This window comes from Bacillus sp. 3103sda1, from assembly GCF_024159135.1.
In the GTDB taxonomy this organism is placed as follows: Bacteria; Bacillota; Bacilli; order Bacillales; family Bacillaceae_G; genus Bacillus_A; species Bacillus_A rhizoplanae.
This window is the reverse complement of record NZ_JAMYWS010000001.1, coordinates 2,357,473-2,415,143: the sequence shown is the minus strand read 5'-3', so window position 1 is coordinate 2,415,143 and position 57,671 is coordinate 2,357,473. Positions and strand designations below refer to the sequence as shown.

The 57,671-nt window shown below is 34.8% G+C and carries 53 protein-coding genes and 4 pseudogenes (2 of these 57 only partly in view); 42 read left to right on the top strand and 15 right to left on the bottom strand.

The window, feature by feature from the left end; translation table 11 throughout:
- The 7 genes and pseudogenes from NKR74_RS11950 to cuyA all read left to right on the top strand — a co-directional run.
- Positions 1 to 911: the 3' portion of an NAD(P)/FAD-dependent oxidoreductase gene (locus NKR74_RS11950; RefSeq protein WP_309247632.1), read on the top strand. Its footprint begins 307 nt before the window's first position; 911 of the gene's 1,218 nt are visible here — the last part of the coding sequence; the start codon falls outside the window, past its left edge; its stop codon occupies positions 909 to 911.
- Between the two features lie 66 nt (positions 912 to 977).
- Positions 978 to 2,408: an MBL fold metallo-hydrolase gene (locus NKR74_RS11945; RefSeq protein WP_253629680.1), complete on the top strand. Its 1,431-nt coding sequence runs from the start codon at positions 978 to 980 to the stop codon at positions 2,406 to 2,408.
- A 235-nt stretch (positions 2,409 to 2,643) separates the two neighbouring features.
- A complete protein-coding gene (locus NKR74_RS11940; protein WP_253629679.1) occupies positions 2,644 to 3,825 on the top strand; it encodes a MalY/PatB family protein in 1,182 nt (393 codons plus the stop codon).
- 63 nt (positions 3,826 to 3,888) lie between these two features.
- Positions 3,889 to 5,334, top strand: coding sequence for a sigma-54 interaction domain-containing protein (locus NKR74_RS11935; protein ID WP_253629678.1), 1,446 nt, complete (start codon positions 3,889 to 3,891; stop codon positions 5,332 to 5,334).
- A 230-nt stretch (positions 5,335 to 5,564) separates the two neighbouring features.
- Positions 5,565 to 7,046 carry an amino acid permease gene (locus NKR74_RS11930; protein ID WP_098308646.1) on the top strand — a complete coding sequence of 494 codons (1,482 nt, stop codon included), beginning with the start codon at positions 5,565 to 5,567 and terminating at the stop codon, positions 7,044 to 7,046.
- A gap of 95 nt (positions 7,047 to 7,141) precedes the next feature.
- Positions 7,142 to 7,518 (top strand): annotated as a pseudogene (locus NKR74_RS11925) (RidA family protein).
- A 96-nt stretch (positions 7,519 to 7,614) separates the two neighbouring features.
- A complete protein-coding gene (gene cuyA / locus NKR74_RS11920) occupies positions 7,615 to 8,628 on the top strand; it encodes a D-cysteate sulfo-lyase (RefSeq protein ID WP_253629677.1) in 1,014 nt (337 codons plus the stop codon).
- 101 nt (positions 8,629 to 8,729) lie between these two features.
- On the opposite strand, the pseudogene NKR74_RS11915 reads toward cuyA, so the two are convergent.
- Both NKR74_RS11915 and NKR74_RS11910 read right to left on the bottom strand, forming a co-directional pair.
- Positions 8,730 to 9,020 (bottom strand): annotated as a pseudogene (locus NKR74_RS11915) (IS4 family transposase); the annotation flags it as partial.
- 185 nt (positions 9,021 to 9,205) lie between these two features.
- Positions 9,206 to 9,967, bottom strand: a complete 762-nt coding sequence (locus NKR74_RS11910) for a glycosyltransferase family 2 protein (RefSeq protein ID WP_253629676.1) — start codon at positions 9,965 to 9,967, stop codon at positions 9,206 to 9,208.
- A 677-nt stretch (positions 9,968 to 10,644) separates the two neighbouring features.
- On the opposite strand from NKR74_RS11910, the gene NKR74_RS11905 reads away from it, so the two are divergent.
- From NKR74_RS11905 to NKR74_RS11865, 9 genes and pseudogenes are all read left to right on the top strand, one after another.
- On the top strand, positions 10,645 to 11,355 hold the full coding sequence (locus NKR74_RS11905; protein WP_098308669.1) for a nucleotidyltransferase domain-containing protein: 711 nt from the start codon (positions 10,645 to 10,647) through the stop codon (positions 11,353 to 11,355).
- Between the two features lie 15 nt (positions 11,356 to 11,370).
- Entirely contained in the window at positions 11,371 to 11,937 is a 567-nt protein-coding gene (locus tag NKR74_RS11900) for a GNAT family N-acetyltransferase (RefSeq protein ID WP_253629675.1), read from the top strand.
- A 151-nt stretch (positions 11,938 to 12,088) separates the two neighbouring features.
- Positions 12,089 to 12,571, top strand: coding sequence for a GNAT family N-acetyltransferase (locus NKR74_RS11895; protein WP_098308637.1), 483 nt, complete (start codon positions 12,089 to 12,091; stop codon positions 12,569 to 12,571).
- A gap of 95 nt (positions 12,572 to 12,666) precedes the next feature.
- Positions 12,667 to 13,167 carry a GNAT family N-acetyltransferase gene (locus NKR74_RS11890; protein WP_253629674.1) on the top strand — a complete coding sequence of 167 codons (501 nt, stop codon included), beginning with the start codon at positions 12,667 to 12,669 and terminating at the stop codon, positions 13,165 to 13,167.
- A gap of 143 nt (positions 13,168 to 13,310) precedes the next feature.
- Positions 13,311 to 13,751, top strand: a complete 441-nt coding sequence (locus tag NKR74_RS11885) for an exosporium protein C (protein ID WP_253631140.1) — start codon at positions 13,311 to 13,313, stop codon at positions 13,749 to 13,751.
- 105 nt (positions 13,752 to 13,856) lie between these two features.
- Positions 13,857 to 13,961: pseudogene (locus tag NKR74_RS11880) on the top strand (multidrug resistance efflux transporter family protein); the annotation flags it as partial.
- A 190-nt stretch (positions 13,962 to 14,151) separates the two neighbouring features.
- The gene (locus tag NKR74_RS11875) at positions 14,152 to 14,964 is read left to right on the top strand and encodes an AAC(3) family N-acetyltransferase (protein WP_301287688.1); all 813 of its coding nucleotides are present in this window, start codon (positions 14,152 to 14,154) and stop codon (positions 14,962 to 14,964) included.
- A 15-nt stretch (positions 14,965 to 14,979) separates the two neighbouring features.
- The gene (locus NKR74_RS11870; RefSeq protein ID WP_253629673.1) at positions 14,980 to 15,687 is read left to right on the top strand and encodes a phosphopantothenoylcysteine decarboxylase domain-containing protein; all 708 of its coding nucleotides are present in this window, start codon (positions 14,980 to 14,982) and stop codon (positions 15,685 to 15,687) included.
- Positions 15,688 to 15,763: 76 nt separating this feature from the next.
- Positions 15,764 to 16,237 (top strand): tetratricopeptide repeat protein, encoded by a 474-nt coding sequence (locus NKR74_RS11865; RefSeq protein ID WP_253629672.1) that lies wholly within the window; start codon positions 15,764 to 15,766, stop codon positions 16,235 to 16,237.
- A gap of 98 nt (positions 16,238 to 16,335) precedes the next feature.
- Here the strand turns inward: NKR74_RS11865 and NKR74_RS11860 are convergent, their stop codons facing one another.
- The gene (locus tag NKR74_RS11860; RefSeq protein WP_253629671.1) at positions 16,336 to 17,316 is read right to left on the bottom strand and encodes a phosphodiester glycosidase family protein; all 981 of its coding nucleotides are present in this window, start codon (positions 17,314 to 17,316) and stop codon (positions 16,336 to 16,338) included.
- Positions 17,317 to 17,500: 184 nt separating this feature from the next.
- On the opposite strand from NKR74_RS11860, the gene NKR74_RS11855 reads away from it, so the two are divergent.
- The gene (locus tag NKR74_RS11855) at positions 17,501 to 17,593 is read left to right on the top strand and encodes a putative holin-like toxin (protein ID WP_098308626.1); all 93 of its coding nucleotides are present in this window, start codon (positions 17,501 to 17,503) and stop codon (positions 17,591 to 17,593) included.
- Positions 17,594 to 17,841: 248 nt separating this feature from the next.
- Here the strand turns inward: NKR74_RS11855 and NKR74_RS11850 are convergent, their stop codons facing one another.
- Positions 17,842 to 18,651 carry an HNH endonuclease gene (locus NKR74_RS11850; protein ID WP_253629670.1) on the bottom strand — a complete coding sequence of 270 codons (810 nt, stop codon included), beginning with the start codon at positions 18,649 to 18,651 and terminating at the stop codon, positions 17,842 to 17,844.
- Positions 18,652 to 18,797: 146 nt separating this feature from the next.
- Between NKR74_RS11850 and NKR74_RS11845 the strand changes: the two genes are divergently transcribed.
- Positions 18,798 to 19,880, top strand: a complete 1,083-nt coding sequence (locus NKR74_RS11845; protein WP_253629669.1) for an AI-2E family transporter — start codon at positions 18,798 to 18,800, stop codon at positions 19,878 to 19,880.
- A gap of 61 nt (positions 19,881 to 19,941) precedes the next feature.
- Here NKR74_RS11845 and NKR74_RS24130 read toward each other — a convergent pair whose 3' ends face one another.
- Both NKR74_RS24130 and NKR74_RS11840 read right to left on the bottom strand, forming a co-directional pair.
- Positions 19,942 to 20,118, bottom strand: coding sequence for a tyrosine-protein phosphatase (locus NKR74_RS24130; protein WP_141525014.1), 177 nt, complete (start codon positions 20,116 to 20,118; stop codon positions 19,942 to 19,944).
- Between the two features lie 216 nt (positions 20,119 to 20,334).
- Positions 20,335 to 20,475 (bottom strand): YrzI family small protein, encoded by a 141-nt coding sequence (locus tag NKR74_RS11840; RefSeq protein ID WP_098308620.1) that lies wholly within the window; start codon positions 20,473 to 20,475, stop codon positions 20,335 to 20,337.
- A gap of 543 nt (positions 20,476 to 21,018) precedes the next feature.
- Between NKR74_RS11840 and NKR74_RS11835 the strand changes: the two genes are divergently transcribed.
- Positions 21,019 to 23,103, top strand: coding sequence for a hypothetical protein (locus NKR74_RS11835; RefSeq protein ID WP_253629668.1), 2,085 nt, complete (start codon positions 21,019 to 21,021; stop codon positions 23,101 to 23,103).
- A gap of 174 nt (positions 23,104 to 23,277) precedes the next feature.
- Here the strand turns inward: NKR74_RS11835 and NKR74_RS11830 are convergent, their stop codons facing one another.
- Complete coding sequence (locus NKR74_RS11830; protein ID WP_176524569.1) at positions 23,278 to 23,745, bottom strand: MarR family transcriptional regulator; 468 nt, start codon at positions 23,743 to 23,745, stop codon at positions 23,278 to 23,280.
- A gap of 182 nt (positions 23,746 to 23,927) precedes the next feature.
- Between NKR74_RS11830 and NKR74_RS11825 the strand changes: the two are divergent.
- The 4 genes and pseudogenes from NKR74_RS11825 (at position 23,928) to NKR74_RS23935 (ending at position 30,138) form a co-directional block, all read left to right on the top strand.
- A pseudogene (locus NKR74_RS11825) lies at positions 23,928 to 24,607 on the top strand (DUF6022 family protein).
- 769 nt (positions 24,608 to 25,376) lie between these two features.
- Positions 25,377 to 27,119, top strand: a complete 1,743-nt coding sequence (locus tag NKR74_RS11820) for an ABC transporter ATP-binding protein (protein WP_253629667.1) — start codon at positions 25,377 to 25,379, stop codon at positions 27,117 to 27,119.
- Positions 27,120 to 27,452: 333 nt separating this feature from the next.
- Positions 27,453 to 29,801, top strand: coding sequence for an RNA polymerase recycling motor HelD (gene helD / locus NKR74_RS11815; RefSeq protein ID WP_253629666.1), 2,349 nt, complete (start codon positions 27,453 to 27,455; stop codon positions 29,799 to 29,801).
- 208 nt (positions 29,802 to 30,009) lie between these two features.
- On the top strand, positions 30,010 to 30,138 hold the full coding sequence (locus tag NKR74_RS23935; RefSeq protein WP_255258115.1) for a hypothetical protein: 129 nt from the start codon (positions 30,010 to 30,012) through the stop codon (positions 30,136 to 30,138).
- Between the two features lie 124 nt (positions 30,139 to 30,262).
- On the opposite strand, the gene NKR74_RS11810 is transcribed toward NKR74_RS23935, so the two are convergent.
- Entirely contained in the window at positions 30,263 to 30,538 is a 276-nt protein-coding gene (locus tag NKR74_RS11810) for a DUF2071 domain-containing protein (RefSeq protein WP_098308608.1), read from the bottom strand.
- Between the two features lie 639 nt (positions 30,539 to 31,177).
- Between NKR74_RS11810 and NKR74_RS11805 the strand changes: the two genes are divergently transcribed.
- The 3 genes from NKR74_RS11805 to NKR74_RS11795 are packed head-to-tail and all read left to right on the top strand — an operon-like array spanning position 31,178 to position 35,078.
- Positions 31,178 to 32,758, top strand: coding sequence for a spore germination protein (locus NKR74_RS11805; RefSeq protein ID WP_098308606.1), 1,581 nt, complete (start codon positions 31,178 to 31,180; stop codon positions 32,756 to 32,758).
- A gap of 27 nt (positions 32,759 to 32,785) precedes the next feature.
- On the top strand, positions 32,786 to 33,889 hold the full coding sequence (locus NKR74_RS11800; protein WP_098308604.1) for a spore germination protein: 1,104 nt from the start codon (positions 32,786 to 32,788) through the stop codon (positions 33,887 to 33,889).
- On the top strand, positions 33,873 to 35,078 hold the full coding sequence (locus tag NKR74_RS11795; RefSeq protein ID WP_098308602.1) for a Ger(x)C family spore germination protein: 1,206 nt from the start codon (positions 33,873 to 33,875) through the stop codon (positions 35,076 to 35,078). The genes NKR74_RS11800 and NKR74_RS11795 overlap by 17 nt, the downstream gene beginning before the upstream one ends.
- 204 nt (positions 35,079 to 35,282) lie before the next feature.
- Here NKR74_RS11795 and NKR74_RS11790 read toward each other — a convergent pair whose 3' ends face one another.
- Positions 35,283 to 35,693, bottom strand: a complete 411-nt coding sequence (locus tag NKR74_RS11790) for a 3-hydroxyacyl-ACP dehydratase FabZ family protein (protein ID WP_098308600.1) — start codon at positions 35,691 to 35,693, stop codon at positions 35,283 to 35,285.
- A 145-nt stretch (positions 35,694 to 35,838) separates the two neighbouring features.
- On the bottom strand, positions 35,839 to 37,038 hold the full coding sequence (locus NKR74_RS11785; RefSeq protein WP_098308598.1) for an LL-diaminopimelate aminotransferase: 1,200 nt from the start codon (positions 37,036 to 37,038) through the stop codon (positions 35,839 to 35,841).
- 378 nt (positions 37,039 to 37,416) lie between these two features.
- On the opposite strand from NKR74_RS11785, the gene pduL reads away from it, so the two are divergent.
- Complete coding sequence (gene pduL, locus NKR74_RS11780) at positions 37,417 to 37,986, top strand: phosphate propanoyltransferase (protein ID WP_253629665.1); 570 nt, start codon at positions 37,417 to 37,419, stop codon at positions 37,984 to 37,986.
- Between the two features lie 32 nt (positions 37,987 to 38,018).
- Here the strand turns inward: pduL and NKR74_RS11775 are convergent, their stop codons facing one another.
- Positions 38,019 to 39,221, bottom strand: a complete 1,203-nt coding sequence (locus NKR74_RS11775) for an MFS transporter (protein ID WP_253629664.1) — start codon at positions 39,219 to 39,221, stop codon at positions 38,019 to 38,021.
- 354 nt (positions 39,222 to 39,575) lie between these two features.
- Between NKR74_RS11775 and NKR74_RS11770 the strand changes: the two genes are divergently transcribed.
- From NKR74_RS11770 to NKR74_RS11745, 6 genes are all read left to right on the top strand, one after another.
- Complete coding sequence (locus NKR74_RS11770) at positions 39,576 to 40,361, top strand: class I SAM-dependent methyltransferase (RefSeq protein ID WP_098308591.1); 786 nt, start codon at positions 39,576 to 39,578, stop codon at positions 40,359 to 40,361.
- A 72-nt stretch (positions 40,362 to 40,433) separates the two neighbouring features.
- Entirely contained in the window at positions 40,434 to 40,619 is a 186-nt protein-coding gene (locus NKR74_RS11765; RefSeq protein ID WP_098308589.1) for a DUF3970 family protein, read from the top strand.
- Positions 40,620 to 41,401: 782 nt separating this feature from the next.
- Positions 41,402 to 42,568 carry a DUF418 domain-containing protein gene (locus tag NKR74_RS11760; RefSeq protein ID WP_253629663.1) on the top strand — a complete coding sequence of 389 codons (1,167 nt, stop codon included), beginning with the start codon at positions 41,402 to 41,404 and terminating at the stop codon, positions 42,566 to 42,568.
- Between the two features lie 429 nt (positions 42,569 to 42,997).
- Positions 42,998 to 44,353, top strand: a complete 1,356-nt coding sequence (locus NKR74_RS11755) for an FAD-binding oxidoreductase (protein WP_253629662.1) — start codon at positions 42,998 to 43,000, stop codon at positions 44,351 to 44,353.
- Positions 44,354 to 44,542: 189 nt separating this feature from the next.
- Positions 44,543 to 44,791, top strand: a complete 249-nt coding sequence (locus tag NKR74_RS11750; protein WP_098311375.1) for a GlsB/YeaQ/YmgE family stress response membrane protein — start codon at positions 44,543 to 44,545, stop codon at positions 44,789 to 44,791.
- Between the two features lie 102 nt (positions 44,792 to 44,893).
- Positions 44,894 to 45,289, top strand: coding sequence for a cytosolic protein (locus NKR74_RS11745; RefSeq protein WP_253629661.1), 396 nt, complete (start codon positions 44,894 to 44,896; stop codon positions 45,287 to 45,289).
- A 21-nt stretch (positions 45,290 to 45,310) separates the two neighbouring features.
- On the opposite strand, the gene NKR74_RS11740 is transcribed toward NKR74_RS11745, so the two are convergent.
- Complete coding sequence (locus tag NKR74_RS11740; protein ID WP_253629660.1) at positions 45,311 to 46,522, bottom strand: MDR family MFS transporter; 1,212 nt, start codon at positions 46,520 to 46,522, stop codon at positions 45,311 to 45,313.
- A 100-nt stretch (positions 46,523 to 46,622) separates the two neighbouring features.
- Here NKR74_RS11740 and NKR74_RS11735 point away from each other — a divergent pair, with 100 nt between their 5' ends.
- The 4 genes from NKR74_RS11735 to NKR74_RS11720 all read left to right on the top strand — a co-directional run bounded on the left by NKR74_RS11735 (position 46,623) and on the right by NKR74_RS11720 (position 50,726).
- A complete protein-coding gene (locus tag NKR74_RS11735; RefSeq protein ID WP_253629659.1) occupies positions 46,623 to 48,398 on the top strand; it encodes an SgrR family transcriptional regulator in 1,776 nt (591 codons plus the stop codon).
- Positions 48,399 to 48,644: 246 nt separating this feature from the next.
- Positions 48,645 to 49,268 carry a YhbD family protein gene (locus NKR74_RS11730; RefSeq protein ID WP_098311371.1) on the top strand — a complete coding sequence of 208 codons (624 nt, stop codon included), beginning with the start codon at positions 48,645 to 48,647 and terminating at the stop codon, positions 49,266 to 49,268.
- Positions 49,269 to 49,281: 13 nt separating this feature from the next.
- Positions 49,282 to 49,992 carry a polymer-forming cytoskeletal protein gene (locus NKR74_RS11725; RefSeq protein WP_253629658.1) on the top strand — a complete coding sequence of 237 codons (711 nt, stop codon included), beginning with the start codon at positions 49,282 to 49,284 and terminating at the stop codon, positions 49,990 to 49,992.
- Positions 49,993 to 50,018: 26 nt separating this feature from the next.
- Complete coding sequence (locus tag NKR74_RS11720) at positions 50,019 to 50,726, top strand: cytoplasmic protein (RefSeq protein WP_098311369.1); 708 nt, start codon at positions 50,019 to 50,021, stop codon at positions 50,724 to 50,726.
- A 147-nt stretch (positions 50,727 to 50,873) separates the two neighbouring features.
- On the opposite strand, the gene NKR74_RS11715 is transcribed toward NKR74_RS11720, so the two are convergent.
- Positions 50,874 to 51,194 (bottom strand): hypothetical protein, encoded by a 321-nt coding sequence (locus tag NKR74_RS11715; protein WP_253629657.1) that lies wholly within the window; start codon positions 51,192 to 51,194, stop codon positions 50,874 to 50,876.
- Between the two features lie 274 nt (positions 51,195 to 51,468).
- On the opposite strand from NKR74_RS11715, the gene NKR74_RS11710 reads away from it, so the two are divergent.
- Positions 51,469 to 52,326, top strand: coding sequence for a DegV family protein (locus NKR74_RS11710; RefSeq protein ID WP_098311367.1), 858 nt, complete (start codon positions 51,469 to 51,471; stop codon positions 52,324 to 52,326).
- Between the two features lie 538 nt (positions 52,327 to 52,864).
- Positions 52,865 to 53,095, top strand: coding sequence for a hypothetical protein (locus tag NKR74_RS11705; protein ID WP_098311366.1), 231 nt, complete (start codon positions 52,865 to 52,867; stop codon positions 53,093 to 53,095).
- Between the two features lie 62 nt (positions 53,096 to 53,157).
- On the opposite strand, the gene NKR74_RS11700 is transcribed toward NKR74_RS11705, so the two are convergent.
- A complete protein-coding gene (locus NKR74_RS11700; RefSeq protein ID WP_253629656.1) occupies positions 53,158 to 54,318 on the bottom strand; it encodes a tyrosine-type recombinase/integrase in 1,161 nt (386 codons plus the stop codon).
- A gap of 351 nt (positions 54,319 to 54,669) precedes the next feature.
- Here NKR74_RS11700 and NKR74_RS11695 point away from each other — a divergent pair, with 351 nt between their 5' ends.
- Positions 54,670 to 55,653: a DNA-binding protein gene (locus NKR74_RS11695; protein ID WP_098310342.1), complete on the top strand. Its 984-nt coding sequence runs from the start codon at positions 54,670 to 54,672 to the stop codon at positions 55,651 to 55,653.
- 221 nt (positions 55,654 to 55,874) lie between these two features.
- Here the strand turns inward: NKR74_RS11695 and NKR74_RS11690 are convergent, their stop codons facing one another.
- Entirely contained in the window at positions 55,875 to 56,438 is a 564-nt protein-coding gene (locus tag NKR74_RS11690) for a hypothetical protein (RefSeq protein ID WP_098310341.1), read from the bottom strand.
- Positions 56,439 to 56,666: 228 nt separating this feature from the next.
- Here NKR74_RS11690 and NKR74_RS11685 point away from each other — a divergent pair, with 228 nt between their 5' ends.
- Positions 56,667 to 57,269, top strand: a complete 603-nt coding sequence (locus NKR74_RS11685; protein WP_098310340.1) for a DJ-1/PfpI family protein — start codon at positions 56,667 to 56,669, stop codon at positions 57,267 to 57,269.
- 144 nt (positions 57,270 to 57,413) lie between these two features.
- Positions 57,414 to 57,671, top strand: partial view of an FAD-binding oxidoreductase gene (locus tag NKR74_RS11680; RefSeq protein ID WP_253629655.1) — the 5' portion only. It continues 1,179 nt past the right edge of the window; only the first 258 of its 1,437 coding nucleotides appear in the window; the start codon lies at positions 57,414 to 57,416; its stop codon lies off the right edge, out of view.

Here is a 57,671-nt window from a genome sequence, read left to right as displayed (position 1 = left end):
CTGGAAAGAAACTGCACTATGAGTATCTAGTTGTTGCGGCCGGGATTCAAATTGACTGGCATAAAATCAAGGGGTTAAAAGAAAGTATTGGAAAGAATGGGGTATGTAGTAATTATTCCTATGATTATGTTGATAGTACATGGGAAGCAATCCGCACCTTCAAAGGGGGAATTTCTATCTTTACCAATCCGAACACTCCGGTGAAATGTGGTGGAGCCCCTCAAAAAATCATGTATTTGGCGGAAGATTATTTCAGAAAATCAGGAGTGCGCCCACAATCTTCAGTTATTTTTGTTTCAGGCAACCCATCCATATTCAATGTGAAAAAATATGAACAGGCACTAAACAAAATAATTGAGCGAAAAGAAATCGAGACATGGTTTATGCACCATCTCATTGAAATTGATGGTGAAAAAAAACGAGCGACATTCGAAAATTTGAACACAAAAGAGCGCGTAAATATGCAATATGACATGATTCATGTGGTACCACCGATGAGCGCCCCTGATTTTATCAAGAACAGCCCACTTGCGGCAAGTAATGGTTGGCTGAATGTAGACCAATATACGCTGCAGCATCAATACTTTGACAATGTATTTGGCATTGGGGACTGCACCAACCTGCCTACGTCGAAAACGGGGGCTGCGATTCGTAAACAAGCGCCCGTACTTGTGCAAAATTTACTTCATCGGATGCGTGTCAAACCAATGGTTCATAAATATGACGGCTATACATCATGTCCGCTTGTTACCGGATATGGACGGCTTATACTGGCTGAATTCAATTATGATTTACAGCCGCAAGAAACCTTCCCTATCAATCAGGCACGCGAGAGGTTCAGTATGTATGTGTTGAAGAGAAACTTCCTTCCCGTTATGTATTGGAAGGGGATGCTTAAAGGTATCATGTGATCATGTTTCTGATGGTTATAACAAAACAAAATCAAAGTAAGCAAGCGTTTAAAAGGAGGATGACTTATGCTACTCAAATACTTTTATGATGAGAAACTAGCTCAAGCTTCATACCTTGTGGGGTGTCAGGATACCGGTGAAGCGATCATTGTTGATCCGTCACGTAATATAGAACCTTACATAAAAACGGCAAGAGCTCATGGCGTGCGGATTGTGGGTGTAACGGAAACACACATCCACGCGGACTTTTTGTCTGGTTCGCAGGAGCTAGCTTCAAGGCTTGGAGCCACATTGTATTTGTCTGACGAAGGAGGAGCGAACTGGAGATACGAGTATGCATCTGGGTATAAACACTGTTTTTTGAGAAATGGAGATGTGTTTGCTATTGGAAATATCAATTTTGAGGTGATGTATACACCAGGACACACCCCTGAACATATATCACTTCTCGTAACAGATGGCGGTATATCTACCAAGGAACCGATTGGCATATTTACCGGAGATTTTGTGTTTGTCGGTGACGTGGGGCGTCCTGATTTATTAGAAAAAGCCGCAGGGGTACACGGTTCCTCAGAAAAAATGGCACGCATGATGTATCGGTCTTTACAGCAGTTTAAAAACCTTCCTGACTACCTGCAAGTATGGCCGGGACATGGAGCGGGCAGTGCCTGTGGAAAAGCGCTAGGAGCAATCCCATCGTCAACCATCGGCTATGAAAAACGGACAAATTGGGCATTGCAATATGATAATGAGGATCTTTTTATAGAAGCGCTGTTGGTTGGACAGCCGGAGGCGCCCCCTTATTTTTCAATGATGAAGCGGTTGAATAAAGAGGGAACGCAGCAAATCCAAAGAATAGCGGTACCGTTTCGTATGAAGATTTCGATAGATATTGTACAAGAATGGACGCAACAGGGAATTGTCATTGATACGCGTCCAGCCAGTGAATTTGCCGCTAAGCATATACGGGGCGTGATTAATATCCCTTATAATAAATCATTTGTAACTTGGGCGGGATGGCTGTTGGATTATGATCAACCTATATATCTTCTAGCAAGCAATGCTGATGTGGAAGATATTGTGAATGATCTCCAGTCCATTGGATTGGATCGCATTGTTGCAACGATGGAATCATATGTCATTGAGCAGGCAGACGAGGCTGATTCGCGTGTGATGAAGTATGAAGAAGTGACAATGGACAAGATAGCTGGCGTTCTTCATACAGAACGCATATATATACTTGATGTCCGAAGCATGGGCGAGTGGGAGGAAGGCCATATTCCGCAAGCAAAGCATGTGATGCTCGGTCATCTGCAGGAACAGGCACACAACATTCCGCATGATAAACCAATTTTAGTTTATTGCAAAACTGGCGGAAGATCTGCTATCGCTGCAAGCCTTCTGCAAGTTCATGGTTTTAAAGAAGTACAAAGCCTTGTGGGCGGTTATGAGGAATGGATGAAACAGAAGAAGATGCTATCCACTAGAGATGCTTAAATGCAATCTTTGGATTTTATCATACATGCGAAAATATTTACCATGATTGCAAATTTGCTAACACTTGAAATGAAAGGGTTTTCAAGTGTTAGCATCGCAGTATTCGGAATTCAATCAAGAAATTCTATAAAAATAAGGCGATTTTATAAGGGAAATAAGTTGGCATGATAATTGCTTATATAAATTACGTAAAGAGGTAGGATGCATAAGCAAACATGAGAAGGAGAGATACTTGATGAAATATAACTTTGACCAAGAAATCTGTCGCTTGGGCACTGACTGCGAGAAATGGGATAGTCTTGAAAATAAATTTGGTGTAAAGGATGTTATTCCGATGTGGGTGGCCGATATGGATTTCCAGTCTCCGCAGCCTGTTATCGAAGCGTTAAAACAGCGGGTGGAGCACGGTGTATATGGCTACGCACTTAGATCAGACTCGTATATGGAATCCATTGCTGGCTGGTTAGAAAGAAGACATCGATGGTCCGTTGAAAAAGAATGGATTACCCACAGCCCAGGCATGATTCCGGCCTTATCGTTGGCCATTCAGTCTTTTACGAAACCAGGGGACAAAATTATTATCCAACCGCCTGTATACCATCATTTTGCCCGTGTAATCGAAGCGAACGGCCGTGAAATTGTAAACAACCCGCTTATGCTTGAAAATGGGCGTTATTCCATGGATTTTGAAGATTTAGAGGCAAAGATAGATTCAACGGTAAAAATGTTGATTCTTTGTAGTCCTCATAACCCAATCGGAAGGGTATGGAGCAAAGAAGAATTGACGAGATTGGGACAGCTTTGTATGAAGCATAGCATTCTTGTTGTAGCAGATGAAATTCATTTTGATTTTGTTTATAAACCACATACTCACATTCCTTTTGCGTCTATTGCAGAAGAGTTTGCGAATCACTCCCTTACCTGCATTGCGCCAAGCAAAACTTTTAACCTGATGGGTGTGCAGACGGCAAGTATTATTATTCCAAATCAGCAACTGCGCGATAGGTACGATCAAGAACTTCATACATTATCCATTGGTTCGCCAAACATATTTGGCGTTGTTGCGTTAGAGGCTGCTTACCGCTATGGAGAAGAATGGCTGGATCAACTCCTTGAATATTTGCAGGGGAATTTGGAGTACACTCTGAGTTACTTCAGCAACAACATTCCGCAAATCAACGTCATCCAGCCAGAAGGCACATACCTTGTATGGCTGGATTGCCGGGAATTGTGTTTTTCAGTTAAAGAATTGGATGAATTTATGTTACGTAGAGCAAGAGTTGCAATGAATGAAGGATACATCTTCGGTATGGAAGGTGAAGGATTTATGAGGCTCAATATTGCTTGCCCGCGTTCGATGTTAAAAAATGCGCTGGGTGAAATAGAAAAAGCTGTCGCTTCTTTGTGCAAGGCTTAGTGAGTTATTTCATGATAAAATGGTTTTATTATTCCATATAACGTTATAGCAAAGGAGGATAATATGGCAGGCTTTATTGGCATACAGCAATTTATTCAAGACTACGCTGAGAACACGGCAGAAATCCTTGGTTTGGATATAACTGTGCTTGATGAAAAGGGCGTTCGCATTAGCGGGACTGGCTATTATAAAGAGCTCATTGGCAAAGCGGCTCCGGAAGGCTCCTTTTTCAGAATGATATTAGAAACAGGAGAGCCTGGAGTGATCTATGATGTAAAAAAAGATGAGTCGCAATGCCTGAGTTGTAAATTCGTGAATCAATGCAAAGAACTCGCTACCATCGGTTTTCCTATTGTAAAGCAAGAAAAAACAGTTGGCGTCATCGGCATGATTGGTTTTTCCCATGAACAAAAGGAAAAAATGCTTATAGAAGCAGAGAAGCTGATACAGTTTTTAAGCAATGTCAGTATATTGTTAGTCAATAAATTAGCAATGCTGGACCTTAATAAAGAAACGGGTTGCAAAATTCAAGAGGATATCCCGACCCCTCCGAAAGCCATTTCTTTTGAAAACATTCTTGGTAAAGATTCTGGGCTTCAAGATGTGATTAAAAAAGCAAGACGGATTATAAACAGCCCATCTACTGTCCTGATTAGGGGAGATAGTGGTACGGGGAAGGAATTATTAGCCAAAGCGATACATTTTGAAAGTAAGCGCCGAATGCATTCATTTATAGCTGTCAATTGCGCCGCCATACCTGAAAGTTTGTTGGAAAGTGAGTTGTTTGGTTATGAGGGGGGATCATTTACCGGCTCAAAACGGAATGGGAAAATAGGGAAATTCGAATTAGCACACAATGGAACCATTTTTCTTGATGAAATTGGGGATATGCCCCTTTTTATGCAACCAAAATTATTACGGGTTTTACAGGAAAGAGAGATTGAAAGAATCGGTGGAAAAAAAGCAATCGGGATTAATGTACGGGTGATTGCGGCCACTCACCGAAACCTGGAAGAAATGGTGCAGAACGGAACCTTTCGCGAGGATTTGTACTATCGTCTCAATGTCATCCCCCTCCATACTAAACCTTTGCGAGAGCGGTGTGATGATATCGCCTTGTATCTCGAACATTTCATTCATAAACATTGCAAGATCATGCAAAGGTATCCAATGAGACTTGATCCCATGCTGGAACAATGGCTTATACACTATGACTGGCCGGGGAATATACGGCAGCTAGAAAACGCTGTAGAATATATGGTCAATATGGCCGAATCAGATATTATCGGCTTCCATGATTTACCTGACTATGTATTTCAAAAGGATCATCTCTCAGTCGAGAGTAGGGGATTGAGTTTAGAACAAATGATTTCAGAATATGAAAAAGACGTGATCCAGAGCTACTTCCTAGCTGAAAAATATCGAAATGATAAAGAACAAATTGCTCGGGAACTACAGATTAGCCTGTCTACTCTTTATCGCAAGTTGGAAAAATATAAATTATGTTAACTTCATTAATAAGATAACTATTTTTCTTGATTAAAAGTTAATTGAAATTCAAGAGGGAGAGTGCTTATATCATTTTCTCGCCTGTATTTTCAGAGAGGGGTGAGGACAAAAGAAGGAGAGACATCTTTTCAAATAACTGAAATTTCTAAAAATTGAACAAGAGAGATAAACAGCCAGATACGCCAGCATACAAATTGTATTTGAAATATGAGTAAATAGGGGGTCATGCTATGGGGAAATTAGAAGCAGAGTTAAGTAACGTCCTTGAAAAGCGAAATTCAGACGGATCATTACAACGGAAGCTGAAATCTAGACATTTAACGATGATGGCTATTGGCGGCGCTATTGGAACGGGATTGTTTGTATCCAGCGGATCAACGATTAGCACTGCAGGGCCGGGAGGAGCGCTTGCTGCATTCATTCTGGTCGGAATCATGGTTTATTTTGTCATGAATAGTTTGGGAGAGCTATCGGCCTTCTTACCGGTCCCAGGGGCCTTTGACATCTATGCCTCAAAGTATGTTGATCCTGCGTTAGGCTTTGCGTTAGGTTGGAACTATTGGTATACAACCGCGATTACGGTTCCTGCGGATTTGGTGGCCTCTACCCTTATTATGAAGTATTGGTTTCCAAACGTATCTTCTCTTTTGTGGAGCGCACTATTTCTGGGGTTGTTGCTAATCTTAAATGTTTTATCAGTCAAGGCATTTGGGGAAAGTGAATACTGGTTTGCCAGTATTAAGGTCATCTCGATCATCGTGTTTCTCGTTATTGGGGTTGCCATGATTTTTGGGATTATGGGAGGACATGCGGTCGGGCTCAGTAACTTTACACAAGGAGATGCTCCTTTCCATGGCGGGCTTATATCTATCTTTAGTGTAGTGCTCGTTGCCGGTTTTGCATTTCAGGGAACCGAAGTGATTGCGACGGCCGCTGGTGAAACTGATAATCCATCGAAAAACGTACCAAAAGCGATTCGTTCAATCTTTTGGCGAATCCTCATCTTTTATGTGTTGACGATTTTTGTTATCGGCTTGATTATCCCTTATACAGATCCGAACCTACTTAAATCGGGCGTTCAAAATGTTTCTATCAGCCCATTCACACTCGTTCTTCAAAGAGCTGGGTTGGCATTTGCTGCTTCCGTCATGAATGCCGTGCTCCTTACGTCTGTTTTATCAGCAGCGAATTCAGCAATGTATGCGTCTTCACGTATGCTATGGGCGTTGGCGAAAGAAGGAAAGGCACCACGCATCTTTGCGCAGCTTAACCGGAAGGGAATTCCCATGTGGGCTCTATGCACGACGGCGATTTTAGGACTTGTCTCCTTTTTGGCTTCCCTTTTTGGGAATGGTTCGGTTTTTATTTGGCTAGTAAATGCTTCTGCTCTTACCGGATTTATCAAATGGTTCGGTATTGCCGTCAGTCATTACCGTTTTCGTAAGGCATATGTGGCACAAGGAAGAGATTTAAATGAATTGCCGTTCAAAGCCAAATGGTATCCGCTGGGTCCAGTTATTACGCTATTATTTTTTGTAGTTTTTATTTTGGGACAGAATCTTTTTTCCGGACATCAAATTAGCTGGGCAGAAATTCTGGCGACGTATATTGGTCTTCCTATTTTCTTGCTTCTCTGGCTTGGTTATAAAATCATTAAGAAAACAAAAGTGGTTCCTCTTATGGAATGTGATTTTGAACGTAAAGAATCATAGGGAAAGCTGTATGTAATGTACAGCGCTTATTTTCAGAGGAACATGAAACAAAATTTCGTTTAAATGAGATTATATTAAAAAAAGAGGTGGTTAATATGATAAAAGAATCAATCGTAACCAAAGAAGCTCCCAAGGCTATCGGTCCTTATTCACAAGGTATTAAAGCAGGAAATGTAGTGTATACTTCAGGGCAGCTACCAATTCATCCTGAAACCGGAGAAATGCCTGATACGATCGAGGAGCAAACAAGGATGTCATTGGAGAATCTCAAGCAAGTTATAGAAGCGGCGGGAGCAAACTTACAGCAGGTAATAAAAACAACGGTTTTTTTAAGTGATATGAATCATTTTGCTGCGATGAATCAAGTATATGGAGAATTTTTTTCGAGAATTATCCGGCTAGAAGCGCGATTGAAGTTGCTCGTTTACCTAAAGATGCTTTAATTGAAATCGAAGCGGTTGCTATGATTTAATGATGGTAATTGAAAAGAGAACGTCAGATTGATATTCTCTTTTCTTTAATTTATATATGGCTAGTCTTAAACAGAGAATACAGGAGGAGATTTAATATGAATTTAGCGCAATTTCCCAGACGGCGATATACACCAACATATACACCCATTGAGAAATTACATCATTTTTCTGAAGTGCTTGGGGGCCCTTCCGTTTATATGAAACGAGATGATTCACTTGGGCTGACGGCTGGTGGAAATAAAACAAGAAAACTAGAGTTCCTTGTTGCCGATGCATTGAAAAAAGGTGCGGATACATTAATTACATGTGGAGGCATTCAATCAAATCATTGCCGTTTAACACTGGCCGCTGCCGTTAAAGAGAAAATGAAGTGTATACTTGTATTGGAAGATGGGCTTTTAACAAATTCTGAGCCAGATTTTAATGGTAACTATTTTCTGTATCATTTACTGGGAGCTGAAAAAGTTAAGGTTGTGCCTAATGGGACGGACTTGATGAAAGAAATGGAGAAAGTAGCTAAAGAGGTAACGGAAGAGGGATATAAACCTTATATAATTCCGGTTGGGGGATCGAATGTCATTGGTGCAACGGGATATGTTGCCTGCGCTCAGGAGATTTTGACACAGTCCTTTGATCAAGGAGTTAATATGAATGCTGTCGTTTGTGTAAGCGGTAGTGGAGGAATGCATGCAGGTTTGGTGACTGGCCTTTATGGAAATCAAAGTAAAATACCGGTAATCGGAATAAATGTAAGCAGAGGAAAAGAGGAACAAGAAGAGAAAGTTTTTCAGCTTGTTAAAGAAACTTCAGCACACATTGGCATACCAAATTCAATCCCTCGTGAGGCTGTTACGTGTTTTGATGAGTATGTAGGACCAGGTTATGCTTTGCCTACGCCTGAAATGGTGGAAGCTGTCAAGCTCATGGCAAGAACAGAAGGGATTTTGCTGGATCCGGTATATACAGGTAAAGCAGCAGCGGGACTCATTGATTTAATACAAACAGGCATCTTTAAGCCGGACGATAACATCCTATTTGTGCACTCTGGCGGTGCCTCAGCGTTATACGCCAATACTTCGCTCTTTGCCCATTCAGCTAAGCTTAATTAAGAATAAATTCAACTAGATTTTTTTTCGCTTTCTAAATAATTAATATAAACTATTTAAAAATTTGCATACAAATAAATCCTATCGGGTTTCGATCTTTTTATTTAAGCTACATTATTACGAAATACGGAATAGTTATATATGACCCCCAAGATATCAAAGACTGTTTTCTTCTCGTAACGATGAGACTTTCGTCCATTTTTATGCAAGAGATTGAACAAACAAAGGAAGATCTTTGATAGTTCTTGGGGATTTTGTTGTAGAGATTGATATATAAGTAGGTAGTAATTTTTGATGGTATAGACTGTTTTATATTCACTTTGCTCTTGTTTCTTCTTAATGAGGAGTAGTTGATGTATTTTGTACATAGTAGAGGAACAAAGAAGAATGCTAATATGATTTTTTTATTTATCACGTTTTGAATACATACTTTTCTAGTTGTCTTTGAAAAAAATAAGTAAGTTGCGATAAATTCAATAAAATCAAGGGAATGAGTGTAAACTTCTATACAAAAGTTTACATTTTATTTATTTTGTTTCACTAGTTCATTTGATGATGATTTGTTTAGGAATCTTCACAGTTATCTTTCTTGGTTATCATAATATGTTTTATCTGCGTATTTTTTATCATTTCCTTTTAGATAGGCTAGGATTATTTTTGGATTTTTAAGTAAAGCCCAGTCTCCATATTTATCAAATCTTCTGCATGAAGTTATCATTCCATTTTTAATTGTACCGAATTTCTTATTATTTTGTTTTCCCCATTCTTTTAACCGTTTAGCGAAATCTGCATCTTCTGCCATAAGCATGTTTTCATTAAATCCGTTGATTGCCATAAAGTCTTTTCTATAGCACCAAAAAATCCCTACAGATATAGCTCCATACTTAAAAGATAAGGGGATTATTATTAATATTGCGGAAACGAATATTCCTAAAGATATTCTTTCAAACTTTCCAGTTACTCCGCCGCCAATGTATTTACCTGAAGCTAAATATTTGTCTGTATTAGACAACATAGACTCTGTCATTTGGCTATCAGCATCTATAGTGATGATTATTTCTCCGCTAGCTATTTCGGCCCCTGCATTTCGGATCTTGGATAAGTTTTTATCGTTATTTTTTAATGTAATACAGTTATACGACTTTGCTATTTCCTCTGTTTTATCTGTGCAACGATTTAAAACAACTATGACTTCAGTTTGATCTTTATATGCCTCTGATGCTTTTGCAATTGAATCCAAACATTTTCTAATGTACTTTTCTTCATTGTGTGCAGGGATTATAATAGAAAACTTCACATCTTTTTTTAAATCGACTCCGGAAGATTCGTTTGTTTCAGTCATAATACTCACCCCTTTTTATAAAGTGAATCTTTACTATATATAACATATATTAACATTTACAGAGTTGTATTATCGAAAATGAAAGTAAACTATTAATAAAAAGTTTACATTGTCTTTTAATCTCTAATAAAAACCTTATGTTGTTAATTCATCCATATTTTATAAATCAAACATATATAATTTCACGTACCATAAAAAATATGTAAATTAAATTTCAGAAATAGGTATACTAACATATCATAAATCCTTCTACAACTAAAATGAAAACCTTCAGCTAAACTGAGCGGTTAAAGAGAGGGAAGAGTGCATGCCACCGTAGTCTAATAAAATATAGTTTTAGTAGACAGCAAGCTGTATAGGATCATTAAGAGTTTGTCCGAGTTAACTTAAGATGTACCTATACAAATGTGATAATTTCAAAATGAAGATTTAGTTGCAATCAGTGGGAAATTTGTCATTCTTTTATTAATGGTTGGCTGTACCAAGAGGAATTTTACTGCCTAAACAATGATTAAGAGGAGTAACATTTTGGGTACATATTTTTTGTAATTTCACATACCATATTTTCTTATAAAAAATAGGAAAAAAAGAAATAGACGTCGAATATATCGTAAGTGTTAGATAAAAGCCAGAGAGAACCAAAAAATAAAAACGAAATATGAGGGATATATATGAAAATGGGGCCAATGGAGGCAGCTAAACAAGTTCTAGCATCTCAATTTCCAACATGTGATGCGGCTCTTTTAGGAGGAAGCATTGCAAGGGGAGAGGGAACGAAAACTTCGGATCTAGATATTATTATTTTTGATGGCAAGCTTCCGTCTGCATATCGTGAATCTTTCATAGCTCACGGGTGGCCTATTGAGGTGTTTGTGCACAACTTTACATCTTATAAAGATTTTTTTGCGAGTGATTGTAAACGTGGTCGTCCTTCTTTGCCACAGCTTGTTGTGGAAGGAATTGTGTTAAAAGATACAAAGGGCATCATACCAGCTATAAAAAAAGAGGCGCAGTACCTATTGGAAAAGGGGCCAAAACCTTGGACAAAAGAAATGATACAGCAGAAACGTTATTTTATTACAGATGTGTTAGACGACCTTATTGGTGCAGCAAAACGAGAAGATGAATTGTTTATCGTAAGTCATCTTGCCACTCTCCTTCATGAGTTTATTTTACGAATGAATAATTGTTGGATGGGACAATCGAAGTGGTTTATGAAGACATTGAAGAAATATGATGAACAGTTTGCCGAAGAGTTTGTAGCAGTGTTTGAACAATTTTATAAAACAGGCGAGAAAGAGCAAGTGATTGTATTTGTGAATGGTATTTTAGACATGTACGGAGGAAGGCTCTTTGATGGTTTTTGTATTGGGAAGGTTGAAAAGTGAGGAGCAATTACAACAATGAATTTACCAAATATTCAATTAAAGGAATTAACATTAGATGATATAGAAGACCGCTATCAATGGTCATTAGATAAAGAGGTAACGAGATATTTAGTAGTTCCAGATCAATATCCACCATTCACATGTGAAGATACAAGAAGATGGATTGAAATGTGTATCAATCGAACAAATGGGTATGAACAAAGAGCGATTTGTTCTGAGGAAGGTGTGCATATTGGGTGGGTAGACTTAAAAAATTTTGATAAAGCAAATAAAAATGCAGAACTAGGAATTGCGATTGGAGATAAGCGATATTGGGGACAAGGATATGGGATAGCAGCATTATATCAAATGCTGCAAGTTGGCTTTGAACAATTCAAATTAGAAAAAATTTGGCTGCGAGTAGATGCAGACAATACGAAAGCAATGAAAAGTTATGAAAGAGCTGGATTTGTATGTGAAGGATTAATGAGAAAAGATCGACTGAGACGAGGAGAATTTGTTAATCGTTATCGTTTTAGTATGCTGAAAGAGGAGTTTATGGAAATGCTACGGAGTGATAACAGTATATACTATCAAAAATAATAAAGTATCTATTGAAGTAATAAATACATGGCCAGAAACATTACATTTTAAACAATATTCGTATTCTATTACATTGAAACATACAACAGAATTTCTAGACTCTATTCCGAAACATTTACCTTTATCTTTGTAGAATAAGGAGGAACTTGAAATGAAGGGAACTACTTTAAATGTAGAGAAAAATAATGGTTATTTTATTTCAACAAATAAAGATTTGTTGCAGATTGATATAATTCATAGTTTTCTCAGTAATGATTCCTATTGGGCAAAAGGAATGCATAAAGAATTAGTTGTAGAAGCGATTAGAAACTCGCCGCTTTGTTATGGTGTATATGATAGCGAAACGAATCAACAAGTAGGTTTTGCAAGAGTCATCACAGATTTTGTTCGCTTTTCTTGGTTAGCAGATGTCTTTATTTTACCTGCATATAGAGGAAAAGGATTAAGCAAGTGGTTAATAGAGGTAATTGTAAAACATCCAAAGCTGAAAGGCACCCGCTTTATGTTAGTTACACAAGATGCTCATACGTTATACGAGCAGTATGGATTTGAGAAAATTACAGAACCAGAGAAATTCATGATAAGAAAGTTAAACATGGGAGTTGTTATAGAAAGCTATGGATTAGAGTTATAATACAAAATACATATAATAATATTATGTAAACTTTAAATTTTTAATGACATAAAAGGAAAATATCTAATTTTGCATAAAAGAAGGGAAGTAGCATAATGATTAGAATCTTAACTGAAACTGATGCGGAAAAGTATTGGAATTTACGTTTAGAAGCATTGCAGAAAAACTCAGAGGCATACGTTACTACATATGAAGAAGCCATTCAAAAGAAAGAACCAATCAAGCAAGCGGCACAAAATTTACGAGCAGAAGGTAACTATACGTTCGGGACCTTTGATGAGGAGAATAAATTAGTGGGAATTGTAACACTATTAACAGAATCAAGAGCAGCACTCCGCCATAAAGGACACATCGTAGGGATGTATGTAAGTTCTCAAAGCAGAGGAAGAGGGTATGCACGTAATCTAATACGCGAAATCGTGAAAAAGGCAAAGACTCTAAATATAGAACAAATTGGTTTATCGGTTGTTTCTGACAATATTGGGGCTAAAAAATTATATCATTCAATTGGATTTGAAACGTATGGTGTAGAAAAAAAGGCATTGAAAATTGGTGAAATATATCGGGATGAAGAATATATGGTGTTATTTTTATAAGAAATATACATAAAAAAGTGAAGTAGATTCAATTGGCTCAGCTAATGTTTTTATAATATTAAAAAATTGAGAGAATAATAGATATCCAAGCAAACTCTATCTCTATCACATGTTTTAAAATAGAGGTAGAGGAGGTGACTAGAATAGTTCGAATTATTGATTACCAAGCAACAGAGCCGATTCGTAAGATAGATGAAACAAAAGCTTTTAATATTCCACAATCTCCAAAAAAAGTTAAATTAGCAGAACTACGTGTTCATATTCCGCGAAAACATGTGCGCGAAAATCATGTGGAACTGATTTTCACTGTTGGTATAAAAGGGATTACTGGTATCGCTCAAGTTGTGTTTAGAATTTTTCGTGATGATCAAGAGATCTTTGTGTCTCAACAAGGGATAGAATCTAATGACTCAGAACAATTTTATATCGTAACATTTCAAGCTATAGACAAGAGTCTAAAACCTGGTTCTCATATGTATCGTGTAACTGCTGAGAATATTACTAATAATACAACAGCAGCTGTTGTCGGACCACTGTCTTTTAGTGCTTTAGCTATAGCAAACGACCATGATCGTGATGAATAATATATAATGAATATAAATTGGGATATTGTGTAGGGGGGGGCTTCTCCCTTCCTTTTGGTAATGAAAGCAGGATTATAATAAAATTATTATTATCAGTCCTCATTTCCGTCGACTATGTCTTGGATTGGAATGAGTCTTGTTATAGTTGGGCTGATTTTACATAGTTATGTGACGTTTATGGAGAAAAAAGAGGAAAAAATAACAGTTTGAGAAGATGATCTTAAATGGTCATCTTTTTTATATTGTATAAAAGAGAGGTTATGTATGAAAACAACCATTCATACTCTCTTTGTATTTTGAGGTGTTCTTTTAGTTTTCGTTAAATATTAAGAAAAATATGATAATATGGAAATGGGATATACAAGAAATTATATTTCCTATATAGCATGGAGGATTTTTTATGAATATAAACGACATAATTGCAAGAACAAAAATACCAAATACGATTCATACAATTGCAAATGATTTGCGAAAGTTAGGTGTTACAGAAGGAATGACAGTTATTGTACATTCATCTCTTAGCTCAATTGGCTGGGTAAGCGGAGGGGCTTTGGCTGTAGTAGAAGCTTTAATGGAAGTTGTTACAGAAGAGGGAACAATTATTATGCCAACGCAAACGAGTGATTTATCTGATCCGAAAAATTGGCAAAGACCACCTGTTCCAGAAAGTTGGTGGAAAATTATTCGTGACAATGTACCCCCGTTTCATCCAGAGACAACACCAACGCGAAGTATGGGGAAAGTAGTGGAATGTTTTCGTACTTATCCAAATACAAAGAGAAGTAATCATCCTTTACATAGTTTTGCAGCGTGGGGAAAGAATGCCGAACAAATTACCGAAAATCACAAGCTTTCTCCTAGTTTTGGGGAACAGTCACCTTTGCAAAAAATGTATGATTTAGATGGATATATATTGCTAATTGGGGTGGATCATGATTCAAATACATCACTTCATTTATCTGAAGTTCATGCGCAATATCGAGATAAAGTACAAATTGGGGCACCGATTATTGAAAATGGAGTTCGTATATGGAAAGAGTATGAGGAATTCGAATATGATTCTGATGACTTTGAGCCGCTAGGAAAGGCATTTGATGAAACAGGAGCGGTTACATATGGAACGATTGGAAATGCATCATGTAAATTAATGAGACAACGAAAAGTCGTCGATTTTGGAACAGAGTGGTTTTTAGAGCAAAAGAAAAAGAAGTAAATATATAAGTAAAGGATGGAGAACATGAAGGGAAAAAAGGTACTAATTACAAGTGGCGGCTGTTTAGAAAAGTGGGATGAGGTACGAGGACATACGAATTTATCGACAGGAAGAATGGGAAGAGTTCTTGCAGAAGAAGCTTTGAAAGCAGGGGCTTCGGTTATATATTTACACGGCTATTTTGCAGAAAAGCCTGAAGCGAATGATAATCTTTCATCCTATTCTTTTGAAGGGATTGTTGATTTACAAGATAAAATGAAACAAATAATTACAAGTGAAAAAATAGATATTGTGATTATGGCAGCGGCTGGCTCAGACTGGATTGTTGATAAAATTGTCGATCGAGACGGAAATGTAATGAATGAAATAGGTAAGTTATCAAGCGATATGCCGCCGGTTATTCATTTTAAGAAAGCTCCAAAGGTATTAGCACAAATTAAACAATGGGATCCGAATGTTGTATTAGCTGGATTTAAATTAGAAAGCGGTGTAAATCAACAAGAATTAGTAAATAGAGCACAAGCTCGAATGAAAGGTTCACAAGCAGATTTCATGGTTGCGAATGCTTCGGATGCGCTATATACCTATGAAACGAATCACTACATTATTTCCAAAGATGGTGAAGTGCAAGTGTGTAACGATAAAACAGATACAGCAAGAAGTCTTATTCATAAAATTGCACTGATGCATTCTGAAAAAGAAGAAGCACTCATTCATTATTGATGGATAAGTGGGAACATATGTATATGTTATGAAAAAATGCTATAGCGTATATTGATCGAAATGAGAGGACGAGAGGATGGAAAATTTATTAAAAAAAGCAATCCAACTGCGCAATGAGAAGAAGTTTGTTCAGTCCAGAGAGATATTGTTGAGTTTAATAAACTTTACGCAAAATCCGGAAGTTTTGTATCAATGTGCATGGACGCATGATGCGATGGGAATGGAAACGGAAGCAGTTCCATATTACGAGAGAGCTATTGAACTAGGACTAGAAGGAGAAAGTTTGCGAGGTGCATATATCGGTTTAGGAAGTACATATCGGTGTATTGGGGAATATGATCAAGCGATTGCTACATTAGAGTCGGGAATAGAACGTTATCCAGATGATGATGCCATGAAAGTGTTTTTATCGATGGTAAAGTATAATATACAATCTCACGAAGAGGCGATGAAACTCCTGCTAGATGTGGTGGTGAAAACAGAAAATGTAAAAACATATGCAAAAGCAATTACATTTTATAAAGAGCGGTTAAATGAAACCTTTAAATAAAATGGTAGAATTACAAGTAAATAACTACCGGCCGAAAGGTGCAACATTCAGTCGGTAGTTAAGAATACTGAATAAACAGCGTCCTTTAAGAGTGCTGTTTATTTCGGAATGATTACAAATGCATTTGGAAGATATCGCATTCCCACGGAAGTTTCAGTTGCGGGTTTAAGCTGTAATTCTCCTTTATAAATCATCGTTGAAGAACCTCCACCGTCTAAGGCAAATGCATCTATACATCCATATTTTTGGAACAGGGATACCATATCTCTCATAGAAGCACCACGATGATTCTTGTTCCAATAAAATCTTCCGTCTGTTACAATCATTATTACATTCCCTTGTGAATCTTGTCCGATTCCTGTTCGAGGTGCCCAGCCATATGCTTCTTCAACTTGATCCGTCACCATATCTTTTCCGTCCACAACTAGTTGCGGTCCGAATGTGACAGCTTGTGTTACGTTCATATGTTTTAACTCATTAATGGAGTATGTTCCTGTAATGAATTGTCCTTTGTTTGTGAATCCACAAACAACATTACGTGCATCTCGACTAAATCCAGGCTCCGAACGAATAACGCCATCAGAAATTGCAATCCCTATGACTTCTCCGCCGCGCCCAACACCTCCTGGATCTTTAAATCCACCTGCGTTGATACCTCCAATAGCTCCATTTTGTTCAATGAGTTCAGATAATGGTTGTCCCTGGTTATGATATTTGGAACTTACTAAATGAATGGTAGTCGGATCGTTAACCTTCATTATTTTTGCTGTGAAATGTGGATCTTCGAGCGTTTCAACAGTTACAGATAAAGGGTGTTTTTTACGCGACAACGAAAAATTGGGAAGTTTTGATTTTTGGGTGGACGGTGCATAAATGGCAGTGTTCAATTGCTGAATTTCATTTTTTGACAAAAGCAATCTTGCGAATTGCGGGTGTTGTGATGACAGAATAGATCCTCCGATCATTTCGCGAAGTTTATGGCCAGCGCTTGTACCGTACAACCAAATCACTCCTCCTGCTAGGACAATGAGGAGTACGAGACTTATTCGTTTTATTCCCTTTTTTATCCGTCTTTGCATATGAATACCTTCTTTTTTCATAGTATGTCACATTTGTTATTTTTCAACACAATTAAAAAACTGGTAAGCATAAAGCTTACCGGTTTTCGTCGTAAAAATTAGAAAAATATGATAAAATGAAAGGGTAACTCATGGTCAGGGTGGTTGTTCCATTATCACTTCTCTAATGAAGGGAGGTGATAATTTGAGCGAACTTTCGTTACTTTTGCAAGGTGGTCTCTTTCTCATTGCATTGTTGACGTTTGTTGTGTTATTAATTGACAAGCTCAAAAAATAACAACCCACTCTACGCCAATAGAAGGTGGGTTGTTCAATTCGTAAGAAACAAATAGGATAATGAATAATCCACTCTGATGAGTTATATGGGACTAGTGTGTTGCCGCACACTAGTCTTTTTCTATTCATATGCTAATTTGATTTATTTATGTGATTGTATCGCTCTTTTCATTGTTATTATAGCATAATCCTGTTTATGTAAGAAAGGAGACCGTATGTTCTTATTTTTGTAATCATATCGCTTGTTTTTTAAGATTGAATTCCGCTTGTTGTTTTAAATAATCCATTCATATATTCTTTTAAACTCTTTTTGTAAAACTCTTGATTGATTGTATCATTTACACCAACAATTGGCGACGGAAGGTCATATGTTTTTTGAGAAAGGTGAACAACGACATCGAACACATCAAAGAGGCGAATAAAACAGAATAATCCATCTTTGTCACTTAATAAGATAAAATAATGATTTTGGCAATCGGTATTTAATGTGTTCCACAATGAACTTTTGCTTAAATCTCGTACAATATTTCTATCTTTTAATTCGATAAAATCTACATTGAATAAAATATTAGAAATGGCAACTGCATCTGGATCATGAAAATAGCCATCTATTGTATGTACAGCAAATAAATAAGCCATTTTCAATAAACTCATTTTATATTTGCGATTATCAAGCAGTAATTCGCGTTGAATGGAACCGGAAACTTTTTTTACTCGTTCTTCTTTCCATATTTCATCATGAAGTGAGATATCATGTCTTTGACATAGTTTCATAATAAGGGAATTTGAAAATTGAAATTCGTCGGTATCAGTTTCATCATTTGTATATTCTTCATCATATATATCTAGAAGAGGGGAATCAATTTGATGTTTAAGTTGATCAATTTTATACTGTATTAATTTATGGCTAATTAATGGACGATCTACATTTGTTACTATTCTTTCATGACATGTTTCACACACTGTATCGATATAGTAATATCCACATAACATTTCTGGAATAACATATTGTTCTATACATTGTTTTTCTTTTTCTCTACATATACTACATACCGTCATACCTATCACCTTTTAGTTGAAAATTTTTATATGTCTTTATTGTAGTGTATTTATTTATGTTTTGGAATAAAGAACGAAGAAATAGCATGTAAAATTTTGTTTTGATTTGTTACAATGAGAGGAGAAATTTTAAAGGAGGCTTTTTTTTGAAATCGAAAGCTCATTTTTGGACATTAGAAGTGCTGATGGTTGTAACGATTATTTTTATCTGTACAAAAATTTCGTTTTTATTTCAGCCAATAGGTATTTTTATCTCCACATTGTTTTTCCCTATTTTAATTGCTTTATTTCTTTATTTTATGTTTAATCCAGTTCTTGTTTTTTTAGAGAACAAGAAAGTGCCACGTAATTTGGCTATTTTGTTACTGTATATATTCCTTATTGCATTAATAGCTGTTGCAGTTGGTTTTGTGGTCCCAACTCTTTCCCATCAACTTATGGATTTAGTAAAGAATATGCCAACTTATATTCAGGTGGGGAAAGAATACATAACAGATTTATCACATCATAGGTTATTTGAATGGCTTACATCACAAAATTATGTTTCACTAGATGTATTAGAAAAGAGTGCCCTTAATTATTTGAAAGAGATACCAGATACGCTTACATCGAGTGCGACTGTATTAGTTGGTATTATTACAAACGTTGCATTAATTATTTTCACAGTTCCATTTATTTTGTTTTATATGTTTAAAGATGGACATAAATTTCCTGGAGCAGCAGTTCGTTTTTTACCAGAGGCGTATCATGAAGAAGGGCGTCATGTTTTAAAAGAAATGAATGAAACCCTTGCTGCATACATTCAAGGTCAATCGATGGTTTGTTTATTTGTTGGGGCTTTCACATTTGTCGGTTATTTAATTATCGGAATGCCATATGCTTTTGTTTTAGGAGTTGTGGCAGCAGTTACGAATATCATTCCAAACTTAGGTCCGTTTATTGGGGCGGCACCTGCGGTTATTGTTGGACTATTTGTATCACCGATGCAAGCGTTATGGGTTATTGTTATCGTAACGATTGTTCAGCAATTTGAAAGTAATATTCTATCACCGCGAATCATGAGCGAAAAATTAAACATTCATCCGTTAACGGTTATCGTGTTGATTCTTGGTGTCGGAAATTTTGCAGGAATTATCGGGATGATTTTAGCTGTACCAACATATGCTGTGACGAAAACAGTCGTTTTAAATGTAGTAAGGCTATTTCAATTGAAAAAAAATAAGAAGTAGAAAAAAGACCAGTTACGTATTGTAGCTGGTCTTTTCATGTTTTATTACCAATAGTATGATTTTATTCCAGTAGTAGATTTTGCAAACTATTTTTCTGTATGTTACAAACTTGACAAAGATAATTTTTAATAGTGCCGTATTTTTCTATAATTTCATTGTAAATCTCATCTAAATATTCACACCGTACCTCTAACATTGGTTTTAAACGTTCGGGTGAGATTTGAAAAGATTCATCCATCTAATAATTTTTTTGACTTTTTTCATAGCTTTCATGAATATATCTCCAGTTACCTATAATGAAATTCTTTTAAATACTTATCTTCGTTTATTTAACATCCTCACACAAGATTATGATTTGTTATGCAGAGTCTATCTCCACAATCCAAACCATAATTCGCTGCTTTGACAAAATCATTACAAACATCTCCTTTCATCGTTATTTGTTATTAAAAAATTAAAGGTGGTTATAAAACGAAATTTGACGATCTTTTACTTCGTCCATGATCTTTTGAACACATTGTTCATGTTCAAGTTCTTCTTTAGATAGACGGGTTTTTTGAATCGTAATCGTTAAAAAGAATACATGAAATGTCATATACTGTTTACTCCTCTCAAGTGTATAAATTTGTAAGAAGGCGAAAATCGCACAAAAAAGCCACAGGAAGACAAAGTGCTCCTGCGGCAAGGCGTGAAAAAGCCACAGGAAGGCATTCGACCTCCTGTGGCAGAATTATTTAAATCATAATAAAGGCGATTTTCAATTCTCCATATGGGTGGTCGAATATATATTTGATTGTGAGACAGATGCAACATAAACACTTATTTTCATCATTTCATTCGACCTCCTTTGGAAATTTTTTCTTACTTAAGTAAGTATATACAATTAGGTAACTTTTGTAAACCTTAAAATGTAAAAATAGGGTAAAAGTTTTGAATTTTAATGAAATTGTACAATTTCTAAGGGAGATGTTGTGGTGTATAACGAACTATTAGTGTGAGGAGGGATGGAACAACTACTTTTAACATTTTAATAATAGTAACCTTTTCTTGCCTAAGACAAAAGTGAATAATTGGAAAAATATAAATTGTAAGTAAAAAATATGTATAAAAGAATACACTTGTAGAAGGAGGGATGGGGATGAAAGGTTGGAAAGATGACGTTTTTAAAATACTTGGAGTATGGTCGCTACTTGGTGCTTATATCATTTTAACGATGACTATGCGCTACTCATGGTCTACGCTGTATCAAAGTTTAGCTGTAATAGGGGTACCTGTTATTGGAATAGTGTGGTATTTCGCGATAAGAAATTTAATGTTTGCGAACACGTTGTTTATAAGAGGCATGCGTGTAACCTTATATCTCGCTTATGCGTGGTCATGTTGGATGCTTCGAAATATTTACGGTGTAGAAAACGAAGAAGTATGGCTCTCAGTTAGTTGGTTACTTCCAGCATTATATCTTTATGTAACCGACAAAAAAGCAGAATGGTATGTGCTTGGAGGCGGAGCATTACTTTTCTTTTTATCAACGATAGACGAAATAACGTGGTTTGCTGTTTCAGATAAATGGCAATCTATTATAATAACTATCGCTTCGCTAATATGGTACCGAATTGAATTGAAAATGCCGGGGCGTTATTTATTTTACACAACTAGTTTATTAGGATTATGGATGGTGTACCTTGAAAATTTATACGAAGGAGGAGAGCCTAACTATTTGATCAAAGTAGTGTGCGCAATCCTCATGACGGTCATGTACTTTATTATATTTAAAAAGATAAAAGAAGGAAATGTATATAAAATAACAGCTGGTGCAATCTTAACGGCGTGGTCATTATATGCATTGATAGACATAACCAATCTATTTACAAATTTAACTATGAATATCTCTTATATATTAATGGGACTTGTCGGTTTGTTTGTCGTAATTTCACAACAATTTTTTACTTGGCAAGAAAAAAAGAATCAAACACAAACAAATCCTCGAAAAATCGGAGAATATGTGCTGTATGTTTTAGTAAGCTCAATAGGAAGTGTTCTTTTCCTTGCAAGTCTTTATTTTATTTTATGGGAAACATTAAGAGAAAGCAGCGTAATCATGATTGTAAGCGCTACGCTCAGTGTGCTTGGAATATGGGGATATAAAAAAATAACAGCAAAATTTTTACGTGTTTTTTTATTTGTTTTCGCTATCATGGCGGGAATTACAACATTTGTAACAGATCATCATTACATATGGGGAGTGTTGTATGCTGGTTGTATTTTTGCGTATTGGATGTTCGCAAAACATAAGGCAGAACAACATAGTTTATGGTGGTTATTGGAAGGAATTATACTTAGTGAATGTATGAGAGGTGCGGACTTTTCAACAAGTATGGGCTATCTCGTACTCATTCATATCGGATTTTTCATTTTTGCGATTGCACGAAAAAATGAATTTTTATTACGAAATAGTGTTGGGTTTGGAATGATGTATGTATTTTTCTATTTGTTAGAGAAATACGAAGGTGCAGATTCTTGGTTTATTGTAATCGTACATGGTGGATATACATTACTTCTTGTGTTAGGCATGCTATATGTAAAGGATTCTGTAATTAAACGGATTGGTATCGTTATTTATTTGTTTACGAATCTTATTATGTATGAAACAAATTATATTGGAAACTATGGATTGAGTTGGATGTTATTTCTTGCAGGGGTTGTATTGTTACAAACGAAAAAACAGCAAAAACAAGAGAACATTGTAAAATATAACATAACATACAAGAAAAAATATATATGGTTAGTAGGTATACTTTCTACTTTTATTTTATTAGGTACTGTTACACAGCAAGAATGGAACTATTATAACGGTAATACCGTGTTACTAGAATTAGAAAATCCAGTTAAGGAATTAGGAAATGTGAAAAAAGCCTGGTTTTCTTTCAAAATAGAAGCGGAAGCAAACGAAATGATGCTGAATCGTGAAATACAAAAAGAAACAAAAACACCTGTGTTTATAAAATTGAAAAAAGGACAGGGAGAGAGTTATCGAATAGATAAAATAAAGCTTAATAACTACCCGAAAGAAAAAGGTATCTGGATAAAAGGATATATGAACTATGGGTATGTTACGATAGGAAGTACACGTGAAGTTCCTATTACCCTTGTAAAAGGGGAGGGGCTGTATGCAAAAGTGCAAATTGCAAAGAACGGAAATAGCAGAGTAATTGAAATTCAGTGAAAGTAAAATGTGCATGAGTGGGAACAAGGCATAAAAGGTATTTTTTCAGACTGTGGAGAAAAGTTTCTCTACAGTCTGTTTTTGGCTATTTTGGATTACCCACATGTCTTTCCAAAGGCATGGTATGCCTACTCTTACTTGATCTGTAAGGTTACCAGTTAAATAATTTCCATATTATCTTAATTTCTTTGACTCTTCGTGAAGTATAGCTTGGCTGAGGACTACAAAATCAATAAGAAATTTAATCTCCTGGTCATTATATTTTTTGAATAGTTCTCTCATGGATTGGCTAAAAGAAGTGAAGAGAGGAAGAATCTCTTTCTCCACTTTTTCAAGATTTACATGAATGATGACACGTCTGCGGTCGTTCAAATCTTTATCTCTGTACACATAATTAGTTTTTTCAAGCCTGTCAATTACACCAGTAACGGTCCCCGTCGTAAATCCAGTCATTTCGGCCAGCTTGCCGGCAGTCATAGGATAGTTCCGTAAAATAACATCCAGGCATTTGTGATCCGTTGAATTCAATCCCAGTTTTTCAGCCATATTTTGATGGAACATGATTGTTTCCGTGCTGAAGTTTCGTAATTCCTCATTAAACAATTCAAATAATTGTTCCCTCGACAGATTTTCTAGTGACATTTTAATAAACCTCCGCATATAATATTTTATCTCACGAGATAAGATATTTATAAAACGAGATAAGAAACCTATTTAATATATTATATAAAAACAATACCAATTCAATGCAAGCAAATAATTTGTAGTCGTTAGGCGCGGAAATGTCTTATATGAGTGGGAAAATAAACTGAAAGGTGTTTTTTATGAATTCACTGAAAGAAGTTCTTACGCAAGAAAAAGAGATTACGATTCATACGCTTGCAAATTACATGAACCAATATACCCGTAATAATTGGAAATCCGTATTGCAGGAAAATCAATTGGAGTTTCAGGATGCATTTGATAAGTCAGGGGAATTTGCTTACGGTGTCTTCGGACGTAAGTTGTTCGGACCTTTGATCAAAGAAATTGAGCGTGAAGGGTTTGTCTTGGAGTCGGACCATTTGGCTTCTTCCGTAGAGTATTGGGGGCCGACGGTACTCTGATGGGAAGCTTGGTCACCCGTGTCTTTCACGATCATACTCAGTTTCGTATACCCCGTTCACCGGATATTATAGCACTTGAGAAGACGGAAAGAAGCGAGATTGTCGAGGCATTTTCGCGCGCTTCCACCCGTATCACCAAATATAACGAATTTACTGGTACATTTTTAAGCGAAAAAATTGACAGTGGCGAACAAAAGGACCCTGGTTGGGAATACAGTGTTGAGGTCGGATTGGGGGATTATCTTGAAATCGATAACCCCGAAATGAGCGAGGGAATGTTTGATCACGCTCTTTCTCTTTGGGGACGCAATAACTGGGAACTAACGTCAGTCGTTCCCTATCAGGGACGTCTAATCGCATTCTTTAAACGTCCTGTTTTCGGAAGAGAGAAGACATGAAGATAATCACAGTAGTTAACGACTTTCTAAGAGGTAGTACCATGAGAATTAAAAACTTAGTCGTTGCTTCAATCAATAAAAACGAACTCTCCGTATAGTCTTGCTTATCTGCAAAAATCATCTCTGTGAGTAGATTGCGCTTGGGCACACGATTATTGGTTCTACCTAAAATTGTATCCTTTCCCCCGGGTATCTTCTCCTCCTTGACGTACTGATATCTGGAGGTTTTTGCTTATTTTTCTTGAAGTACACTTTAGTCAAAAAGCTGTGACCCTTGTCGTTCCTTTTTCAAGTAAAAGGTCAAAACTTAAACACAGGGTCTTCAACAATCTGACCCGATTCTTGAATTAAGAGAGACTTTTTGCTCCACTAAATAAAATAGAAAAAAAGATAATGTTCTATATACATTTTGTATTTGATTTAGTAATCATAACATCACTTATCAGTAGTCCATATATCTAAGAATCCACAAAAATACCATCCAGGTCAATTCTGAAGGGTATTCATATTTACATAATCAAGTGTTATCGGAAGTGGCTTATCTTTTTTTGTATTCTTATTTATTTCAATTATGGAAAATTAATAAAATATTCTGTTCAATAATTAGTAAACAATTTACAATGATAATATCAAAGAACAAGGAGGTAATTTACATGAAAAACGTGAAGATTCAAACCGTACAAACATATAAGGGTGAAACACTTTCTTAAATGTAAACGCCGTACTCCCTTATATGTGTCATTCCAAAAACACTAAAAAGGGGTAAATTATGAGTTTTCCAGTTAAAAAATTTTTCTCCTACTACAAACCGTATTTAAAGCTGTTTTTAACTATATTGGCATGCGCCTTAATCGTATCTTCAGTGTCTTTGGTGTTTCCTTTACTTGTTCGGTATATTACGAAGGACGTTCTTGAAGGGGACTTGTCAACCGCGCTAAGTAAAGTATTATGGATCGGCGGGCTGATGCTTGTCTTGGTCGCAGTTCAAAACATAGGGAACTACTTTGTGGACTATAAAGGTCATGAAGTAGGTGCGCGGATGGAAAGTGATATGCGTAGTGAGCTGTTTGCACACATGCAAAAGCTTTCTTTTAGTTTTTACGACAAGGAAAAGACAGGCCAGCTCATGTCTCGGATAACAAACGACCTGCTAATGATTTCTGAATTTTATCATCACGGTCCTGAAGATTATGTGAAATATATAGTTCGCTTTGTAGGAGCGTTTTTCATTTTATTCTTTATTAACGCTCCATTAACGATTGTCGTTTTCTGCTTTTTGCCAGTGTTAGGTGTCTTTTCTTTATATTTTAACAGGCTCGTGAATAGGGCATTAAGAAGAAACAAAGAACGAATAGGATATATAAACGCACAGGTAGAGGATAGTCTAGCAGGAATCCGCGTAGTAAAATCGTTCGCCAACGAGCACGTTGAAATCGAAAAGTTTAACCGGGAAAATAAACGGTTCCTTAATAGTAGAAAAAAATTCTACAAGACAGAAGCGAACTTTTACAACGGAGTACAAACTTTTATCCAACTGATTACAATTACAGTGGTCATTTTTGGAAGTGCCAAAATCGTCAACAATACGTTAGATTTAGCGGATTTGATTACGTTTCTACTGTATATAAATTTTATGATTGAGCCAATTCAAAAACTGACTCAAATGAATACGCTATTTCAAGAAGGAATTACCGGTTTTCAGCGCTTTATGGAAATCATGAATTTGAAGCCGGCAATCGAAAATAATCCGAATGCAGTGACTCTGCAAGCAGTTCACGGTGAAGTTGAGTTTAAGCAGGTTTCCTTCCGTTACGAAGACCATTTGACCGATGTCCTGGTAAATATGTCACTTCAAATACACCCAGGGGAGTTCGTGGCGATAGTTGGTCCGTCCGGCGTGGGGAAAACGACGTTATGCTCACTCATCCCTCGCTTTTATGATGTGACGGAGGGGGATGTGTTAGTAGACGGTATTAACGTTCGCCATATCGACCTACAGTCCTTAAGAAAAAGTATTGGAATAGTACAGCAAGATGTTTATCTCTTCGCAGGAACGGTAATGGAAAATATTCGATACGGCAATCCAGCAGCCAGTGATGAAGAAATAATGAATGCAGCCAAGCATGCAAATGCCCATGACTTTATCATGAACTTGCCAAACGGCTACCATTCCGAGATTGGACAACGAGGTGTTAAACTTTCTGGCGGTCAAAAACAAAGGGTAAGCATAGCGCGAGTTTTTCTAAAGAATCCACCAATCCTCATTTTAGATGAGGCAACAAGCGCACTAGATAATGAGAGCGAAAACATCATCAAAGCATCGCTTGAACTGTTAGCAAAAGGGCGTACAACGATCGTAATTGCCCATCGTCTTTCCACTATTCGAAATGCCCAACGAATTATCGTAGTAACGAAGGATGGCATTGTGGAACAAGGTACACACGATGCGTTACTTGCAAACAATGGGGTGTATGCAAACTTGTACGCCAAGCAATTCGAATTAACATTATAATCTATTTACTGTCTCATTAAAAAATGTTTTAGACTATAGAAAAAAGTAATAAAAAGTCGATTTCCTGTAAAGAAAATCGACTTTTTATTTGGTGCAATCTATTTAATGTGTAAAATGTCTAGAATTTTATTTAGTTCTCTCATAGAGAGTGAAATTGTTTGATAACTATATCTATTTTCGTTGAATTAAGAAAGATGTATATGTTAAAATGAAAAAATGACCATAGGGTAATGCTGGTTTTATTTCGATAATTACCCAATATAATTTTATCAAAAAACAACTGTGTTTGTCAAACTTTTGGTCAAATTATTTTTCTCGATAAGGAGTGACAATATGGAACAGTATGAGCAAGAATGGAAGAGAGAACAGCAACGAGTAGAGGAAGTAATAAAGAAAATTAAAGAGGAGATAGATGTTCTTCAGCAATATGTGAGTAGCGGGAAAAAAGAGGTAGTCAATATTCGAAAAGACTTTTGGAATGATGTAACAGTTAACTTCGATAATGCTGAAGAGGCTGTTGAAACTGCAGCGAGTATAAAGCAACAAGTAGAGTTGTTATCTGAAAGAGAGCGCAGTCATTATCATGCAGATAGGCAGCTTAAGATGCTAAAACGACTAGAGCAATCTCCGTATTTTGGGAGAATTGATTTTTTAGAAGAAAGTGAAAGAAGTACTGATCAGATTTATCTTGGGATGCATTCTTTTTTTGATGAAAGCACAGAACAATTTCTTGTATATGATTGGAGAGCACCTATATCCAGTCTATATTATGATTACTCGTTGGGAGCGGCCGTGTATAAGGTGCAAAATGAAATTATTACAGGAGAAATCACTTTAAAGAGACAATTCATCATTCGTAACAGTCAAATGGAGAGTATGTTTGATACAGGAGTAACGATTGGTGATGCATTATTACAAGAAGTGTTAGGGAAGAATGCGAATACACAAATGAAAAGTATCGTTGCTACGATTCAGAAAGAACAAAATCTAATTATTCGTAACGAAACGAGTCGTTTACTTATTGTGCAAGGAGCAGCAGGAAGCGGAAAAACATCTGCTGCATTGCAGCGTGTGGCTTATTTACTATATCGATATCGAAATACATTACATGCGGATCAAATTATTCTTTTTTCTCCTAATTCAATGTTTAATAGTTATATTTCGACTGTTCTTCCTGAATTAGGAGAAGAAAATATGAAACAGACAACATTTCAAGAATATTTAGAGGAGCATATAGATAAGAGTTTTGATGTAGAAGATCCGTTCACACAAATGGAATATGTACTTTCAGAGATAGAAGAACGAGAATACTCAGTACGTATGCAAGGAATTCGATATAAAGCAAGTGCACTTTTCGTGAAGGTTGTAGATAACTATGTGACGTATTTGAGACAAGATGGAATGATTTTTAAAGATGTTAAATTTCGCGGAAACTTATTAATGTCGAAGGAAGCAATAAAAGAGAAATTTTATTCTTTTCCTGTTTCTATGAGAATTCCGAATCGAATAAAGTTAATTTCTGAGTGGTTATTAAAAGAACTAAAGAAAAGAGAGCGGCTAGAACGAAAAGAACTTTGGGTTGAAGAAGAAATACAACTGTTAGATAAAGAAATGTATGCTAAAGTTCATAAGAAACTTCAACAAGAAAAACAGTATGGTGATAATACATTTGATGATTTTGAACGTGAACAACAAATGTTAGCTGCAATGATTGTGAACGCCCGCTTTAAACCACTTCGTAAACGTGTGAAGAGACTTCAATTCATTAATACGCCTGCAATTTATTTACAGTTGTTTACAGATTCGTTGTTTGCAAAGCAATTTACAGATAGTAATAGCCTACCACCAAATTGGAAAGAAATATGTGAAGAAACGGCAGAACGTATACAGCGCTTTTATATGGCATATGAGGATGCGACACCTTATTTATATATAAAAGATCAGCTGGAGGATTTACAAAGAAGTACATCTGTAGAGCATATATTTATTGATGAAGCTCAAGATTATTCAGATTTTCAATTTACCTTTTTGAAGCAATTATTTCCACATAGTAAAATGACGATACTTGGTGATTTTAATCAAACAATACATGCACATGCGACTGAAAATGGATTTTCGCAACTATATGCTTTATATGGAGAAGAAAAAAGTGAACGCATTGAACTTACCCGTAGTTATCGTTCGACGAAACAAATTATTGAATTTACGCGGCAACTTATTTCAGGGGGAGATTCTATTGAACCTTTTCAACGTGAGGGAAGCAAACCAGTTATAACAGTAGTAGACACCGAAGAGGAACTGCATCAGAAAATTGTAAGTCGGATTAAAAATTTGAAAGAAAATGGTCACAAAACGATAGCAGTTATTTGTAAAACTGCTCAAGAAAGTAAAGCAGCATATGACATACTGCAGCAATATATACAAATTCACCTTATTGAAAAAGAAACAGCTTCGTTTAGTTCGGGGATACTTATCGTACCTTCTTATTTAGCGAAAGGTGTAGAGTTTGATGCGGTTATTATTTATAATGCTTCACATAAACAATATAGAAGAGAAAGTGAACGTAAACTTTTCTATACAGCTTGTACACGTGCTATGCACGAGTTATATATTTATTATTTAAATAAAATCAGCCCATTTTTATCAACAGTCGAGGCAAATACTTATACGCAGGATAAATAAACCACATAAACAGAGGTCATGATTTATAGCATGATCTCTGTTTAGCTTACATTTTTTTATGACAGCGGAACAGTTACATTGTGTTTCATTCATAACAAATGGCGTGTTTTTGGGGATGAAATTTCCGCACATAAGACATAATAATAGGTAAGAAATTCCGATTAGAGTAAAAAGTCGCGGTGTCAACTGCTGATATAGGATGATTAAAATGTGGAAAATGATTGTTTCCTATCTTCCAGAGTGGAAAGTTTTCGGGCAAGCTTTTATCGTATTTTTCATTCCGTATGTAATTTCAAAAATTTTTAGTTGGATTCATTCGTTAGAGGATGAGGAATGAAGTGGATTGTTATATTGAAGAGCAAATATCAGATGTAGTGAATACTTTTGCAATGAAAAATTTGTCCTTCTTTTTGAAAAATAAATTTGTATGGAGTGATATGGAAAATCGAACCATGTCCTCTCTATTGTATATGAGGCCTAACCTTCCATATCAACAGACGTAAAAAAGCATCGGGTTTATCATCGTATTGAACGTATGTACATACATTGATTTCTGGAAATTTAGACAACAATGCTACATATGGAAATTTACGAGCATACACTCCCTCCATAACAAATACAACCATTCCTAACCAAGCATATCCATTAAAGGTGTCAATTTGTAAGGAAGAAGGAGTATGTGGCCGTAAAGTTTCACCTAGAATAGGGCAGTGATTGATTTCATTCATTAAATTCATAAAATGATCTCTTTTATTTATATATACCTAGTTTGAGTTTTAAGAATGAAATGGCCCAATTTTTTACCCCCACATTAACGAGAAGTAAGATCCCGATATAAGATTCTAAGAAAACAAAAAAGATAGATGAGAATAACTGCTGTCATAAGCCCAATTAGTTGAACTTTATCTGTGTCGCTAGTTTTTATTTTGATGAATATGATTTTAGATGTGCTTAAAGCGAGCGTTACCATCCTCATTTCTGTCACCATTAATAGAAATAAGAGCAACCTTTATACCAATTTCAATATCTTCTCCTAATCTATTCTTCTAATCTATTCTTCTAATCTATTCTCCTGCGAAGATTTTAATCCAAACGGATACTCCAAATATTAGATATTTTTAAACGCTTAACTCAATTGATTAAATGAACGCGTTTATCAATCTCCGTAAAACCACAGACGTTTCTTCTATCTTGAACTCGATTTCGCTATTGCAATAGCTTTTATCCAATGAAAAATTGATTATATGTAATAACATAAATTTCTTTTTTTAGGAAATGATTATAGTTGTGAACTGTTTAATTTACACGATTGAATACTATAGAAAGCATGGTACTAGGTTGCTGGATGTACATTAAGTTTTCAAAGAGAAAGAGTGATGGGAATGAGTGAGCAGAAATCAAAGATCAAACAAATGAAGAAAACAACCAATACATATGAAGATAAGCAGGAAGTTAGGTCTTTTCAGGACTCAACAGAACATTTTACAGGCGATTTCACCGCAGATTTGGAACTTGTAAAGAAAGAAATTAGTTATAACTCAGATGTACACTTTCGGGAGTTTAACATTGGGCGTACAGGTATTCAGGCGGCAATCATTTTTGTGGAGGGTCTGTCGGACAAAGAGCTCATCGACACACACATTATGAAATCATTGATGCTTGATTTTTATGAAGAATACAAACAGGATTCATCTTATATGAAAGGTACAGTTTCGAAAGAGTTTATTAAAGAACAAATCCTTCCCATTAGTGAAGTAAAAGAAGTTCATGATATAAAAGATTTAATGTCAAAAGTGTTGACAGGTTCAACGGCACTTTTGATTGATGGATCATTAGGTATATTAATTCTTGATACAATAAAAGGGAGAACGCGGAATATCGAAGAACCGATATCAGAAGTATCGGTTAGAGGTCCACGAGTAGGCTTCACAGAAATTTTAAGCGATAATACCGCTCTTTTGCGACGTCATGGTGAAAATGAAGGCCTATCATTAATAAAGTTTCAAGTAGGAAAGCGGGCAAAAAAAGAACTAGCCGTTGTTTATATGAAAGAAATTGCTGACTCGGCATTAGTAGAAGAAGTTAAGAGGAAAATTCAGAAAATTGATATTGATAATGTACTGGAATCAGGCTATGTAGAGCAGCTCATCGAAGATAATTATTTCAGTCCTTTTGCGCAAGCGCAGAGTACGGAGCGTCCTGATCGCGTTATCGCCGCACTAATGGAAGGTCGGGTTGCGATTTTATTGGACGGGACACCTTTTGCTTTGATCGTTCCAGTTACATTTAGTATGATGATGCAATCGCCCGAAGATTATTATGAACGTTGGATTCCTGGCACGCTCATCCGCCTATTACGCTTTGGAGCAGCAATCATTTCTCTTTTTACACCTGCCTTGTATATTTCCTTTATCTCGTTTCACCCTGGATTGATTCCGACCAAGCTAGCCGTTTCCATCATAGGAGGACGGGAAGGTGTGCCGTTTCCTGCAATTATAGAAGCATTGCTTATGGAAGTAGCTATCGAAATTTTACGGGAAGCCGGACTACGTTTACCAAAACCAATTGGCTCGGCGATGGGGATCGTCGGCGGACTAATCATTGGACAGGCTTCGGTAGAAGCAGGGATTGTTAGTCCCATGATGGTAATCGTAGTAGCTGCAACTGCCATTTCCTCATTTGCTCTCTCACCTTATAGTACAGCGATTCCACTGCGCATTCTTCGCTTTGTAGCCATGTTTTGCGCTGCCATGTTTGGATTGTACGGGGTCATTCTGTTTTCCCTCTTCTTATGCAGTCATATGGTGAAACTAAAGAGTTTTGGCGTACCTTATGTCAGTCCGGCTGTTCCTTATCGATTAAGTGATTGGAAAGACTTTTTGGTTCGCATGCCATTTCAAATGATGAAACGTCGTCCGAAGATGCTAAATCCGAAAGACCCCATACGAAAAGGATAGCTTACTTTAAAAAGGAAGTGACCAGTGATGATTACTAAACCTAAAGATCAAATTAAGACGTCACAAGCAGCTGTTATTCTTATTAATTATGTACTTGCAGCAGGCATTCTCACCTTGCCTAGAACAGCTGGGGAGAAAGTGAAGACACCAGATGTTTGGATAACTGTTATTTTAGGCGGGATAATTGCGATGATTGCAGGATTGATTATGGTCAAATTAAGCCAGCAGTTTCCCGAAAAAACATTTTATCAATACAGCCAAGACATTGTAGGAAAATGGGTAGGTGGGTTATTGAGTCTATTTATAATAGGTTACTTTTTTATCCTTTCTTCATTTGAAGTCAGAGTGCTAGAAGAAGTAACGAGTTTTTTTTTACTGGAAGGAACTCCTGGCTGGGCTATTATCATGACATTTATGTGGACGAGTCTTTATTTGATGTTAGGCGGCATAAACCCAATGGCTCGTCTGTTTGAAATTATATTCCCAATTACGGTCTTCCTTTTTTTGTTGACTGCCTTTATGAGTATTGGAATATTTGAGATAGATAATCTTCGTCCGGTATTAGGATTAGGAATTATGCCAGTGCTAAAAGGGATAAAAACAACAACTCTCGCATATTCAGGATTTGAAATTATGTTGCTCCTTTTGGCGTTCATGCAAGAGCCAAACAAGGCTGGCAAGGTTGTTTTAGTTGGAACTCTCATTCCTTTAATTTTTTATGTTATTACAGTTGTGATGGTTATCGGAGCATTATCCGTCGATGGAGTGATAACGAGAACATGGCCAACGATTGATCTCATGCGAAGTTTTGAAATTCCCGGCTTAATATTTGAACGTTTCGAATCTTTATTACTTGTAATATGGATTATGCAAATCTTTTCAACCTATACAATCTGCTATTATGCTGCTGCTTTGGGGCTGGCTCAACTCTTTAAAAAGAATATTCATTCGTTTATGTATGGGTTACTTCCGATCGTTTACATCATTTCCATCACTCCTAAAAATACCAATGATCTATTTAAATTGGGGGATATGATTGGTAATGCTGCTTTGTTTTTATTCGGTGCATTGCCACTGCTTCTTCTCATAATCTTCAGATGGAGGAAGAGAAAGAATGAAACAAATTCTTAATCATGTACGGTTCCTCCTGATTTTACCGTTGGTTCTTTTACTTCTATCTCTTACAGGGTGCTGGAGCAGCCATGAAATTGAAGAGTTGGGTTTCGAGGTAGGTTTGGCATTTGATAAAGGAAAGGAGTCGACTGTTGAGAAAAAACTACAAAAACAAGGCGGGGGGTATCCGAAGAAGAATATTATAACATCGACCTATCAATTCGTTGAACCGCAATCATCAAGTGGAGGAGGGAAGGCTGGATCATCGCAACAAAAATCTTACAAGAATGTTTCTGAAACCGGAGATTCTCTCCACCAAATGATTCGTGAAGTTTCATTAAGAAGAGATCGGCCTGTAATTTTTCACCACACGAAAGTGATGGTTATTAGTGCTGATCTCGCACGCACGTTTAGTTTGAAAAAGTTACTTGATGTTTATCTTCGTGATAATGAGATTCGACCGAGCTGCCTCATGTTAATTAGCAAGGGGCGAGCCAGCAAGACGCTAGAAACAGATGAGCCAGGAGAAATTCCGGCGCTTCGTTTATTTGGAATTGCAGATAATCAATACAGAACATCAAGGATTTTACCTCCTGTTCCGCTTGCTAAATTACCAGGCAAAATGCAATCAGAATCCAGTTTTCTGTTGCAAAATGTGGTTTCGTCAGATGGGGAAGTGAAATTTTCGGGAGCTGCGATCATTAAAGGAAAAACAAAAAAATTGCGTGGCTTTTTGAGTGAAAAGGAATTGGAAGGCTTAACATGGATATCTGGAAAGGGGAAAGGTGGTTTGGTGAAAGGTGTTGATAAAAAAACAGGACAGCTGATTATGTATGAGGTCGCATCTATGAAAAGTACGATTACCCCTCACGTTAAAGGAAACAAAATCTCTTTTGATGTAAACATGGAATCAGAGGGACGGATATCTGAAAACTGGGTTGCTTCGGGTACACCTTTTAAAAATCAGTTTATAAAAAGGGCAGAAAAAGCCGCTACGCAAGAAGTAGATCGACTAGTGAAGCATACACTGAAAAAAATTCAAAAAGAATATCAGGTCGACGTTGCTGGATTCGGAAACAGATTAAAAATTGAGTATCCTAAAACGTGGGAAAAGGTTAAAAAAGATTGGGATAAAACATTTAGTGAGGTTCCAATTAAATATAGCGTAAAATTAACTATTAAGGATTATGGCGCGGAAGGGTCTTAAAAGTGAGATTCCTTACTCAATAGTTTTTTATCTATTCATGTTAAGAGAAGTAAGGCTTTGCAAAAAATCAATTAAAATCAACATTAGTAAACATTAGGATTAACAACCTTTTGGGAGACTATTTCTCTTTTTAAAAACAGAAAAGAACAGTGAATGTAAACATCACTGTTCTAACTTTTATAAATTGGGATTTTAGCTCTATTGTTACACAGACTCCATATACACTAACAATTTATCTACGTTGACAATTGTCTTTCCATTTACAGCGGCATGACCTTTTCCGAGAATAAATCCACGTTTATTTCGAATAACTTCATAATATAGGTCTAATCGATCACCAGGCTGAGCGGATCCTAAAAATTCTACTCCTTCTAGTGATGAGAGAAATCCTAACCCAACAGTATTTTCCAGGCTGACAAATGCTCCGAGTTGTGCAATTGCTTCAATAATTAACGTGTGTGGCATTGTCGTTTGTGATTCTGTTATAAACCATTCATTGCAACTTACATTTTTATAACCTTTTACCGACTTGCCAGATTCCATTTCAACGATATGATCAACCATTAAAAAAGGATATCGGTGCGGCAGTACACTTTGAATGTTAACTTTGTTCATACGTTACCTCCTGATTATATATTATAAGTGTAGTTTCTAAGTCAAGATAAGAGGAGGGTAACTGTATCAGCTATGGCATGATTTCCTTTATTCCTTTTATAAAAAATAAACCCCTGCTTCGAAAAAGAGAGCAGGGGGAAGGTAATTAATTTCTTACTAAATCGGCTGCACCCTCACTAGAAAAAATACCACTATTTTTAATGTTGTTAACTACTTGTTTTAACTTTTCTTCATTTTGAACAAGGGCAATGCGAACAAAGCCTTCTCCATGCGGGCCAAATGCATGACCAGGTGTGACAACGACATTGGCACGATCAATCAATGCGTATGCAAATTCTAAAGAAATCCAACCTTTTGGAATTTCTGCCCATATGAACATACTTCCAGCTGGTTTTTCAACATGCCAGCCTGCTTCAGCTAGTCCATCAATAAATGTATCTCTTCGTTTTTGATAGATCGTCCGGTTTGCTGCGCAATATGAAGCACCTTCTCGTAAAGCAACAGTTGCGGCTTTTTGAATTGGAAGAAAGACACCGTAATCGATGTTTGATTTAAATTGTTTAAGTGTTTCTACAATCTCTTTATTTCCAATCATATAGCCAATACGACTACCAGCTAAGCTATAACTTTTAGATAGAGAGTTGATTTCGACACCAACATCTTTTGAACCCGGAACGGATAGGAAGCTAATAGGCTTTTGTCCATCATAATAAAATTCAGAGTAAGCAAAGTCATGAACGACAATAATATTGTATTCTTTTGCAAAAGCAATAACATCAGTAAAAAATGATTCTGTTGCCATTGCCGGTACAGGATTACCAGGAAAGTTTAATATCATCATTTTTGCTTTTTCGGCAACTTCTTTCGGAATCGTATGTAAATCAGGAAGAAAAGCATTTTCTTTTTTTAATGGCATAAAATACGGAGTTGCACCTGCCATTGCAAGTCCTGTTGCATATGCCGTATAACCTGGATCTGGAACAAGGATAATATCATCTGGATTAGCAAAAGCCATCGGTAAATGAACAAGTCCGTCTTGTGATCCCATTAATAATAATACTTCGTTATCAGCATTTAAAGCGACATGGTGATTAATCTCATAATATTCTGTCACAGCATTGTGAAATTCTTGTGTACCTGTCAATGTATATCCATAATTCTTTTTTTCATTTGTTGCACTTACTAGTGCTTCTCGTACAATATCAGCCGGAGGCATATCTGGATTTCCGATACTTAAATCAATAATTTCATGACCTTCTGCAATTTTCTCTTTTTTATAGGCTGCTAATTCACTAAAAATTGAGGATTGGAATGCTTTCATTCTTGTTGCTAGCGTGTACTTCATGTATAACCCCTCCTAAAAAATACTACTATTTTCATTAAACTTTGTTTTTAGTATTCATATTCTTTTACTTTTCTGAAAACACACATATTTACATTTTAACATTTTTTTACGAAAATACAAAACTAGCAATTAAAACAAAATTTCATTCACTGTATTATTTTTATAAATAATAATAAAAAAATAATATAACCCCCTCTAAAATTTACACTAGAATATAGATTCCTTATTTGGATATATAATTCAAAAAGTAAGGTTACTTCAAAAAAATCATTAAACACACCTATTACAATTTTTTCATAACATTTATTACTCCTAATAACTAAATTTCACAAATCAGGAAACAATAGAAAATGTATATTTACAAAAGGAGAAATAAACATGAAGCAAATTCCTATTGGTGTATCAAATCGGCATATTCATGTGACAAAGGAAGACTTGGAAAAAAATTTTGGAAATGGCTATGAGTTAACAGTAGCAAAAGAACTTTCTCAGCCAGGAGAATTCGCCGCAGCAGAAACAGTTACCATCAAAACGGAGAAATCAGAAATTGCGAAAGTACGAATTCTTGGGCCAGTTCGCAAATTTACACAAGTGGAGATTTCAAAAACAGATGCACGGAAGCTTGGAATTAATGCTCCTATTCGTTCATCAGGAAATATCGATGGAACACCTGGTATTACTGTAATCGGCCCGAATGGTAAAATTCAAATTGATAAAGGGGTAATTGTTGCTGAGCGGCACGTTCATATGACATCAGAAGATGCGGAACATTTTCGAGTGAAAGATGGGCAATATGTGAGTATTAAAGTAGGTGGAGATCGAGCGCTAATTTTTCATCAAGTATTAGTTCGTGTGAAAGATACATTTGCACTAGATATGCATATTGATACGGATGAAGCGAACAGTGGTGATATTAAGACAGGTGACTTTGGTGAACTACTTTCATAATAATGAAAGCCATCTCTAACATGAGATGGCTCCTACATATTTGTTGTTTGAGAAGTATTTTTACTCGGTTGTTTTTGCTGTGATAATGAAACTAAAATAATAAGTAGAGAAATGACACCGAAAATAAGTACCATATATTGCAATCCGATTGTATCTAAGAAGAAACCCGTTCCGAGTAAGACAATTTGGAACATTACACGCTCAAACATATTCCGGAATGAAAATATACGCCCATGGTAGCTTTTATCAATTTTCGTCTGGAAAATCGTTGACATAATAGGAAAGAAGCAGCCAACACTAAATCCAAACATACCGAAAGATACAAGTGTCATCCATTTTATATCACTAAAAAAGAGAGATAAGTGTGAGAAAGCAATACAAAATGAAAAGATATACAGTAACTTATATGGTGAAACGTGTTCTGATAAACGTTTAATTACAAATGCACCGAGCATAAACGATAAACCTTCAATTGTATAAATAAATCCTTTAATTGTTGTATCATGCTGCATTTCACTAATATTAATAACCATTAAATTAAAGCCACCGATAAATAAAAGCGGAATAATACTTAAAATTAGAGCGCGAAATGCAATAGGGACTTCTTTTAAAATGTGAAACACTTCTATAAAACTTGTATTTTGTGATTTCTTTTCATTCGTTATATCTGTTTTCATATCTTCAAAGTTTAATAAAAAAGTAAAAAAGAATAATAGTGCGTAAGCAGCCATTGAAAAAGCATACATATATTTTAAACTCATTACAACAAGAAGGATTCCGCCCAGCGAGGTACCGACAATACGAGCGATTGTTCCGATGTTCATATGAATTCCATTCATTTGTAATAATTCATGTTCCTGAACAATAAGTGGGATAACAGATTGTAGTGCAGGGAAATAAAAGGCTGCAGAAATTTGAATGGCGATCATAAATAAAATCATAAATAAAATACTCTCGTAATGAATAGCGAAAAACATAAAAATAACACTTAATACACGACCAAATCCTGCATATAGAAGTACTTTTTTCTTAGAATATTGGTCAATAAACCTTCCTGCCATGGGACCAACAAGGACTCCGGCTAATAATCCAATAAACATAATAACGGATTTCATAAAATCAGATGGAACATGCTTTTGCATGAATTCTAGGTTACCTAGAATTCCAAGCCATAAACCTACCCCAGCAATAAATTCACCAGTTAGAACAATCCATACGTTTTTATTACGCCACATAGAATAACCTCTCAGTCTTTAATAGTAGTGAAACTCGTATATAAAACCTCCTTTTTCCATTTCATCTTATAACTGTATATTTTGAGTTAGGGTATATATTAAGGGTTTGAAAGAAGAATTTCAATTTTTTTGATTTATAAGTTATTTCCGTTACAAATGGACAGATTAAAATAGATTCATTTAACTATTAATATATAAAATCAATAGGGAAATAAGGAGATAAAGGCGTATATAAATATGATGAATGTATACATAGGAGGACTAGATGTGATAAATAAAAATTAGTTTTTGCAGGACTTTAAAACTGTTCATATAACTTTATGAAGGAAAAGGGGATTAAAGGGGCTGATGTAAATGAATAATGAAAAGTTAGTTGTGAACCAATTTGGTCAAAATGCTACGAAATATGTAACGAGTCTAATTCATGCAAAGGGAACGGATTTACAATTTCTCATTGAAAACGTTAGAAACAATAAGAATGGTCGCCTTCTTGATATTGCGACCGGTGGAGGACACGTTGTAAATGCATTAGCTTCTTTATTTCAAGATGTCGTTGCATTTGATTTGACGGAGAACATGCTAGAGAAAGCAGAACAATTTATTCATTCAAATGGACATACAAATGTTTCATTTGTACAAGGGAACGCAGAAAAATTACCATTTCCAAATGAATCGTTTGATACCATTACGTGCCGCATTGCTGCACATCATTTTACCAACATTGATCGATTCGTTACGGAAGTACATCGAACATTAGAAAAACATGGTCTGTTTCTTCTTATTGATAATGTTGCTCCAGAAGTTGAAGAATACGATGTTTTTTATAACTTTTTAGAGAAAAAGCGTGATCCAAGTCACCAACGTGCTTATAAAAAGACAGAATGGATATCGTTATTAGAAAGAAATGGTTTACAGGTACAATCATATACCACTTTTGATAAAGAATTTAAGTTTGAATGGTGGTGTGATATGATGAATGTTCCTAAAAATGAAAGAGATGAATTAACACACTATATGATAAAAGCTCCTAAAGAAATACAAGAATGGTTTCATATCACAATAGAAAAGAATGAAATACAGTCTTTTTATACAGAAATGACTTTGTTCGTTGCTAGAAAATCATTTACCTTAAAAAGATAATTCATACTTGCGGGATTTGTAGTAGTCGATATACTTGGTAGAGTAAAACATATATAGTAAGGAGCAACAATAATGATTCGTGTACGTATTGAAGGAACAGAAGCTGAAGTTATGCAATTTTTAAAAGATATGCCTGAGGTACCTGGATATGAAAAAACACATTCTCGTGAACCCCGGAAAGGAAATAATCCGAAGTATACAAATAGCAAGAGTGTTTTAGCGTATTTAACATATAAGCAAAAAGAACAAATAAAATAATAGACTACAAAATAACCAAGCCAATTTAGGATTGGTTATTTTATTTCGCATGAGAAAGAGAAAAACTACACTTATAGCTTATTAACTTGATGAATAGCCCATGAGAGCATGAATGCAACATGTTCAAGTGTAAATACTGACCTGTTATAAAAATGTTTTAGACGGAGCATCGTTGGTCTAATTAGATTTCCCTATTCCTATTTTTCTACTTTAGTAAAATAAAGATTTAGACTGATGACTAATTTTCTTTCATGAAGAAAATTTTTATTAAAACAAAGTATTAGACTAAATAGTAGATATACGATTTTTATACGGGCAATAAGGACAATTCAGGACCTACATTCACTTAAATCGTGACCCTAATTGGCCCCCCCTAGTAACCCTGTTGATGATAGTTATCGGCAGAGAGGATCAACTTGTAACTGGAAAATGGTGGGTGTTGATTAATAAAATAGCAGTTCGGGATAGTAATAGGTATTATGATGCTGAAGAACTAGAAACGTGGTTTAGAGATTTCTCGGATTGAACTTACAAAGAACCACCTATAAGCTTGATTATGTGAACAAGAAACCCCCTCCAGACCGCTTAGCTGGAGGGCTTTTTTATAAGCTTCTAGTTACATTGACTGCCGATAACTCATGTTATGCCAACTTCACATGTAGACGTTATACAAATAAAATCTTTAATTGCTTCTTATGAAATTATGGTATATATGGTATTTTTTACAAATAAAGTAAATGTGTGATTGATAATGAAAAAATTAAGAAAGCGGAGAGTGAAACATGAAAAGCAGTAAACGAATTCGAAGTCTAGATATTTTACGAGGAGTAGCAATTTTAGGGACCTTAGGAACAAATATTTGGATTTTTGCACATTTAGGGGATTTGAATTATATATTTACCTTTACTCATAACAAGTGGTGGTTATCAGGTGACGCCTTTTTACGAACTTTATTTTTAGCTTTAATTAATGGCAAATTGCTTGGCTTATTAGCCATCATGTTTGGCGTTGGGTTGGAATTAAAATACCAGCAATCGCAACGGTTGAACCGTCCTTGGCCAGGAATATACATATGGATCTCCTTAATTCTACTTCTCGAAGGATTTCTGCACTTTACCTTGGTGCTGGAGTACGACATTTTGATGTCTTATGCAATGACCGCGATTATTGTCTCTCTTATCGTCAAAGTAGGAGAAAAAACGATGCGAATAACGATGATCAGTGCTGCAGTGATTCATGCCTTCTTTATATTAATTGTTTGCTTAGGTGTACTGGGACATCAAGTAAATAGTGAGTCATTTGCAGTACCTCAAGAAGTCACTAAGCTTTATCAAAGTGGATCTTGGTTGAAACAGGTTCAATATCGACTTAACCATTTTTGGGATTTGCGGACAGAAGCAATCTTTGTTATTCCCTTTAATATTTTTCTATTTTTAACAGGTGTTCTGCTGATGAGGAAAGGAGCTTTTGCGAACGATGATAATGGACGGAACATTCGCAAAAAGATGATGAAGATCGGACTGTCTCTTGGTTTACCTCTAAACTTATTGCTGTTTATTCCCGGAGGTTATTTTGATTTTCCAGTAAGGTATGTATTTGCTCCGATTCTGTCGATTGGATACATGGGGGCAATCAGCTTATTGGTTGAAAAATTCCATTCCTTTTCATTATGGAGCTTCCTAGAAAGAGCAGGTAAGATGTCCTTGAGCTGCTATGTATTACAAAATATTTTGTGTTCAGTTCTGTTTTATGGTTGGGGCTTGGGGTTTGGTGGGAACCCCAACTCGTTTACAGTCATTTTTGTTTGGATATTAATCTGTTTGCTGCAGCTACTCTTTGCTACTATATGGTTAGGTTACTTTACCATGGGACCGATGGAAACAGCACGCAAGCATCTAGCTAACTTACTAATAAGAGAAAAAACATCGAGAAAAGATTTGCAGGCATAAGTGTTCTATTTAAAAAAGGTTTTAGACTAAATATCGTTGGTCTAATTTGATTTCTCGATTCTTGTTTTTCTAATTTAATAAAATAAAGATATAGACTAATTGCTAAATGAGCCACTTGTATCTTTGTCATGTATGATTTCCTAGCGAGAAGTCACTCCAAATAACGCTGATTATGTGAATGGAAAGTTCCTTCATTACTTCTGAAGGGACTTTTAAAGGTTTTACGATACTTTATGCTAGCAAAAAGTGCTTTCATGTACAGACAACACCTTTTCAGTCTACAACTATTTTTTAGCAGCCTAATACTTTTTCTATAGTTTAAAACATTTTTTTAATGAAACAAATAAAACGAACACAGAATGCATAAAAGACATATATTATTTTGAAAAGAAAACAACTTCTGTTTGGAATAGGTAAAGGATGTTTATCATGCTTGAAATGAGTTACCAAGGGTTAACAGGTGAAGTAATTACAAGATATGATCGAGAATATGAAGAAGCTAGACAAGAGTGGAATCAAGCAATTCAAAAATTCCCTTTAGTTATTGTGTATTGTTATACAAAATGGGATGTGAGTAATGCGATTATTTGGGCAAGAAAAAATTGCATAGAAATCCGGATTCGATCAGGTGGACATCATTATGAAGGATATTCTATTGGAAATCGTGTTCTTGTTATTGATATAAGTAGAATGCATCGCATGCAATTGAATGAGAATAAGCATACGTTAAAAGTGCAAGGCGGAGTAAAGAATAAGCAAGTCTATGATTTTATTTCTGCGAAAGGGTATCCATTTCCTGGGGGGACTTGTCCGACTGTAGGGATAAGTGGGTACACATTAGGAGGCGGATGGGGATATTTGAGCAGATACCTTGGACTTGGATGTGATAGTTTACTAGAACTGGAATTAATAGATTATACAGGGAGATTGATTATTGCAAACGAAAAGTCTCATAAAGATTTATTTTGGGCAGGCTGCGGAGCTGGTGGTGGGAACTTTGGTGTTGTTGTATCCATGACATTTAAACTCCCAGCAAAAATAGATAAGGTGACTTTAGTTGAAATATATTGGCCAGATGCTTTATTAGAAACACACAGAGAATTTCTGTATAAATGGCAAGAGTGGATAATTAATCTAGATAACAGAATTACGCTTGGTGCCAGTATATATAATTCAGAAACTGAGGAAATGGCGATTTATGGACGAGGAATATTTTATGGTAAGCCAGAAGAAGCAGAAGAAATTTTACAAATGTTAATCAACATAGACGGCGTAAGAATGAATTTAGAATATATAACATTTTTTGAAGCTATTACAAAGTTACAATCATCTTATCCGGAATCAGAGATGTTTAAGTCTACAGGAAGATTTGTGTATCAGGATTATGACGAACAGGAGATTAATGCCATTGTTGACCTCATTCAAGAGAGAGCAGCAGGAAGTATTTTTGCAGCAGTAAGTCTATATGCACTTGGTGGAAAAGTAAAAGAGGTGCCTAAAGAAGCAACAGCATTTTATTATCGAGATGCCAAGTATATAATGGGGATTCAAACTATATGGGAGGATGCAAAATTTGCAAAAGATAATATCAATTGGATGGAACAGAGTTTTAAATATATAGAATCAATAACAGAAGGATCATTTGTGAACTTCCCTTATAGTGGTTTGAAAAATTATGAAGAAGCTTACTATGGCAACAATGCTAAGAAATTACGGAAAGTGAAAGAGAAATATGATCCGTTAAATGTATTCTCGTTTCCACAGGGAGTAACGGAATGTCATTAATAATGATTTAAAACAGAGTTTTCGTTCCAAAAAGTATGTTCAAAAGTCAATATACTAACTATGTAATTTCGTAAAGAAATAGCGACTTCAGTGCATAGTTCTATAAGAATGTAGCATAACTAATGATAAATAATTCCGCATTTGTATCATGTATAACTATATTTATTGTTATAAGGAGGAAATAACTTCATGTCATTCATATGGTCATTAATTGTTGGCGGCATTTTAGGATGGTTTGGTGGCTTACTTATTGGAAAAGATATCCCTGGTGGTATTATTGGTAATATAATTGCCGGCATCATCGGCTCTTGGATTGGTACAGCTTTATTTGGAAAATTTGGTCCAGTTATTGGTGGTTTTTACATTGTACCAGCTTTAATTGGTGCCCTTATACTTATCTTTATCGCTAGCTTTATACTTCGCATGATAAAAAAATAAAACAAAAGGATTGTTTACTTTCGTAAACAGTCCTTTTTCGTTAATTTTGTGTAATGTTAATAAATCTGTTATGCTAGGGATATACCATTTGGAGGTGTCAACATGAAAAAATTTACAGTTAATTTTCATCAAGAAGATAATGCACAAGCAACAACTGTTTATAAGTTAAATGAAGATGACTTTAACAAAGCAACAGAAGGCGGAACTCGTCATCTGTTTGATTTAGATACAAATGTTGGCTTTTTTGTATTCTTTGATGCAGAAGATGCAGAAGGTAATGAGCAATATTTAATGCTCCAATATGAAGGTGATCAAGAAGAACCAATCGCTTGCTACGGTTTCGATTTAAAGCTGTTTTATGAATTTGTAGCACTGTATTTAAATGATCTTGAATTCCAAGGTGAAACAGATGAAGAAGAGGAAGAATACGGTCCAATTCATCATTTAGCGCACTTGCTGTATCATATTGTAGAAGATGGAAAAGAGATTGAAGCTTAATTACATAAAAAAGGCTGTTCCTTATGCGGACAGCCTTTTTGTTTTGTCTTGTTTAAGAATATAATTTATAAAGAAATATTGGCCGGTGCCACCAATAATAAGAAATACGGCACAAATATTAAATAAGAAACTCCCGCTAAAATGTTGTAATAATAACGCTCCAGCTGCGGGACCAAGCATTCGTGAAATATCCCAATGCGTACCGTAAATAGAGAAATAAATCCCTCGCATATGTTCCGGTGCTAATTCTGAAACAAAACGTAACAAATAATTTAAAGCTATACTTTCTCCAGTTGTTAAAATTAGTAGTGTGAAAAATAGTAACCATAGTGTATGGGAGTAGGCGTAACCAATCGCAGAAATCGTATAGCAAATATAAGAAATAACAATAATTTTTTGCATAGAAAATTTCTCCGCCCATTTTACGACTCCTACTTGCAAAACGATCTCCATAATCCCTTTACATGTAGCCATAAAGGTAAAAACAAACATAAAATTAGTGAATAATTCCTTTTCAGCATAAAGACGATAACTCGTTTCCATTTGTGCGTAGAAAAAACTAATAGGCAGCATAAAAACCATAAGTACAAACACGCTATAATGTTGTGAAAGAAAATGTTTCCATTTCACAGGCGTGTTTTTTGATTCATTATGTTGAAGAAGTGGAGCTGTCTCTGGGAGCTGCGTCCATACAATAAACGAATAGAGAAATAAGGCAGCAGCCTCTAAGATAAAAAGAATGGTCGGATCATCTTTGTAGAATAGATATCCAATTGCTGGACCAATGATGGCTCCGATGGCTCCAACTGTTTGAATGAGAGCAAATACTTCAGCTTGCTTTTCTTTCTCTGTCACATCAGCAATTTGTGCGCGTTGTGCAGGGATATAGAGAGAACGGCCTAGACCATTCATAATGTAGAAGAGAGCAAAAGGTATAACGGATTCCGCAAAAATGAAGCCAACCATAGCGCATGCTTGTAAAAGTAGTCCAATTAGAATAATTATTTTTCGTCCAAATCGATCTGTAATGCTGCCGCCAAAAAGTGTAAAGACAATTTCGCTAAGCGGTTGTAATCCAAAAAGTAACATAGTAAACAAGGCGTTTCCGTTTAATGCTTTGTTTACATATATAATAAAAATGAGTGCGAGCATTGCTCCAGTTGTACTCGTTACCAGTTCTCCAAATAACCGAATCCATATAGGTTTACTATAACATTTTACGAATGTCATCATTTCATTCTCTCCTTTCTATATGGAAATTCTATGATGGAAAGGAAAGAGGAAAAAGAGTAGAATGAAGCAAAGAAATTTTTCATCTTTTAGGGGGGCATGTATGATAATTTTGGATCATTACATACGGCTTTGGCTGCAGCATGCCAAAGGAAAAGAACTTGGTGAAAACATAGAAATATCTCTGCAAGACATTTCAAAATCATTATATTGTACAGATCGAAATAGTAAATTCACAATAAAAAAACTAGAAGAAATGCAATGGATTAGTTGGTCTCCAGGACGCGGAAGGGGAAATCGGTCTAAGCTTGCTTTTCTACAAGAACCTGAAGCACTTATTTACGAAAGAGGAAAAAAGCTTGTAAAACAAGGAGAAGTTAAAAATGGAAAAGCCTTCATTCAAACATATGCAGAGTATTTTCCGTACATATTAAAACAATTTCAAACATGGATTGACACACTTTTTGGATACCATATTGAACAGTCACCTAAAGGAAGAATGGATGTTTTACGATTAAACATGCGTATAAACCCAATTACATGTCTAGATCCTATGTATGTTACGCTTCGCTCTGAATGTCATATTGTTAAGCACGTCTGTGATACGCTCGTTCATTACAATGAAATGACAAATGAAATAGAACCTCGTCTCGCTTTTTATTGGGAATACAATCATATACATAAAATATGGACATTTTATCTTCGTAAAGGAGTGCATTTTCATAATCAAAAGCCGTTTACTGCACACGATGTCAAGTATACGTTCAAACGTTTTTTAAGTACAAAAGACAACCCTCATCTCTGGATGTTGCAAGATATTGAAAAAATACATATTGTAGATGAATATACAATTGAAATTCATTTACAAACAGAAAATGAATTATTTTTACATATTTTAGGCGGAGAACATTGTTCTATTATTCCTGAATTACAGGAGAAGGAGAATGATCAATACATATTAAACGGAACAGGTCCATTCAAACTTCTTAAAAATGATGATGCATTACTTATTTTAGAAGTAAATCATTTGTATTTTCGCGAGCGCCCATTTCTTGATCGTATTGAACTTTGGTATTTCCAAGATATAAGTAGTCATAGTGGTTATGAAGTATTGTTAGGTTCTTTACACCATGATAGAAAGAGCGTTAAAAAAGAAACGTCTCAATTAGAAGCGAACGTAACATACATTACACTCAATACAAAAAAGCAAGGTCCAATGCAACATATAGCCTTTCGGCAAGCTTTAAAACAAATCATCAACGGCGTGCAAATATTAAATGATTTAAAAGGTGAACGTGGAGAAATAGCAACGAATCTGTTATTAGGAAAAACAATCGAAATAAATAAAGAAAGTTCAATTAAAGAGTTACTAGGAATTAGTGGGTATAAAGGAGAAACATTATATTTATATACCTTTCAGGATCAAGATCATGTTGAGGATTCACATTGGATTCAAAGGGAATGTGCCAAGTATGGAATGAAGATAGAAATATCTTTTTTAGATGCACATGAACTTCTTACACCTCACATAATACAAAAAGCGGACTTGATTCATGATAGTGCTACGATAAGTGAACATGCTGAATTAAGTTATTTATATCTATTGCTAACTACAAATAGCTTTCTTCATCAGCATAGCTCCTTCAATTTAAACGAGAAATTAAAACGTGTATTTAAGGAGCAAGATCCGAATGTGCGTATGCGATTTTTAGAGGAAACTGAACAGGAGCTGCTACAACATATTCATGTAATTCCTTTGTACCGAAATTATATGACGATACATACGCATGAGGGAGTGCAAAATGTAGCAATAAACTCCCAGGGCTGGATTAATTTTTATCAAATATGGTTTAAGCATACAAATAACGTAACAAAGTAGTAAAACAAAGTAGTAAAACAAAGTAGTAAAACAAAGTAGTAAAACAAAGTAGTAAAACAAAGTGCCCATAACCCATCATTTCTTCGACCGTCATACGATGAAATGGTGGGTTTATTCATTAGATAGAGCGGATAAAGGTTAAGCATATCAATGATTTTAGTCTATTTTTCATAAAAATGGAATAATGTATCTTTACAGCGTAACAATGTTATGTTACATTGAATAAAAAGAAGGGAGAGCAAAATTTTGAGTCAGGACTTAATTTCGAAAAAAGATTTGTTAGAACTTACTGGAATCTCCTATGGTCAGCTATATAGGTGGAAAAGAAAAAACTTAATACCAGAAGATTGGTTTGTGCGAAAATCAACGTTTACGGGGCAGGAGACGTTTTTTCCTAAGGAAAAGATTTTAGATAGAATCGAAAAAATTCAGACGATGAAAGAAAATTTGTCTCTTGATGATTTGGCGGACATGTTCTCACCAAATGTGAATGAGATTTGTTTAACAAAGGAAGACATTGTACAACGTGGGATTGCTTCAGAATCCGTTGTACGTTTTTTTATAGAGCAAAATCAAGAAATGACTAAATTTCGTTTTGCAAAAATCCTTTTTATTTATATTTTGGAAAAGGTACTTCAGTCTGGAGAGATAAGTCTTGAAGAAGGAAAATTGATGTTACATGTTTTAAATGAGCACTATGAAACGATGAAGAACAAACATGGTGAACTTATTTTTATTCGAAAGTTAGGTATTTCAACATGTTTCTTACTTTCGAGTGTAGAGGATTTATATTTTGATCAGGGTACTAAAATTGTTATACGTTTACCTTTAGTGATTTGTACAGAAGAATTAAAAACAAAGTTGTTATGATGGAGGGAAAGTAGTGAAAACTGATGACTTATTAATTAATGGACATGGAATGTCGAACGGAGGGCAGTTTCGCAATGTACAATTAAACGGAAGAGGGACTGTAAATGGGGATTTAGAATGTGTGGATTTCGAATGTAACGGTTCTGGTCATGTAAATGGAGATATAAAAGCTGAGACAGTAAAAATAAGTGGTTCCGGAAAGATAAATGGAAAAGTAGATGCTCTACAAATGAGCATTGAAGGCAGCGGCAGTATACAACAGGCAGCGGTTGTAAAGAAAATAAAAATTTCCGGTAAAGGAACAGTCGGAGGAAATGTATTTGGTGAGGACATGAATATTCACGGTAAAGCAATCATTGATGGGAATTGTGAAGTAGATACATTCAAATCAGAAGGACAATTTATCGTGGGTGGCTTATTGAGTGCAGATGATATTTTTATTGATATGCACGGTGAATGTAAAGCAAAAGAAATAGGCGGTCAAACGATTAACATAAAATATAGGAAATCCGCTTTAAGTTGGCTCTTCGAAACAATGTTTACTACTCGAATGGAAACAGAGTTAATAGAAGGGGACAATATTATAGTTGAGTATACAAACACGAACACAATTCGAGGTAACAATGTTACGGTTGGACCAAATTGTAAAATTAATCTTATTGAATATAAAGGGGTTTGTCAAATCGATAAAAACGCTAACGTAAAAGAAAGTCGAAAAATTTAAATTTTTAACAGAAAGGGAAAGATAGCATGAAAGAACAGTATAACCTTAGTTTAAATGGTTCTGGTAATTCATCAGGTGGTATCTACAAAAATGTCAAAATTCGCGGAGAAGGAACGATTTTGGATGATATTGATTGCGATGTGTTTAAGACGTATGGAACGAGTGAAGTGCAAGGAAATGTAAAAGCACACATGATTACTGTGTTTGGAGAAACGAAAATTCGTGGAGATTTGGATTCAGAAAATGTGAAAGTTAACGGTAATCTTGAAGTTGGTGGCCCGACAGAAGTGAAACGTACAAAAGTACGAGGGATGTTTGACATTGGTGAAAATTTTACTGGTGAAGAGGTCGATGTAACGGGTGGAATAAATGTGAAAGGTAACTTAGAAGCAGAGAATTTCATATTAAATGGAGGTTTTACAATTACAGGTATGCTGAATGCTGGAAATATTAATATCACTATAAGATATGAGCACAGCAATGTAAAAGAAATAGGAGGCGAGAAAATTACAGTTCGAAAAAAATCATCGTTCTTTCCTTTCTCGAAACACGGAGGATATCTTCACGCCAATATAATCGAGGGAGATGAAATTTATCTTGAATATACAAAAGCTGATGTTGTTCGAGGTAACAATGTTACGATTGGTCCAAAGTGTGAAATCAGTGTGGTAGAATATCACGAAAGTTACAAAAATGCAGATCGATCAATTGTGAAAGAATATAAACAAATATAGTGGTACATTGAAAAACTTGATTTAAGAGCTATTTTTTTCGCGTCTTACCTCAAGATTTAAAGGGAATTTTAATGAAATTGATGAAAAGCACTCCCTTCATATGAAGAGAGTGCTTTTATTTTAATGATTCAGTAACCTAAACTGAAATTATTCTTCAATAATCTCGTATTCTTCATCTGCTAATAATAAAATTTGTAACTTCTTACCTTTATTATGTACTTCGATTACATCATATGTTCCTAAATTTTTCACTTTATTTGCTGAAGCATTTACCATTCCTTCAACAGAGTCGATTAAAATATCTTCTTCAATGTAGGTTTCAGGTAAAGACATATCTTCAGTTTCTAATACACATGCATATAAATTTTGTAAATCAGTAGCTGTTGGGTTTAATTCCTCAACATCAATTATAGTTTTTACTTCATCTACATGCTCTTCTCTTGGTTGATATACTTTAATTTTTGCCATGTTTTATTCTCCTTTATTTCTTAATCTAAGAGGCTATATATTATTATAACGTTTTTTATGAAAAACATGAAATAGTAATATGGCCATAAATGAAAAAACGTTTTTTTTATTTATATTAGAAAAAATTCATTGCTGTTTTTCTTCATGAATACAATATAACAGAAATGTTTTATATAAGATTTTTCGCTTTCTTAATCCATGTATTGCATATATAATTTAAGAGGGACTAATCGAATTTATGTATATTTATAAAAGAATTGAGGTTTAACGAACAATGACAATAAAAATCATTACAGATAGTGCGGCAGATTTACCAAAAGAGTTGCTTCATACTTATGATATAGAGGTAATTCCGCTTCGTGTATATGATGAACAAGAGAATGAATTTTTAGATGGAGTAACACTAGATCCAATAGACTTGCTTCGAAATATGAAAGAAGGGAAAGTATATAGAACATCATTACCTTCTTTAGAAACAATTCAAGAAGTATTCACTACATACGCAAAACAAGATGTAACATGCATTTATTTAGCTTTTACTTCTGAACTTTCTGGTACGTATCAATCTTCTGTTCTTGTAGGAGAAGAAGTAAAAGAAGCCTATCCTAATTTTTCTTTAGACATTATTGATACAAAATGTGCGTCAACTGGCCAAGGACTTGTAGTATTAGAAGCAGCAAAAATGGCACAAAACGGAGCAACAAAAGAGGAAATTTTAAACCGTATCGATTTCATGACGGAACATATGGAACACATATTTACTGTTGCAGACTTACAATATTTAGTTCGTGGTGGACGATTAAGCAAAGTAGCAGGATTTATAGGTGGCTTGTTAAATATTAAACCTATTTTAAATGTAGAAGATGGAAAACTCATTCCACTTGAAAAAATACGTGGCCGGAAGAAAGTGTTTCAGCGTATAGTAGATATTATGGAAACAAGAGGGAAAGATCTTAAAAATCAAACAATTGGAATTTCACACGGTGATGATTTAGAAAGTGTAAACATACTAACAGAAATGATTACTCAAAAATTTGGATGTAAAGTATTTGTAGTAAATTCAATTGGTGCAGCTGTTGGAGCTCATGCTGGTCCGGGAACATTAGCTATATTTTTCTTAAATGAAGTGTAAAAAAGAAAATGTCTCTTAAAATAAGAGGCATTTTCTTTTTTATTATGAAAAATTACTAATTTCCAAACTCTTATATGTTAATTATATTTTATGTGAGGATGGGAAAATCCTGAAAATTTTTTCATGGTATGTGCCGTGATGTTTTTACTTATTTCCAATTTGCTGCAAACAATCGAGCTAATAATGAAAGTTGATACTACTTATTCGTTGAGAACGAATAGTTCTATTCTTTTTCTTTAAAAAGGAAATCAACTTATTAAAGAAATGAACACATTCTCTTTACAGCAAGAAAAAGGGAACATAAGTAGAATTAATAATCGTGGATTTGATGTATTGCACCCAAAGAGCACAAAATCAGTAGAATGCACATATAAAAATACAAAATAAAATATTATAATTATTTCATTAAAAAATAATTATAACCAAATCATCTACTAAACAATAATTATCACGACAAAACATTGAATTTATTATATAATTTTAACATAATAAATATTAATATAATAACGTTTAAATTTTATTTTAAGGGTGTATGTTCATGAAAAATATTGATTTTATTCTTGAAAGCGATGAGGCATTAAAACCATCAGAACGACTTATTTTATTACTATTAGAAAAACATAGAATATTATATACGAATGATTTACTTGTTTTGTCGAATTTATCATATAAAACATTAGTAGACTCTTTAACAACACTTGTTAGGAAATCTTATATAATCAAAGAGAGTGGAAAAGGGCGTAAACAAAATAGATATAGTTTAATATAAAAAGATTATTGTAAACTACAAAACAGGAAGTGCTCACAAAATATGCTCTTCCTGTTTTATAGTTAAAACTCATCCTCATGAATTAAATTCCCTGCATCATGGTCTTTCATTAATCTCTGCTTCAAATAATTTTCTTTTGTTGTACGATCATCTTTATGACCAACAGCTGCTGCGATGATATGTGGTGGTACTTGTTTATAATCATATAAATATTGAACATAAAAATGTCGAAAGAAATGAGGAGTTATTTTTTCATTTTTTGTAAATGATAAATTAGTTTCTTTTATGATTTTGGTGATATATTGAGACAAATAATTTTCTTTATATGCTGTATGATTTTTTGTTTGAAAAATGGTACCACCATGCTTAATACCTAACTCAGTTGGCAAACGGCGACGGATTCGAAAAGCGATTATCCGTTCAAATACAACTTTGTTAATTGGTACAATTCGTTCAGAATCACCTTTCGTATTTACATATAAATAATAACGATTACGCAATGTATCATACTCTAAATCTTCCCACTTCGCATGTGCAACTTCCGCAATACGTAGTCCAGTTGTTGCTAATATTGAAAGCAGAGCATAATTGATAGGATTATTTTTATAATATGACAGCAATTGTTTTACTTCTTCATAAGATAATTCTCTTCTTGGTTTATGTTTTTTCGTTATCGTTGTACTTAGTATGTCAATATATAGAGGCTCTTTAATGTATTCAATTTCATATAACCATTTTAAGAAGGACCGAGTAATTCGTAGTTTTCGACTTATCGTTGCTGGTTTATATGCTTCGTTAGATTGATAGGAGATTGCATCTTCAGCAAGCCACTTTTGATAATTACGAATATGTCGTTTTCTTAAATTTATCCATACTTTACCCACATTGAAATTCTCCACATCCATTTGTAAAAATTCTATATGTTCTCGAATAAAAAAATAAAACTGTGATAAATCTCTAGAATAGAGAAGACGAGATGTGTCTTTTACTCGTTTATTTTTATCAAAATGTGTTTGTCGATTCAAATAATAATATAAAATTTCTTCATCAGAAAAACCCGCATATGAATATGTATGTTCACGTTCATTCTGCTCTTTTCGATCCTCAGCTTGTTTTAAAAAATCTTCATTCCATATTGCAATCGTATTTCCGAATTTTTCTTTACTATTTTTATTGTGTAATAACGAATTATGATTATAAATTGGTAATAAATTAAATTTCATGTCATATCAAATCCTTATGTATTTCTTATGTAGTTTTAATGAAACAAATTAAAGTGTACCTATAATTTATTTTAAAGTGCATTTATATAAAACACAATATTAATTGTAAACTATAGAAAATCACACATTTTCTATGATTTAAAATTGATTTATAAATTTTATTTTTCGTGAGTTGAATTAAAACAATACACATTTTATTTTTAAAATTAAAAGAAATTACATTTGTTTATAATATAATTATAATTTTTTATTTAGCTATGTTATAATGAAATTACATTTTATTTCGTTATTATTTTAAATTATATTTTTATATAAAATATAATTAGATTTAAATAGAAAGGATTTATTTGCATGTACGAGCATACATATGAACAATATATGGATACAAATGAGGTAAAAGAGTATTTACGTATTACAAATTTCACATTTAAAAAATTAATGAAAGAAAATAAATTAACTCCAATTAATAAAGATACTTGGCGATTAGATGGGAGTTTTTTGTTTCAAAGAGAAGAGGTTACTGTATTACAATCACATTTACATACAGAAGGAATCACATTAAACCAAGCAAGTAAACAGTTTCATGTTAGTATGTATCAATTATGTAAATGGATCGAAGAAGGGGAGTTATCCTATACAATTCAAATACATCGAAATAAAGAAACAAAATTTGTACAAGAGGAAGAGGTAAAACAATTAGCTGAAAGATTAGATGACGCCAATGCTCTTTATACATATTCTCGAAAATATAATGTTGTTTTATTTCAAAAATTTATACAAGGAAATACAATTGCTCGTATAACGTCTATTCCTAAAAGAGGAAATATTATAGTAACAGATGAATTTGGAAATGATATGACACTGCAAGAGGCGAAAGAAAGTGGCTTTTTTCCAGCATATCAATTATCAGATAAACCGAGGAGTCATCATCAAAAATTTGTAAAGTTTCGTTTTCTAAAAACACATCATTTACGAAGTGATATTTTTCAGCGAATGGATTACTTATTGCAATATGTATCTCCACGAAATCTTCGAATTTCCGAAGAACACAATTTTTGGATCGTTGAAATTCGCCAATCACTCATTCAAGTTCCTATGCAGTTTCAACAAGAGTGGATTGACTCTCTTATGCCATATATAATAGAAGGAAAATTAGCAAAACGTCTAAATAATAGTATTTACTTAGACAGCAATAGTGTTACGAAAAGCATAGTATTATCTTCATCTGAGTATCAGTCTATCTCAAATATTGTAAATGAAGAAAAGATTTCAATAGAAGAATTTATTACTTCAGCAATTCGAGAAAAATTGGATCGGCATATAATGAAATATTAAAAGACTTATCATGTAGATAAGTCTTTTAATATACAAAAATTTTTAAGGTATCTAAAAAACGGCCTTTCAGATTCCTTTTTTAGAGGGTTTTATATAAGTGGTAATGATATTGTACCTATAATATATGAAATTCTATACAGAGGCTCAAAGAATCCTTAGATTCATTTGGATATATTTAGGTCCTATTTTCCCACATATAGTTTACATAATAATTTTATGTGTTAGAATTTTGAGTGAAAAAGAAAAGGATGTCTTTCTGTAATTTCGTGATATTGTTTAATTTCATTTGTGATTCTTTGTCTTCCTTTTTCACTTGTGTGCCAAGTATCGCGATTAATTTGTCGTTGATCTTGCAGTGGAAGAACATCTAAGATTTTATCTTCCGCAGCATATAGTGAGGCAAGTAATAAAAATCTTCGACAGAAAAAACTTTTTCCAGCAAGTAATACATTCCTTATTTCTTGATTATTGATTATGTTAAACGCACTTTTTATTACACTTTCTACATTAGAAAAATCTCCTGTAATCGGTTGGATTTTCTCATGAGGAACTCCTAGTTGAATTAATACTTCTCTATGATACTCAAATTCATTTGCTTGTAGAAATATATTAAAAATAGAAGGAATGAAAATATGTTTTACAATTTCTTGAGAGCAATGCTTTGCAACAAGTTCATTTAATTCTAGGAAATGACCGGGATGATACAGCATAATGTCTGTTTCTGTAAACAAGTGCTTGCGATCTATAAAAACTAAATCACTAATTATAGAAAAATAGTTCATCATGATAGATTCCTCCTAAAAAAAATAAAGCCCTTTAGAAATTCAATATTGATTGACTAAAATCCTGTATGAAGGTCCGACAAAAATAGTTAATCGCTGTTGTTACAAATCTTTGCGGTAAAAGAGTAAATAACATTTTTTTATAAACATTGATAAAGAAAACATTATGTTATTATTCTGTTAACTCATTTAATATATATTGTGCAGATGCTTACAGTTAGGGGGCAAACGATGAATATTCAAATTGTATTATTTGATGGTTTTGATGAACTAGATGCCATAGGACCATATGAGGTATTAAAACGTGCTAATGAGTTCGGAGCAAATTTCGATGTGAAAATGGTTACATTAAATTTGAATTCGGTGACTGGGTTTTATGGCCTAACAGTCGAAGTGAATGATTTTCTTAGTGAAGACAATTGTCCAGATATTTTAATTGTACCTGGTGGTGGGTGGAATCATCGAGGAGAAAAGGGAGCAAAAATAGAAGCGGATAAAGGTATATTACCTGAATTCATCGCTAAATTTTATCAGCAAGGGGCTGTTATCGCTGGTGTCTGTACGGGCGGAATGTTGATGGCTGTTTCAGGAATTACAGCAGGACGGAAAACCACTATGCATCATCTTGCTAAAAACGAAATGGCATCATACGGATGTGAAGTGCTAAGTGCCAGAATTGTTGATGATCATGATATTATTACAGCAAGAGGAGTAACTTCAGGTGTCGATTTAGCTATATGGCTCATTGAACGCTTTGTAAATTCTGAAGTAGCTTATTCAGTCGAAAGAAGACTAGAGTATGAAAAAAGAGGGACAGTATGGAAAAGGATTTAAATCCTTGAATAAAGAATTGAATTTTTAGGAAAAATCAGCACTTTATAATAAAGTACTGATTTTTTTATTTATAATCTTGAAATTAAATGGTATAATCTCAATAAAAAGTGTAATATTACACTTTATTTGAAGGGAGAGGATAAATTGAAAAGAGGTAAAATAATAATTTCTTTAGCCATATACACTACCTTACTAACTGTATCAGTACATACGTATAAGCAACAACTTACTCAGCCTGTTATAACAGATTCAGGACGATTACTTCCGACAAAGGTTAAACGAATAGAGAGTGTTGACGATGAAAAAAAGCTGCAACAATTGGTTCGAGATGCAAATACTTCAAATGAAAAACTCTCTATTGCTGGGATGCAGCATAGTCAAGGCGGTCATACATATTATCCA

Bases quoted from the DNA above. Each gene is read 5' to 3' on its own strand.
- NKR74_RS11945 (WP_253629680.1), top strand. From the start codon at position 978: ATGCTACTCAAATACTTTTATGATGAGAAACTAGCTCAAGCTTCATAC.
- NKR74_RS11940 (WP_253629679.1), top strand. From the start codon at position 2,644: ATGAAATATAACTTTGACCAAGAAATCTGTCGCTTGGGCACTGACTGC.
- NKR74_RS11935 (WP_253629678.1), top strand. From the start codon at position 3,889: ATGGCAGGCTTTATTGGCATACAGCAATTTATTCAAGACTACGCTGAG.
- NKR74_RS11930 (WP_098308646.1), top strand. From the start codon at position 5,565: ATGGGGAAATTAGAAGCAGAGTTAAGTAACGTCCTTGAAAAGCGAAAT.
- cuyA (WP_253629677.1), top strand. From the start codon at position 7,615: ATGAATTTAGCGCAATTTCCCAGACGGCGATATACACCAACATATACA.
- NKR74_RS11910 (WP_253629676.1), bottom strand. From the start codon at position 9,967: ATGACTGAAACAAACGAATCTTCCGGAGTCGATTTAAAAAAAGATGTG.
- NKR74_RS11905 (WP_098308669.1), top strand. From the start codon at position 10,645: ATGGGGCCAATGGAGGCAGCTAAACAAGTTCTAGCATCTCAATTTCCA.
- NKR74_RS11900 (WP_253629675.1), top strand. From the start codon at position 11,371: ATGAATTTACCAAATATTCAATTAAAGGAATTAACATTAGATGATATA.
- NKR74_RS11895 (WP_098308637.1), top strand. From the start codon at position 12,089: ATGAAGGGAACTACTTTAAATGTAGAGAAAAATAATGGTTATTTTATT.
- NKR74_RS11890 (WP_253629674.1), top strand. From the start codon at position 12,667: ATGATTAGAATCTTAACTGAAACTGATGCGGAAAAGTATTGGAATTTA.
- NKR74_RS11875 (WP_301287688.1), top strand. From the start codon at position 14,152: ATGAATATAAACGACATAATTGCAAGAACAAAAATACCAAATACGATT.
- NKR74_RS11870 (WP_253629673.1), top strand. From the start codon at position 14,980: ATGGAGAACATGAAGGGAAAAAAGGTACTAATTACAAGTGGCGGCTGT.
- NKR74_RS11865 (WP_253629672.1), top strand. From the start codon at position 15,764: ATGGAAAATTTATTAAAAAAAGCAATCCAACTGCGCAATGAGAAGAAG.
- NKR74_RS11860 (WP_253629671.1), bottom strand. From the start codon at position 17,316: ATGCAAAGACGGATAAAAAAGGGAATAAAACGAATAAGTCTCGTACTC.
- NKR74_RS11850 (WP_253629670.1), bottom strand. From the start codon at position 18,651: ATGACGGTATGTAGTATATGTAGAGAAAAAGAAAAACAATGTATAGAA.
- NKR74_RS24130 (WP_141525014.1), bottom strand. From the start codon at position 20,118: ATGGATGAATCTTTTCAAATCTCACCCGAACGTTTAAAACCAATGTTA.
- NKR74_RS11840 (WP_098308620.1), bottom strand. From the start codon at position 20,475: ATGACATTTCATGTATTCTTTTTAACGATTACGATTCAAAAAACCCGT.
- NKR74_RS11835 (WP_253629668.1), top strand. From the start codon at position 21,019: ATGAAAGGTTGGAAAGATGACGTTTTTAAAATACTTGGAGTATGGTCG.
- NKR74_RS11830 (WP_176524569.1), bottom strand. From the start codon at position 23,745: ATGTCACTAGAAAATCTGTCGAGGGAACAATTATTTGAATTGTTTAAT.
- NKR74_RS11820 (WP_253629667.1), top strand. From the start codon at position 25,377: ATGAGTTTTCCAGTTAAAAAATTTTTCTCCTACTACAAACCGTATTTA.
- helD (WP_253629666.1), top strand. From the start codon at position 27,453: ATGGAACAGTATGAGCAAGAATGGAAGAGAGAACAGCAACGAGTAGAG.
- NKR74_RS23935 (WP_255258115.1), top strand. From the start codon at position 30,010: ATGTGGAAAATGATTGTTTCCTATCTTCCAGAGTGGAAAGTTTTCGGG.
- NKR74_RS11810 (WP_098308608.1), bottom strand. From the start codon at position 30,538: ATGAATTTAATGAATGAAATCAATCACTGCCCTATTCTAGGTGAAACT.
- NKR74_RS11805 (WP_098308606.1), top strand. From the start codon at position 31,178: ATGGGAATGAGTGAGCAGAAATCAAAGATCAAACAAATGAAGAAAACA.
- NKR74_RS11800 (WP_098308604.1), top strand. From the start codon at position 32,786: ATGATTACTAAACCTAAAGATCAAATTAAGACGTCACAAGCAGCTGTT.
- NKR74_RS11795 (WP_098308602.1), top strand. From the start codon at position 33,873: ATGAAACAAATTCTTAATCATGTACGGTTCCTCCTGATTTTACCGTTG.
- NKR74_RS11790 (WP_098308600.1), bottom strand. From the start codon at position 35,693: ATGAACAAAGTTAACATTCAAAGTGTACTGCCGCACCGATATCCTTTT.
- NKR74_RS11785 (WP_098308598.1), bottom strand. From the start codon at position 37,038: ATGAAGTACACGCTAGCAACAAGAATGAAAGCATTCCAATCCTCAATT.
- pduL (WP_253629665.1), top strand. From the start codon at position 37,417: ATGAAGCAAATTCCTATTGGTGTATCAAATCGGCATATTCATGTGACA.
- NKR74_RS11775 (WP_253629664.1), bottom strand. From the start codon at position 39,221: ATGTGGCGTAATAAAAACGTATGGATTGTTCTAACTGGTGAATTTATT.
- NKR74_RS11770 (WP_098308591.1), top strand. From the start codon at position 39,576: ATGAATAATGAAAAGTTAGTTGTGAACCAATTTGGTCAAAATGCTACG.
- NKR74_RS11765 (WP_098308589.1), top strand. From the start codon at position 40,434: ATGATTCGTGTACGTATTGAAGGAACAGAAGCTGAAGTTATGCAATTT.
- NKR74_RS11760 (WP_253629663.1), top strand. From the start codon at position 41,402: ATGAAAAGCAGTAAACGAATTCGAAGTCTAGATATTTTACGAGGAGTA.
- NKR74_RS11755 (WP_253629662.1), top strand. From the start codon at position 42,998: ATGCTTGAAATGAGTTACCAAGGGTTAACAGGTGAAGTAATTACAAGA.
- NKR74_RS11750 (WP_098311375.1), top strand. From the start codon at position 44,543: ATGTCATTCATATGGTCATTAATTGTTGGCGGCATTTTAGGATGGTTT.
- NKR74_RS11745 (WP_253629661.1), top strand. From the start codon at position 44,894: ATGAAAAAATTTACAGTTAATTTTCATCAAGAAGATAATGCACAAGCA.
- NKR74_RS11740 (WP_253629660.1), bottom strand. From the start codon at position 46,522: ATGATGACATTCGTAAAATGTTATAGTAAACCTATATGGATTCGGTTA.
- NKR74_RS11735 (WP_253629659.1), top strand. From the start codon at position 46,623: ATGATAATTTTGGATCATTACATACGGCTTTGGCTGCAGCATGCCAAA.
- NKR74_RS11720 (WP_098311369.1), top strand. From the start codon at position 50,019: ATGAAAGAACAGTATAACCTTAGTTTAAATGGTTCTGGTAATTCATCA.
- NKR74_RS11715 (WP_253629657.1), bottom strand. From the start codon at position 51,194: ATGGCAAAAATTAAAGTATATCAACCAAGAGAAGAGCATGTAGATGAA.
- NKR74_RS11710 (WP_098311367.1), top strand. From the start codon at position 51,469: ATGACAATAAAAATCATTACAGATAGTGCGGCAGATTTACCAAAAGAG.
- NKR74_RS11705 (WP_098311366.1), top strand. From the start codon at position 52,865: ATGAAAAATATTGATTTTATTCTTGAAAGCGATGAGGCATTAAAACCA.
- NKR74_RS11700 (WP_253629656.1), bottom strand. From the start codon at position 54,318: ATGAAATTTAATTTATTACCAATTTATAATCATAATTCGTTATTACAC.
- NKR74_RS11695 (WP_098310342.1), top strand. From the start codon at position 54,670: ATGTACGAGCATACATATGAACAATATATGGATACAAATGAGGTAAAA.
- NKR74_RS11690 (WP_098310341.1), bottom strand. From the start codon at position 56,438: ATGATGAACTATTTTTCTATAATTAGTGATTTAGTTTTTATAGATCGC.
- NKR74_RS11685 (WP_098310340.1), top strand. From the start codon at position 56,667: ATGAATATTCAAATTGTATTATTTGATGGTTTTGATGAACTAGATGCC.